Genomic DNA, 50,215 nt, shown 5'->3' on the forward strand with positions numbered 1-50,215 from the left:
CGCAGGCCGGCGATGTGCTCCTTCAGGCTGTGGCTGCCCGCGTCGTCGACGAATTGCTGGCGGATGCGGAAGGGCCGCCCTTCCAGCCGCACCAGCGCCTCGCCTTCAGCGGCGATTTGTTCCAGGTGCGCGCTGAACATGCGCGTCACGTAGGCGGGCGTGCTCGGTGCTGCCAGGGTGGCGATGGCGGTGGCTTCCGGCACCTGCGCGGCGGCGGCCAGCACGGCGGCGCCGCCCAGGCTATGGCCGATCAGCAATTGCGGCGCGGCATGTCTGGCCCGCAAAAAGTCGGCGGCGGCGACCAGGTCGTCCACGTTAGACGAAAAATTGGTGGCGGCGAACTCCCCTTCGCTGGCGCCCAGCCCCGTAAAGTCGAAGCGCAGCACGGCGATGCCATGTTCCGTCAAGCCTTGCGCGATGCGCCGCGCGGCCAGCACGTCCTTGCCGCAGGTAAAGCAGTGGGCGAACAGCGCGTAGGCGCGGATGGCGCCGTCGGGGGCATCGAGCCGCGCCGCCAGCACATGGCCGTGCGCGCCGGGAAAATCTTGCCGGGTGGATTTCATACAGTGTCAGATCTCAAGCTGCCGCACAGGGCGGCCGAAGGCGCATTGTAGCGCCGCCCGGCCGCCGCCTGTGTTATCCGCGTTGCGGGATGTCGATCCCCTTGATGACGGCGGGACGGGCAAGGAAGGCGTCCAGCACGCGCTGCACGTGCGGGAAATTGGCAAACCCGACGAGCTCGCCTGCGCCATAGAAGCCCACCAGGCAGCGCACCCACGGGAAGATCGCGATGTCGGCAATCGTGTACTGGCTACCCATGATCCAGTCGCGGCCCTGCAGGCGCTGCTCGAGCACGCCCAACAGGCGCTTCGCTTCGCCCAGATAGCGCTCGAGCGGACGCTTGTCTTCGTAATCCTTGCCGGCGAATTTGTGGAAGAAGCCCACCTGGCCGAACATGGGACCGATACCGCCCATCTGGAACATCAGCCATTGGATCGTTTCATAGCGCAGGCCCGCGTCCTGGGGGATGAACTTGCCCGTCTTCTCGGCCAGGTACAGCAGGATGGCGCCCGACTCGAACAGGGCCAGCGGCTTGCCACCGGGGCCGTCCGGGTCGAGGATGGCGGGAATCTTGTTGTTCGGATTGAGGGACAGGAAGGCGGGCGACAACTGGTCGTTCCGCTCGAAGCTGACCAGGTGCGGCTCGTACGCCAGGCCCAGCTCTTCCAGCAGGATGGAGACCTTGATGCCGTTCGGCGTCGGCAGCGAATACAGCTGCAGGCGCTCGGGATGCCGGGCAGGCCATTTCTCGGTGATGGGGAAGTCGGAAAGTTGGGGCATGAAAATCCTTATTGAAGTGGATGACGCGGCACAAGAAGGCAAGTATAGCCAAGCATGGCAGTTTCAGCAGGACAGCCCTTCAGCCAAACAAGCCATGCAGGAACCAGCGCGGCGCGGCATCCTCGCCGCTGCCGGCGATGCGTTCGCGGTAGACCCAGTAGTGGGCGTGGTCGAGTCCTTCGGCGATGAAATAATCGCGCGCCTGCGACTGCCCCCACCAGCCCGCCTCGATGCGTTCGGCCACGGACACCATTTTCAACGGCGAGCCATAAAACGGCCGGTGTTCGCGCATCAAGAGGGCGATGGGCTGGGCCAGCAGCCAGCCGGGACGGGGCATGCCGGACAAGCCGGGCGGCAAGTCCGGTGGCACATTCTTGCGGCCCGGCTTGTCCGGCAGCGGCAGCCACTGGTTGGCCGCTTCGGGCCGGTAATCGGCGCGCGGCACGGCCTGCAAGACATTCTCGCTACCCAGGCGCGCCACCAGCAATTCCAGCAGACGCTGGCGTTCCTGCGGCGTGCCGCCCGGCTCGGGGAACAGGCTCTCGCTGGGCGGCGCCATCGGCTTCACCTGCAGCGCTTCCAGGGTCAGGCCGATCACGGGCGCGTCCAGCGCCAGCTGCGCCAGGCGCTCCTTGAGCAAGCGCACCAGGTGCTCGTCGCGCCAGACGGCCTCGCCCAGCGCCAGCTCGATGACGGTGGGCGGGCGCGCCACCCTGCCCCGTTCGTGCGCCAGCATCAGCTGGATGCGCTCGACGGCGAATTGCCGCGCGCACAGCCAGCCCGTCATTTGCTGCAGCAGCCGGCGCGCGCCGAACAGCAGCGCGTCGGCGTGCTCCACGCGGTCGAACAATTCCAGGCTGGCGCGGAAGGTGGGCGGCGCTTCGAGCCACACGAACAATTCCGTGCTGTGGCCATGCGCCTCGTCGAGCATGTCCAGCAGGGCGGCACCGCAGCGGCGCTGCAGGCCGGGCCGGGGCAAGTGGCGCAACTGCCCCAGAGTGCGGCAGCCGATGCCCTCGAACCAGTCGAGATATGGGCGTGCGGGCGGCAGCAAGGCGCACGGCAGGCGGTCGAGACGGCGCACGAGACTCTCCATGCCCAGCACGCGGCCCTGGCGCGTACCGGCGCGCGCCAGCAGCCAGGCGCCGCGCGCCGTGGGGGCGCACGACAGCTGGGCCGTGTAGCCGAGGGCGCGCAAGCTGGCCGCGATGTGCCGGCACAGGGCGCGCACGCCGCCGAACAGACGCAGGCTGGCGCCCGCATCAACGAGCAGGGTCGCTTCCTCGCCCTGCGCCACCAGCGGCGAGTATTGCAGCAGCGCCAGCGCCACCGCCTGCAGGGCTTGCGCTTCCAGCTCGGGCGAACGTTCGTGCAGGCGCGCCTGCGGCGCCAGCATCAGGGCGCCCGCGCGGCGCATGCCCGGCTTGACGCCGGCGGCCCGCGCCAGCGGCGACAAGGCCATCACTTGCTCCTGCTCCAGCACCACGCCGAGAATGTCAGCCGACCAGCGCGGGCAAAACACTTCGAGCGGGAGCCGGGGCAGGCACAGGCCGATCCAGAGTCGCATGACGCAGCAGTAAAGAAGGGGGTTGCAGGGGCAGGAACAGGGGCGCGTCGCGCTGCGGTCCCCGGCGCTTGATGAAGCCGATCTCGATGCCGCCGGCGGCCGGGCGCACGGACAGGCGCAGCGGCGCGGGCGACGCATCCTGCACGCCGTGCAAGGGGCGCAGCATGCAGAACAGGGTGTTGCCGGACTGCGCGGCCAGGTGCAGGCGGCGCAGGCTGTCGGCGCGCACGTGCGATTGCCAGAACAGCAAGGCGCCGCACGTGCCGCTGCGCAAGATGTTTTCCGCCGCCCACAAGGCATCCTTGCTGCCGGCGCTCTTGAGCCACAGCAGTTGCGACGGCGCCAGGCCCTGCGCGGCCAGGGCCAGCGCCTGCGGCGGATGGGGTGGCTGCAGCAGCACGATGGGCAAGCCCGGCAACTGCGCCAGCGCGGGCGCCAGCAGGCGCAATTCGCCGCTGCCCGGCTGCTGCACCAGCAGATCGATGAGGCTGCCACTGGGCCAGCCGCCGCCGGGCAGTTGCGCGGACAGGGCGGCAAAGCCCGTGTCCAGGCAGCGCGTGGCGCCTTGGCCCAGCTGCGATGCGCGCCATAAAGACGGGTGCAAGGCTTCCGGCGCGGCCATCAATTCGGAATGTTGCATAATTGAATATAGAGATGAATACTGTATGCATATACAGTACTATCCAGCCCCGCTTTTGGCAAGGCTTATCTGCTCGGCGCGTTCCCGCAGGCCGTCCCGCCATGTCCGAAAAACCCCGTTTTTGGCATCGATTGCTGTACCATAAGCACTCTCCTTACCGTCTGGCAACGCACCAGTCGGCCTCCTCCGTCCATAAGGAAACGCATTTGACCACCATCCAACTCATCAGCGCCATCGTCTTCGGCCTTGCGCTCATCCACACCTTCGCCGCCAAGTCGTTTGAAACCTTGTCGCGACGCCATCCCCGCCATGCGGGCCTGCTGCACTTGCTGGGCGAAGTGGAAGTCGTGTTCGGCTTCTGGGCCTTCATCCTGATCATCATCATGGCCTTTGTCTCGGGCGGCGATGCGGCCATCGAGTATGCCGAGTCGCGCCATTACACGGAGCCGCTGTTCGTCTTTGTCGTCATGGTCGTGGCCGCCTCGCGCCCCGTGCTCGACGCCGTGCAGCGCCTGTTGAAAAGCGTGGCGCGCGTGATGCCGCTGCGCACGGAACTGGCCCTCGTCTGGCTGGGCCTGGCGCTCGTGCCCCTGACGGGCTCCCTGATCACGGAACCGGCCGCCATGACCCTGGCCGCGCTGATGCTGGCGCCGCAAATCTTCCGCCCGGGCATCCCTGAATGGCTGAAATACGGCGCGCTGGGCGTGCTGTTCGTCAACGTGTCCATCGGCGGCACCCTCACCTCGTACGCGGCGCCGCCCGTGCTGATGGTGGCCACCACGTGGAACTGGGATAGCGCCTACATGGCCACCCATTTCGGCTGGAAGGCGGCCATCGCCGTGCTGGTCAACGCCACGGGCGTGAGCATCCTGCTGCGCAAATACCTGCACAGCAACACCTCCGACATCAAGCCGAAAGCCGGCGACGTGGAAGCGCCCAAGGTGCCGCTGGCCGTCAGCCTCGTGCACATGATCGTGCTGGCCGGTGTCGTCACCCTGGCGCACCATCCCGTGCTGTTCATCGGCCTGTTCCTGTTCTTCCTCGGCTTCGTGCAGGCGTATGAACGCTATCAAAGCCCGCTGATCCTGAAGGAAGGCTTGCTGGTCGGCTTCTTCCTCGGCGGCCTGGTGGTGCTGGGCGGCATGCAGCAATGGTGGCTGCAGCCCATCGTCTCGAGCTTGAAGCCGCTGGCCCTGTTCTTCGGCGCCCTGGGCTTGACGGCGATTACGGACAATGCAGCCCTCACTTACCTCGGTTCGCTGATCGTCGGCATGACGGACGAAGCGAAATACATGCTGATGGCCGGCGCCGTGGCCGGCGGCGGCCTGACCGTCATCGCCAATGCGCCGAATCCCGCCGGCGTGGCCCTGCTGCGCCGCGGCTTCAAGGATGAATCGATCGGCGCCGTCGGCCTGCTGGCCGGCGCCCTGCTGCCCACCGCCGTGGCGGGCCTGGCTTTCCTGGCCCTGTAATTGCATCACGGGGCGGCTGCCGGCCGCCCCTGTTCTGCCTCAGTTTCCTTCCTCAGTTGCCTTCCTCAGTTGCCCTCGTACACGAGAAAGTGCAGCCGGTCATAGAACAGGCTGTAGGCATAGTCGAACGTGCCCACGCTGCGAAAACCCTTGTGCAGATACACTTGCAGCGCTTCGCTCTTTTCCCACACCGTCAGGGTGATGCGCGCACAGCCCTTGCGGCTGGCCAGGTCGCGGATCTCGTGGAACATCTGTCTGAATAAACCCTGACCCCGGTATTTCTCGTCGATGGCCAGGCTGCTGACGAAACAGTCGTCGGCGCGCGCATGCGCGAGCACGAAGGCGTCATACGCATCGTCGAGCGCCTTCATGTCGTCGCGGTAATAGGAGACGGCGCCGCAGGCCTGGAACTCGTCCATCGTCGCGGCCGTGAAAAAGCCGATGAAGCGCCCGTCCTCGTCATGCAAGCCATGGATATGCGCCAGGTAAGGGTCGATGTTCTGCCGCCGCTGCAATTCGACGAATTGCAGATTGAGTTTATTGCCGAACGAGCAGTATTCGAGGTAGCTGGTGGCAAACAGCAATTTGGCCATGCGGTTCTTTTCCTCGTCGCCCAGCAACTCGCCCGGCACCAGCTTGAGCGGCGCATGCGACAGCAGGCCCGCCTGCAACTCGTCGGCCAACGGCGCGGCATCGCCGGCGGCCGGCATGCGGCTGCCGTGCCGGCCCACGGTGGGGCGCCAGAAATTGCCGGCGGCAATATGCTGCGAACGGTGGGCCAGCAGGTAGCGGCAAAAGACGGCATTCACGCGATCGAGCTGCGGGTCGTCCGACAACACCGAATAATAGTGAAAATGCTCGATGTCCGCCCGCAGCTGGGCCGCATACGCCATGCGCGGCACCTCCTCGATGTCGAACACGTCGACGATGTCGGGCAGGCTCAGGGGATCGTCGAGTTGCCAGTCGATTTCATCGAGCCGCGCCACGCAGCGCGCATACGCGCGCCGCTCCTCGTCGCTGAGCGGGATGTGCATCTCGGTAATGATATCGTCCAGCAGCCGCATGCCGCGGATGCCGCCCGCCACCGCTTCCCGCGCGCCGTCATACAGCACGCAGTAGCGCTGGTAAAACTCGGCATGGCTGAGCACGGTCACGCCCAGGTTTTTCTTCCATTCCGCATAGAACTGGCCAAACAGCCGCGCCTCGAATTGCGGGCAGGAACGGGGAACCTGCGCGGCGATGTCCGCATAGGCAAGGTTCACATTGCGCTGGATCACGCGCAACGCGGCATCGTTCTTCTTGGCGATCAGCATGCCCGTTTCATCGAGAAACAGATTCATCCAGCTGACATGCCGGCGCTCTTCGCTGTCATCATCACTGCGCTGGAAATAATCGGGCACTTCCGGCTGCATCAGGAAAATCGTCGCCGGATTGTGCGGGATCGTGTCGACATCCATATACATGCCGCCGTATTCGCACATGATGAGGATGCGGAAATAATCGGACAGGGTGGCGAAGTAGCGCTGCGTATGCAGGATGTCGAGTATGCCGAAACGGGCCGGCGCGAAGTCCAGCGCCAGCGCGCGCAGCGAGTTGATATGCAGGGTCGTGCCGCCGATGGCATAGCGGCCTATCGTGTAGCGCCCGGCGCCGCCCGTGGCGCTGAAGCGCTCGTCATCGCACAGCTGCTGCGCATCCCACACCCACAGGATGGAAACATACGGCGCGCCGCCGTTGCGCCGCACCTCGTCGAGCGCCGCGCCCCACTGCCCGATCGCTTCGGCTGCGATGGCCGGCAACGGTCCGCCCATCCAGATGCGGTGCAGGTAGCGTTCGTCGTCGCCGAGCGCGCGCGTGGGGATGCAGCTGAGCGAGGAACAGCTTGCCGCGTTGAAATGGTTGAAGTTCAGGGCGACGAAGCTGCGCAGGGCGGCGATGCCCGCCTGGTGCTCCACGGCCAATTGTTCCAGGTCGCTGCCGGCCGGCCGCACATCGGCCAGGGTGATGTAATCGAGTTTCAGCCGGTTGATGCGGAACTCGTATTCCAGGTTGAAAATCTTTGCTTGATCGTGTTTCGAGGCCAGGTCATCTATTTTCATGGGCGCACCATTTTCCGCAGGAGAGTGTCAATAAACGTCGCAGGAGGTAAAACAAGGTCGACAACATGCGCATCGTTGCGCCATCAGTGCCGGGCCAGCAGCACCTCGCTTTCCCGGCGCCCCGCCATGCCGCGCGTAAACAGCAGCAGGCAGGCGGCGATGGCCACGATGACGGGGATATTGAGCAGCGCATACGTTTCCAGCGCATAGCCGAAGCGCTGGCACAGCACGTTGTACAGCTGCAGCCAGGCGGACAAATAAATGCAGTACAGCAAGCTCATGGCGGCCGTCGTCAAGGTCATCGATTCCTTGCTGGCCGTGAGCGCGCTGCGGATCAGGGCGCCATTGAACAGGCCGAAGCCGATGGAATAGACAAACATGCAGGCCGCAAACACGTCGACGTGATGGCGGGCCGCAGCGGCGCCCAGCATGCCGGCGGCAGCGATCAGCCCGCCCAAGCGCAGCAGGGAGACGAGGGGGAAATCCTGGCGCAGGCGCTGGATGGCGATGCTGCTGAGAACAAAGCCGGACAAAATCACGCATTGCAGGGCGATATACGTGGCGTAGGAAGCGCCCATGTCCTGCAGCACAAAGAGGGGCGAAAAGCCGATCCAGGCCGTCAGGGGCACGGTGGCCAGCCCGGCCGTGAACATGCCGAACATGAAGCGCTTGTTGCTGAAAATGGCCGCGTAGCTGCGCACGATGGCGGCCAGGTCCAGGCGCGCGACCTTGGGTGCCGCGCGCGGCATGGTCTTGCACAGGCCCAGCAAGGACAGCAGCGCCAGCAGGCCCGAGAGGAAAAACACGTAGCGCCAGTCCAGCCGGCTGATGATGGCGCTGCCGAGGATGGGGCCGGCCAGGGGCGCGAGGATGGTGGTGCTTGACAGGATGCTGCTCAGCTTGACGGCGGCCATGTCGTCGAACAGTTCATGGATCATGGCATAGCCGACGAAGATGAAGCAGCAGCCCATGCCCTGGATGAAACGCGCAACGAGAAATTGCTCGATGGAGGTGGCAAACGGCACGGCCAGGGTGGCCAGCAGGAACAAGGTATTGCCAGTCAGCACGAGCTTGCGCTTGCCGATGGTGTCGGCCAGTGGCCCCAGGAAAATCTGCAGGGAACTGCCGCCCAGCAGATACAGGCTCAGCGACAAGGGGACGAATTTTTCCTCCGCCCGGAACTCGCCGACGATACCCAGCATCGCCGGCATGATCATGTCATTGGACAGATAGATATTCAGTTCAAAGACGAGAAAAAACGCAAAAAACCACAGCAACTGCTTGGACTTGATGGACATGGCGCGTTCCGTAACGTGGGTGGCTGCCGTCAGTGCATGTCGGTCGTCGGGGCATGGGACGGCCGGCACGGTTCGACACTGAAAACGTGTACCAATTGTATACCAGTTAGTATTTTTAGCGCCTGTTTTTGTGATTTTTAAATACCGCAGCAATACCACTCACAAAAAATCCATAATACTGAGGGATTGGGAATCCGGGCTAAAACGGGCGCGGCCAGCGTGCCGGCGCGCGGCAGCGGTCCTGCGAGGAAGGGAAGAACGATGCGTACCAGTGCCTGCCGCGCCATTGCGGCGGGCGGCACGGCGGCTTATTGGCGGCTTATTGGCGGCTTACCGGCGGCGGTGGCTGGCGAAGAAATCGAGCAGCATCCTGCTGGCGTCGGGCTTGGCCTTGTCGTTGAACGGCAGGCTGGCGTCGCCGCCGCTCCACGCGTGTTCGAGGTGCTCGACCTGCGCCACGCGCAGCAGCACGTCCTTGCCCACCTGATAGTCGTGCAAGGCGTACGCATGGGCCGGATTGCGTCCGCCCGCCGCGCCGCCCGGCAGGCGCTGCGCCGTCACCACGGTATCGAACGGCAGGCGGTTGACGCGCACGCTCTGGCGCACCAGCTGCGTCTGATTGATGGGGCGCACCACCTTGTCGGCCAGCCCTTGCAGCAGGATCGTGGGCAGCCGGGGAAACGCGGGCTGGCGCGCCAGCACTTCATCGATGGCCGCATCGGCGCGCGCGGCCGCGCCATGCTGCATCACACCCAGCGCGCCGATCAGGTTATGCCCGGCGCCAAACACGGGCCCGGAGTGCAGGCCCAGGGCGGCGAACAGATGGGGATGGTTCAGGGCCACGATATGCGCCATGCCGGCGCCGGCGGAAATGCCGCAGATATAGATGCGCGCGCGGTCGATCGCATGGCGGGCCGCCACCTGCTCGATGGCGCCGACGATCAGGCGCACGTCGCCGCCGCCCTCCTGCGTCAGCTTGTCGTACCACTTCCAGCAACGACGCGCATGCGAGCGCAACGATTGCTGCGGATACAGCACGGCATAGCCCTTGCGCTCGGCCAGGCGGTTCATGCGCGTGCCTTCGGCAAACTGCGTGGCGCTCTGTTCACAGCCGTGCAGCATCACCAGCAGCGGCCGGCCCCGGCTGCGCATGGCGGCGCTTGGCGCCTTGTCGGGCAGGTACAGGAAATACGGCAGGCGCCGGCCCGGCAACTGTCCCAGTTCCGGCAACGGCGCATAGTGGGCGGCCAGCCACTTGCCCGGCGGGGGCGCCGTTCGCTTGCGCACGCGCGGCGGCGACAGGGACGTGGCAAACGGCGCCAGGGCGGGCACGGCGTCGCTGGCGGGCCTGGCGCGCGGCGTCGGCCTGACCTTGGCCGCAGTCTTGCCGCGGGGTTTAGGCTTAGGTTTAGGCGTGGGCTTGGCCGGCACGGGCCCGAACAGCACCTTGGCCAGCTTGCTCGCCGTGCGCTGCTGCGCCTTACCGGCGCGCAATAGCCCGCGCAGCCATGTGGTGGCGGGCTTCACCATGGCAAGTCGCGCGCGTGTCGTGGTGGAGCGTACCGCAAGTTCATCCCTCTGCAGCGTTGCATCGTCAGCATGTGCGGTCTCCTCCGTAGAACGCATAGAGTACCGCAATTGGTGGCCAACACCGTGCGTTTGCACACCGATAAAGGTGCCGCCGGCACCATTGAGGCAGATCAAGCACCACCTTGTACGCCTGCGTAATCTGAGGACTCGATCAGCACTACACAGAGGAGAAAACACCATGAGCTATCTGGACCGCGACATTCTGGGCATGTACCGCAACCACAAAGGCCCGGGGCCGGCCCTGATGGGGGCCGACACCCTGCTTGGCGACGAGGTCTACAATCACAACGACGAGGAACTGGGCGACATCAAGGAAATCATGTTCGACATGCGCACCGGCCAGATCGCCTATGCCGTGCTGTCCTTCGGCGGCATCCTGGGCATGGGCGACAAGCTGTTTGCCGTGCCCTGGGAACGCCTGACCCTCGACACCGTCAACAAGCGCTTCCTGCTCAACGTGGAAAAAAACCAGCTGAAAGACGCCCCCGGCTTCGACAAGAACAACTGGCCCGACATGGGCAGCGAAGCGTGGAACCAGCAGATGGAAGCGTTCTATGGCAGCGGCGCGCGCTACGGCAGCGGCGTCATGGCGGCGGGCCGCATGCCATCCGGCAGCGACTTGCGCGGCGGCGCCAGCCTGCAATCGGGCAGCGAAGGCAGCATGTCCGGCACCTCGATGAGCGGCAGCCGCGCCGGCACGGGCGGCAGCCAGAGCAACCTGGGTTCGCGTTCGGCGCTCGGCGACGATGGGCGCGACGAGCGTAGTTGAGTGGGCAAGCGGACAAACCCGACAGACGAGGACCGGGGTCGTACCCTGAGGGTACGACCCCGGTATTTGCCTGGGGCTTAGAAACCTAGCGCTGCATGGACTCCCATACTTTTTGCAGGCGCTTGGCCGATACCGGCATCGGCGTGCGCAATTCCTGCGCGAACAGCGACACGCGCAGCTCTTCCAGCATCCAGCGGAAGTCGACCAGTTTCGGGTCCGTGTTCTTGCCGGCCTGGCGGTCCTTGGCCTGGCGCAAGTATGGCGCGGCGGCCGATTGCCATTCGGCCATCAACTTGGTGTCGCGCGCGGGATCGGCGCGCAGCTTTTCCAGACGCACGTTGATCGCTTTTAAGTAACGGGGGAAATGCGCCAGCTGCGTGTACTCGTTTTCCGTCAGGAAGCGCTTATGCACGAGTCCCTGCAGCTGCGCCTGGATATCGGATGCGGCCGCCGCAGGAATATTCTGCAAGCGCTTGGGCAAACCGTGGAATTCCGTCAGCACTTGCGACAGCAGGCGGGCGATTTCGTTGACCAGCAACACCAGACGCGACTTGCCTTCCGCCTGGCGCTTGGCGAACGAGGCGGCGTCCAGCGGCAGCGGCTCTTGCAGGCAGGCGATGTCGAGCGCCTTGTTGATGATTTGCTCGCGCAACTCTTCCTGCGAACCGAGGGCCATGAATTGCATGCCCATCTGCTGCAAGCCGGGGATGCTTTTCTCGACGTACTTGATCTGCTCCTTCATTTGCAGCGCGAACAATCGGCGCAAACCGACCTTGTGCGTGCGCGCGGCCACGGTCGGATCGTCGAACACTTCCAGGTCGCAATGCGTACCCTTGTCGACCAGTGCGGGGAAGCCGATCAGGGTCAGCTTGCCCTGCACGATTTCCAGCAACTCCGGCAATTCGCCAAAGGTCCAGCCCGTCAAGCCCATGTGCTGCGACACGGTGGCATTCGGCGACGCTGGCGTGGCAGGGGCAGCGCCCTTGCCTGTCGCCGCGCTGGCGCCTTGCGCTTGCGCCTGCAGCCGCGACGCCACTTGCGCGCCCGCCACCTTGGCACCGGGCGTGCCCGCGCCGGACACGCCCGACACCTCGGCCAGCTTCTGGAAACTCTGGCGCGCCTGGCCGCCGAATTCCGCCTGCAGGGTGGCCAGGTTGCGGCCCATGTCCAGCTGGCGGCCATGCTCGTCGATCACCTTGAAATTCATGAAGTGATGGGCAGGCAGGGTTTCCGGCTTGAAGTCCGTCGTCAACACATTGATGGTGATCTGCGTGCGGATGTCGAGGATGATGGCGTCTACAAGATCGCCGCGGCCGAACACGCCCGCCTCGTGCACGCGCTCGCAGAACTTGGCCGCATAGTCGGGCAGCGGCACGCAGTGGCGGCGCAGCTTTTGCGGCAACGATTTGAGCAGCAGATGCACTTTTTCCTTCAGCATGCCCGGCACCAGCCATTCGCAGCGCTCGCGCGGCAACTGGTTCAAGGCATACAGCGGCACGCTCAAGGTCACGCCATCGCGCACGCTGCCCGGTTCGAAGTGGTACGTGAGGCCCATTTCCAGGCCCGTCACCGACATGGTTTTCGGGAACAGGTCCGTCGTCACGCCGGCCGCCTCGTGGCGCATCAGCTCTTCGCGGTTCAAATACAGCAGCTTCGGGTTCTCGCGCGTGGCTTCCTTGTGCCATTTCTCGAAACCGGCGCCATTGCACACGTCCGCCGGCAGCAATTTATCGTAGAAGGCGGCGATCAATTCATCGTCGACCAGCACGTCCAGGCGGCGCGATTTGTGCTCAAGGTTTTCGATGTCCTTGATCAGCTTGTGGTTGTGCGCAAAGAACGGCGCGCGCGTGTCGAAGTCGCCGCCCACGAGGGCGTCGCGAATGAAGATCTCACGCGCTTCCGGCAAGTTGAAATTGCCGTAATTGATGCGACGCTGGCTGTACACCACCAGGCCATACAAAGTCGCCCGTTCGGACGCCGTCACCTGCGCCGAGCGTTTTTCCCAGCGCGGTTCGCCCCACGATTTCTTCAGCAAATGCACGCCGACTTTTTCCAGCCATTCGGGCTGGATCTGCGCCACGCAGCGCGCGTACAGCCGCGTCGTGTCGACCAGTTCGGCCGCCATGATCCACTTGCCCGGCTTTTTCAGCAGCGAGGAACCGGGCCAGATATGGAACTTGATGCCGCGCGCGCCCAGGTAGCCCGCACCCGGCTCGTCCTCGCCCTTGAAGCCGATATTGCCCAGCAAGCCGGTCAGCAAGGCCATGTGCAGGTTGTCGTAGGTGGCCGGCGCCTCATTCAATCGCCAGCCCTGCTCCTTGACGATGGTCAGCAGCTGCGAATGCACGTCGCGCCATTCGCGCAAGCGCATCTGCGACAGGAAATTCGTGCGGCAATTGTCTTGCAGCTGGCGGTTGGTTTTCTTGTGCTCGATGGCGGACTCGAACCAGCGCCAGATTTTCAGGTAACTCAAGAATTCCGATTTCTCATCGGCGAATTTCTTGTGCGCCTCGTCGGCCGCCTGCTGGTGTTCCATCGGGCGGTCGCGCGGGTCTTGCACGGACAGGGCCGAGGCGACGATCAGCACTTCCGTCAGACACGCGTTATCGAGCGCGGCGAGAATCATGCGGCCCACGCGCGGGTCCAGCGGCAGCTTGGCCAGCTTGTTGCCCAGCGGCGTAAGCTTGTTCACTTCATCGACGGCGCCCAGTTCCTGCAGCAATTGATAACCGTCGGCCACCGCGCGCGCCAGCGGCGGCTCGATGAAGGGGAAGGTTTCCACATCCGTCAGGTGCAGCGATTTCATGCGCAGGATGACGGCCGCCAGCGAGGAGCGCAGGATTTCCGGTTCCGTGAATTTCGGGCGCAGCAAATAATCCTGCTCTTCGTACAGGCGGATGCAGACGCCATCGGCCACGCGGCCGCAACGTCCGGCACGCTGGTTGGCGGCCGACTGGGCGATCGGTTCGACCTGCAGCTGCTCGACCTTGTTGCGATAACTGTAGCGCTTCACGCGCGCCAGGCCCGCGTCGACCACATAGCGGATGCCGGGCACGGTCAGCGAGGTTTCCGCCACGTTGGTGGCCAGCACGATGCGGCGCGCATTGCTGGTTTTAAACACGCGCTCCTGCTCCTCGGCCGACAGGCGGGCGAACAGGGGCAGAATCTCCACGTGCGGCGGATGGTGCTTGCGCAGCGCTTCGGCGCAGTCGCGGATTTCGCGCTCGCCCGGCAAGAACACCAGCACGTCGCCCGAGCCGATGCGGCACAGTTCTTCCACGCCATCGACGACGGCATCCATCAGGTCGCGCTTTTCGCGCGCGGCGGCCGTGCGCTGGCCCGGCTTGTCGGCGCCGCTATTCCCCGCGCCGGCGCCCGGCATGGCCACCTGCTCGCGCTCCACGGGACGGTAGCGCACTTCCACCTGGTACAGGCGGCCCGACACTTCGATCACGGGCGCCGGTTTTTCCGGCGTGCCGAAATGGCGCGCGAAACGTTCCGCATCAATGGTCGCCGAGGTGATGATGATTTTCAGGTCGGGCCGGCGCGGCAGCAGCTGCTTCAGGTAGCCGAGCAGGAAATCGATGTTCAGGCTGCGTTCGTGCGCCTCATCGATGATGATGGTGTCGTAATTTTTCAACAACGGGTCGGTCTGCGTCTCGGCCAGCAGGATACCGTCCGTCATCAGCTTGACGGATGCGCCCTTCGTCAAGGTATCGGCAAAGCGCACCTTGAAGCCGACCGTCTCGCCCAGCGGCGTGCCCAGCTCCTGCGCGATGCGCTTGGCCGTCGACGAGGCGGCGATGCGGCGCGGCTGCGTGTGGCCGATCAAGCCCTTCTGTCCACGCCCCAGTTCCAGGCAAATCTTCGGCAATTGGGTCGTCTTGCCGGAACCCGTCTCGCCCGAGACGATGATCACCTGGTTTTCAGTGAGCGCCTTGGCGATTTCCGCGCGCCGGCCCGAGACGGGCAAGTCTTCCGGATACGTGATCGGCGGCAGCGGGTTGCGGAAAGCCTTTTCCGCCTCGCGCGCGGCGCGGGCCGCGTCACGGCTTTCGCGGCTGTCCTGCCCCTCGCGCGGCGGGCGCGCGGCCTGCGGCCTGCCCTCTCCCGCGCGCTGCTGCTGTTGCTGTTTCTGTTGTTCCGCGCGCGGCGGCTGCTGCCTTTGCTGGCTCACGGGCGGACGCTGGCGGCCCTGCGCAGGCGTGGCGGCAGGCATGGCAACATCGCCGCTGGCGGGCACGTTTGCAACGTTGGAAAGAGGGGAAGACTTATTGCTGGCTGAAGACATTGTTTTTTTACAGGTATTTTAAGCGCGCACATCGCGCAGCGAATTATAATGCGCTTAATGGAAAACCCTACCCAATTCGTCCAATGGCTGCGCTCCGTCGCGCCCTACATCCACGCCTTTCGCGGCAAGACCTTCGTGGTCGCCTTCCCCGGTGAACTCGTCAGCGCCGGGGCGCTGCAGGTGCTGGCCCATGATTTGTCCCTGCTGCATGCGCTGGACATCAATGTCACCGTCGTCTACGGCTCGCGGCCGCAGGTGGCGGAACAACTGGCCTTGCGTAACGTCGAAGGCCGCTTCCACAATGGCGTGCGCATCACGGACATCGCCGCGCTGGAATGCGCGAAGGAAGCCGCCGGCGAGCTGCGCCTCGACATCGAGGCCGCGTTCAGCCAGGGCTTGCCGAACACGCCCATGTCGCACGCGGCCATCCGTATCATTTCAGGCAACTTCATCACGGCGCGCCCGCTGGGCGTGATCGATGGCGTGGACCTGGAACTGACGGGCATCACGCGCAAGGTCGACGCCGAAACCATCCATTCCATCCTCGGTTCGGATGGCCTGGTGCTGCTGTCGCCACTGGGTTTCTCGCCCACGGGCGAAGCGTTCAATCTCACCATGGAAGACGTGGCGTGCAGCGCCGCCATCGCCCTGCACGCGGACAAGCTGATTTTCATCACGGAAACCCCGATGATGGAAGACGCCACGGGCGTGGAAATCCGCGAACTGTCGTCGCACCAGGCCGAAGCCGTGCTGATGGCCGGTTTCTTGCCGGACGCGACGGCGTTTTATTTGAAGCATTGCGTCAAGGCATGCCACAACGGCGTCGAGCGCTCGCACATCGTGCCCTTCTCGATGGATGGTTCGGCCCTGCTGGAATTGTTCACCCATGATGGCGTGGGCACCATGATCAGCCATGAAAACCTGGAAAGCCTGCGCCAGGCCACCATCGAAGACGTGGGCGGCATCATCAAACTGATCGAACCGCTGGAAGCGGACGGCACGTTGGTCAAGCGGGGCCGCGAGCTGATCGAACGCGAAATCGATTATTTCTCCGTCATCGAGCATGACGGCGTGATCTTCGGCTGCGCCGCCCTGTACCCGTTCCCCGCGCAAAAGATGGCGGAAATGGCCTGCCTGACGGTCAATCCGGAAGTGCAAGCCCAGGGCGACGGCGAGCGCATCCTGAAGCACATGGAAAACCGCGCGCGTGCCGCCGGCCTGAACAAACTGTTCGTGCTGACCACGCGCACCTCGCACTGGTTCAAGAAACGCGGCTTCGTGCCGGCCACGGTTGACGATTTGCCGAAGGACCGCCAGCATATGTATAACTGGCAGCGTAAGTCGCAGGTGTTGATCAAGACCCTGTAAAACTGAAAAAGCCCGGCATGCCGGGCTTTTTCTTTACTGACACACCACTACTTGATGTTCAGCGGGGCGAACGATTTCACCAGGTCGTCGAGCGCCTTCAACTGCGCCAGGAACGGTTCCAGCTGGTCCAGCGGCAAGGCGCTGGGGCCGTCGCAGCGGGCGTTGTCGGGATCAGGGTGGGCTTCCAGGAACAGGCCGGCGATGCCGACGGCCAGGCCGGCGCGAGCCAGGTCCGCCACTTGCTGACGGCGGCCGCCCGAGGCGGCGCCACCGGGGTCGCGCTGCTGCAGCGCGTGCGTGACGTCGAAGATGATCGGCAGGTCGTCGCAGGTTTTCTTCATGACGCCAAAGCCCAACATGTCGACCACCAGGTTGTCGTAGCCGAGGCAGGTGCCGCGGTCGCACAGGATCAGTTGATCGTTGCCCGCTTCCTTGAATTTCTCGACGATATTGGCCATCTGGCCAGGGCTCAAAAATTGCGGCTTCTTGATGTTGATGACCTTACCCGTCTTCGCCAGGGCCACGACGAGGTCCGTCTGGCGCGCCAGGAAGGCGGGCAATTGCAGCACGTCGACCACTTCGGCCACCTGCTGCGCCTGCCATGGCTCATGCACGTCCGTGATCACGGGCACGCCGAACGCCGCCTTCACGTCCTGGAAGATGCGCATGCCTTCTTCCAGGCCCGGGCCGCGGTAGGAATGGATCGATGAACGGTTGGCCTTGTCGAAGCTGGCCTTGAACACATAGGGAATACCCAGTTTTTGCGTGACGCGCACATATTCTTCGCAGGCGCGCATGGCGAGGTCGCGCGATTCGAGCACGTTGATGCCGCCAAACAGCGCGAAGCTGCCTGTATTGCTGACATCGATGCCATGGACTTTCACTGAGGTCATAGGGATTCCACCTTGGTTAATTGCTACTACTTGCTTGGAAGAGGCGCCGCCAGCGGCTGGCGCGATAAGGCATCTTACTAGCTAGGGCGGCGCAGATCAAATTTGATCCAGCGCAAGGGCGCGGCAAACGGCATGTCGCCAGGCCGCGACGGCCCCGCGAGGGCAGGCGCAAAGTGCCTTATAATCACGCTTTATCTCTACACTGATTCAGGAGCACAGATGGCCCGCACGATCCACTGCATCAAACTCAACAAGGAAGCCGAAGGACTGGATTTCCCGCCGTACCCGGGCGAACTGGGCAAGAAGATTTACGAATCCGTGTCGAAAGAAGCCTGGGCCGCCTGGCTCAAGCACCAGACCATGCTGGTCAATGAAAACCGCTTGAACCTGGCCGACGCGCGCGCCCGCAAATACCTGGCCACGCAGATGGAAAAGCATTTCTTCGGCGATGGCGCCGATGCGGCCATGGGCTACGTTCCACCAACGGAATAAGCTGTATCGCTTGCCCGTGACCACGTCACGGGCAGTTTCTCCGTCGTTTCACGCCTTTCCCCGCCGTTTCACGGCCATTCCTACCCGTTTCGTCGCACACCGCTCGCCGCCCGCGCCGCCGGCTGGCACAGTACGCCCATCGACAACCTCACTCCAAGGCGGACACCATGTTGCAGCAAATCTTCAGCCACACTCCCCTCTACGTCTGGGCCATCCTGGGCTTCCTCGTCTACCGGGGCGTGCTGGCCAGCCGCGCGCGTGAAGTGAGCTTGCGCAAGCTGTGCATCATTCCGCTCGTCATGCTGGCCCTGTCCCTGAGCGGCGTGCAGGGCAGTTTCGGCTTGGCCGGCGTGGCGCCGTTCGCCTGGGCAGTAGGCGCCCTGGCCGGCGCGTCGCTGGCCTGGATGCTGACCGATGCGCGCAAGATCGTCGCCATACCCGAGCGGGCCAGCGTGCGGCGTCCCGGCAGCTGGGTGCCCTTGGTCTTGATGATGAGCATTTTCTGCATGAAATATGCGGTGGCCGTGACGCTCGCCATCGCGCCGGCCTACGCCCATGCGACGAGCTTCATCGTACCCGTCTGCCTCGCCTATGGTTGCTTCAGCGGCATCTTCTTGGGTGGCTTGCTGCGCACCGTGGCCGTGTACCGCCAGGCGCACATGACAAGCGGCCCGCAAGGGGCCGCCGTGTAAAACAGGTGCGTACGCCGGCAAACGCCGGCTATCACCTTAGTACGCCAACGTACGCACGCCTTCCGGCATGCCCAACAGGCAGACGTTCGCGCCGCGCACGGCGAACAGGCCGACGGCGATGACGCCGACGATCTGGTTGATCTGCTGCTCCAGCGCCACCGGATCGGCAATCCGCAAGCCCAGCACGTCGATGATTTCGCCGCCGTTGTCGGTAATGAACGCTTCCGTGCTGCCGGCCTTCAGGCGCAAACGGGGCGTACCGCCCAGAGCGGCCAGCTGGCGCGAGACGGCGGCGCGCGCCATCGGCACCACTTCCACCGGCAGCGGGAAGGCGCCCAGGGTTTCCACCAGCTTGGAGCCGTCGGCGATGCAGACGAACTGTTTCGCGACGGAAGCGACAATCTTTTCACGCGTCAATGCCGCGCCGCCGCCCTTGATCATGGCGCCGCTGGCCGTGATTTCATCGGCGCCGTCGATGTAGACGGCGATCGATTCGACGTCGTTCAAGTCGAAGACGGGAATGCCATGGCCTGCCAAGCGGGCGGCCGTCGCTTCGGACGACGCGACCGCGCCCTTGATGCTGTCCTTGATCTTGGCCAGTTCATCGATGAAGAAATTGGCGGTGGAACCGGTGCCGACGCCGATGATTTCACCTTTTACTACGTAGTCGATGGCGGCGCGGGCTACGGCTTGCTTCAATTCGTCTTGGGTCATGACATTCAGGCTAAAGTGAGGAATGGCGCTATTTTAACGGATTGCCGGCCCGGCCAGCCGGCCATCATGACCGATGATGGGAGCCGATACAACAGGCAAGTGGAAATACCTTGCCTCAGGGCAATTGCGCGTCCATTTACACTCTATGCCCTTTAAAATATGCGAAAATGGCACGATAGCCCCGATATGACGTTTCAGGAATAGCACATGAATCACAGTAAACAGGTACTTGTTGTCGATGACAGCCGGGTTTCACGTTTGATGTCGCATCAGTTTATCCTCAGCAAACATGCCGACTGGCAAGTGATTGAGGCGGCGACGGGAGAGGAAGCCCTGGAAAAAGTCAAGACAGTCAACCCTGTGCTGATACTACTGGATGTCAACATGCCCGGCATGGGCGGCATGGCGGCGGCGGAACAATTGCGTACGCTGTGCCCGCAGACGCACATCATTCTCGTCACGGCGAATGTGCAAAACGCCACCCGCAACCGCGCCAGCGAACTGGGCGTGGGCTTCATGGAAAAACCGATCACTGAAACGCGCATCCACCAGCTGATCGAATCACTGGGACTGTGAACATGGTCAATCTCTCCGAACTCGAGAACGATGCCCTGGTAGAGATATTCAACATCGGGGTGGGCCATGCGGCGGCGGCCATGAGCGAGATCGTGAATGAAGAAGTCACCATGTCGGTGCCGTCGATCACCTTCCTGAACCGTGCCGATGCGGCCGCCTTGCTGGACAGCAAGAAGGATGGCGAACGCATCTGTGGCGTCAGCCAGCATTACGATGGCGCTTTCGCCACCGAAGCCATCTTGATGTTTCCTGAAGATAAGAGCCTGGAAATCGTGCGCCTGATGGTGGGCGACGCCATGCCGCTGCAGGAACTGACGGAAATGGAACAGGAGGCGATGAGTGAGATCGGCAACATCATCCTCAATTCCTGCGTCGGCACCCTGGCCAACCTGTTCGACAGCGAACTGCACGGCTCGCTGCCCCTGTACCACGTGGGCACCAGCGCGGAAATCCTCTCTTCGTTCGGCGGCCAGGACGACGAGGCCGTCGTGCTGATGCTGCATATCGACTTCGTGCTGTCCAAGCACCAGATCCATGGCTATGTGGCCTTCGTGCTCGACCTGTCCGCCTTGCACGACCTGAAACAGCAGGTCAGCCGCTACCTGGCCAAGGTCCTGGGACAGGCGTGACGATCATGCCCGATGCCTTACACCGACTCGCCCTGCTCGAGAGCATACTCGGCGCCGTGAACCTGGGCGCCATCGTGCTCGATGAGCAGCACCGCATCGTGCTGTGGAATCACTGGATGGCGCGCCACTCGGCCCGCCAGGCCGACGCCGTGCTGGGCCAGGATTTCTTCGCCGTCTTTCCGGACATGCGGCACAAGCGCATCGATTCGGCCATCACCCAGGCCCTGCGCGACAATTTCCAGTCGCTGCTGTCGCAAACGCTGCACAAGGCGCCGTTTGCGCTGTACACGCATGGCGCGGCCACGGGCGGCAACGATGGCGAGGAACGCATGCAGCAAGCGATCGCCGTCACACCGATCAATTTACCCGGCGCGCCGCGCCACTGCCTGATCCAGATCAATGACGTTACCATCGCCGTGGGGCGCGAAAAACTGCTGCGCGAGCAGACCATGGTCTTGCGCTCGCAAACCTTTTCCGACGGCTTGACGGGCATCGCCAACCGCCGCCACTTCGACGTGGCGATCGAGAAGGAAATGCGGCGCGCCACGCGCACCAGCAGCCAGCTGTCGCTGCTGATGATCGATATCGACCATTTCAAGGATTACAACGACCATTACGGCCACCAGCAGGGCGATGATTGCCTGATCCGCGTCGCGGCCGAGCTGGCCGCCATGCTGCAGCGCCCCACCGACCTGCTGGCCCGCTATGGCGGCGAAGAGTTTGCCGCCATCCTGCCCGACACGGACGCGGCGCAGGCGCTGCGCATGGCCGAGGCGATCCGCCGGCACACGGCCGACCTGCGCATTGCGCACGCCAAGACGGGCAATGAGGTCAAGCACATCACGGTCAGCATCGGCATCGCCACGCAGCACCCGCAGCAGCCGCTGGCCATCTCCGCCCTGATCGGCGCCGCCGACCGCGCCCTGTACCTGGCCAAGGGTGCCGGGCGCAACCGCGTGATGGTGCAGCCGTCATAAAAAAAGCAACGCAAGAAAAAGGATTCCAGTAGACATCTTTACGGCGGATGCGTAGACTCGTAGCTGATTGCAGCAACAACAACAAGAATTTGTCTGTGGTATCTATCCCTGCGCATGGCCCCCCCATGCGGGACATGGCCAGGAGCGCTTGTGAATCTCGATCCTCCCCTCAGATCCAGCTTGCCGGGTGCCGGCATGGATACGACCATGGTGAACGGCATGCGCCTGCTGCTGTCGAGCGCCACCTTGCTGACCCTGTTCATCGACCCCGAAAGCGCCGGCAAGCTGAGCAAGATCACCTGGCTGATCTTTTCCGCCTACACCATGCACAGCCTGCTGCTCTACGTGCTGGCCGTGCTGGGCTTCAACCTGCCGCAGGACATCTTGCTATACTGGCTGGACGTGGCCTGGTATGCGCTGATCGTCTTTTCCACCAGCAGTCACAACAATTTATTCTTCCTGTTTTTTTTCTTTGCCATCCTGACCTCGTCGTTCCAGCGGGGCTTCGAGGAGGGTGCGCGCGTGACCCTGGCCTCGGCCGGCCTGTTCGCCGCCACCGCCCTGTTCGGCGAAACGGGGGCGGAACTGTCGCGCCTGCTGCTGCGCACCACCTTCCTGCTGGCGCTCGGCTACATGATCGCCTATTGGGGCGGCTCGGCCATCACCCAGCGCAGCCACCTGGCGCTGCTGCGCGATGTCAGCCAGTTGTCCAATCCGCGCTTCGGCGTCGACCAGACCATCACCTCGGTGCTGGAAAAGACCCGCAGTTATTTCAACGGCCGCAGTTGCCTGCTGATCATGCAGGACAAGGGCACGCGGGTCTGGTCGCTGCGCAGCGTGATTCAAACGGGCGCGACCGTCGTACATACCAGTTCGCTGCTCAGCGACGACGCGGCCAGTCCCCTGCTCGCTTTCCCGCTCGACAAAATCGCCCTGTACAACCAGCCGGCCGGCCGCTGGCTGCCGTGGACAGGCGGCGCGCGCATGCTCGATCCCGACAGCGGGCGCTGGCTGCGGCATGACGACGCGGCAGGCGCCCGCCTGGCCGAACTGCTCGAAGCGCACGCCTTCATCAGCGCGCCGCTGCCCTTGCGCAATGGCAAAGGCCGCATCTTCATCGTGTCCGCCACCAGCATGAGCAAGACGGATGCCCTGTTTCTCAGCCATATAGGCGCGCAGGCGTTTCCCGTTATTGAAAACATCGATCTGCTCGACCGCCTGGCGTCGCAGGCGGCCTCGCGCGAGCGTGAGAAGATCGCGCGCGACCTGCATGACACGGCCGTGCAGCCGTATATCGGCCTGCGCCATGGCCTGGCCGCCCTGCGCAACGAAGCCACGCCGGGCAACCCGCTGCTGCCCGAACTGGAAAAACTGATCATCATGTCGGGCCAGGTGATCGCCGACCTGCGCAGCTACGCGCGCACGTTCAAGAACGGCCAGGTGCAAAGCGAGCCGGAACTGCTGGTCGCGCTGCGCCGCCAGGCCACGCAGATCCGCGAATTCTATGGCATCGACATCGCCCTGCATATCGAAGGCGACCTGCACATCAACGACCGCCTGGCGGCCGAGGTATTCCAGATCGTCAACGAAGGCATGAGCAATATCCGCAAACATACGTCGGCGCGCCATGGCGCCGTCAAGCTGACCTGCGTGCAGGGCGCACTGCACATCAGCATCGACAACGAATGCGCCGCCGCGCACGTGCCCGACTTCCTGCCCGACTCGCTGGCCGAGCGCGCCGCCGCCTTGGGCGGCACGGCCCGCGTCACGCACGGCATGCTGGGCAACACCTCCGTACAGATCGAGATCCCCATATGAACGACAACCGCCCCATGCCATCGCCCAGCCATGTCATCAGCGTCATGCTGGTGGACGATCACAAGACCATGCTGTGGGGCCTGGAGCGGCTGATCGGCGGCGAGCACTCGGGCATGCGCGTGGTCGCCACGGCGTCCGACAGCGCCGAGGCGCTGGAGCAGGCAAAGGCGCTGCAGCCAGACGTGATCGTGCTGGACCTGGACCTGGGCGGCATCAGTTCGCTGGCCATCCTGCCCGCGCTGGCGCAGTGCGGCAACACGCGCGTGCTGGTGCTGACGGCCAGCCACGACCAGGCCATCCTGGACCAGACGGTGCTGAAAGGCGCGCGCGGCATCGTCAGCAAGGATGCGCCGGCGGAGATGGTACTGAAGGCCATCGAGAAGGTGTACCACGGCGAACTGTGGCTGGAACACGCGATGCTGGGACGCATGCTCACGCAGCTGACCCAGCCCGGCGGCGGCTCGGCGCAAGCCATCGCCATCGCCAGCCTGACTCTCAAGGAAAGAAAGATCATCGCCGCGCTGGTGCACGGCAGCGGAACGCCGGCCAAGCTGCTGGCGGACCAGCTGTTCATCTCCGAACACACCTTGCGCAATCACCTGACGTCGATCTACCGCAAGCTGGGCGTGTATAACCGCCTAGAACTGTACGCCTACGCCACCAAGCACCAGCTGGGCCAATTGCCGCCCGGCGCCTGACGCAACTGCCCCCGCGCGGCCACCGCACGGCCACGCCCCCCTACCCTCCCTCCTTGCTCGCCTGCCACCGGCATGGCCGTCGCCCCCGTGCGTCGAACTCGACCGTGACAATTGTCACGAAAAAAACAAGCAGTTCCTCCTTGCAATAAAAGGATGTTCTTCTGATGTAGATCAAGCTGGCAAATTCTATAGTGGTGTTACCGGAGTGCAGATTACCGCAGCGGCCCACCACGACACGGAGCACAGCATGCGCCTTGACAAGTTTCTTCCGACAGCCCTGATCACCTATTTACAGGGCAAGGAAAAGGCTGCGTTCTACCGCTATGCCCTGGTGGCGGCCCTCATCGCGGTGGTCTGCATCATCGGATTGCTGGCACTGGGCGAAAGCCCATGACGCCAGCGCACAGCAGCAGCACAGTTGTCATGTCGTTTTATCCACCGTTGTACCTTAACCACCACCAGGAGTTGTCATGAACCTCATCAAAAACTTTATCCGCGAAGAAGATGGCGTCACCGCAATCGAATATGGCCTGATCGCCGCCCTGATCGCCGTCGTGATCATCGCCGCCGTCACCATCGTCGGCACCCAGCTGAAAAAGACCTTCAGCACCATCGGCACCAAACTCACCGCCGCGAACTGAGGCGGTACTGTCCGGGCGGGCCCAGGCGCGGCCCGGACAACTTTTTCCCGCATCCCCGGCACGCCCATCTTGACGAACGCATAGCGAGGCCCATCGTGAAATCTTTCTTCAGCCGTTTATCCGACGAATCGGCAGTCACAGCGATCGAATACGCGCTGCTGGCAGGCCTGATCGCGGCAGTGCTGGTAATCACGATCACCTTGGTCGGCGACCAGGTCAAGCAGCTGTTTGTTTACGTCAAGGACCAAGTGGTCCTGGCCCTGTCATGAACACCCTGCGCGCCTCGCTGCGCACCCACCGCGCCCTGCTGCTGATCGTGCTGCTGTATGGCGCAGCCGCCACGCTGCTGGCCGGCAGCCTGCCCAGCGCCGCGGACATCCTCAACGTACTGGCCGGTTTCTTTGTCGCCATCCTCACGGGCCCCATCTTCATCCTGTGCGGCTACACCATCCGCGTCATGGTGATGCAACGTCCGCACCGCCTGTGCCACTACCTATACCACGATCTGCGCCGCTACCTGAACAACGAGCGCCTGCTGCACGCGCTGCCGGCCATGCTGCTGATCCCCGTCTTCGCCTCCAGCTTCACTGTCTTCAAGGCCGCCATTCCGCGCCTGCACCCCTACACCTGGGATGCCACCCTGTCCGCCTGGGACATGGCCCTGCATGGCGGCATGGCACCGTGGGAAAGGTTGCAGCCGCTGCTGGGCCACCCGCTCGTCACGGGCCTGCTCAACTTCAGCTACCATTTCTGGTTCTTCCTGTTCTACGCCGTGCTGTACTGGCTCATCCTCGATACGCGCCGTCCGCTGCTGCGCATGCAGTTCCTGCTCAGCTTTGCGCTGACCTGGATCGTCCTGGGCAGCATCCTGGCCGTGCTGTTCGCCTCCGTCGGCCCCTGCTACTACGGCCACCTGCACAGCAGCGACCCGTATGCGCCGCTGATGGCCTACCTGCATGAGGCCAACCAGCACGTCCCCGTCTGGGCCCTGCAAGTGCAGGACCTGCTGTGGCAAGGCTATCAAAGCAAGGGCGCCCATGGCGAACTGGGCATCTCCGCCATGCCCAGCATGCATGTGGCCACGGCCGTGCTGATGGCGATCATGGGCTGGAAAGTCAGCCGCGCCGCCGGACTCGCCCTGTCCGCCTTCGCCATGCTGATCCTGCTCGGCTCCATCCACCTGGGCTGGCACTATGCGCTCGACGGCTATGTCGGCGCGGCCGGCGCGGCGCTGGTGTGGCACCTGGTGGGACGGCTGCTGCGCAGCCAGGCCGCGGCACCGATCATGCACGTGGCCACGGTGCCCTGCATGAGCAAGGGAGGAGTGACATCATGAACGCCCACCTGCCCATGCTGCTGTGCCTGGCCGTGCTGGCCGGCCTGCTCGCCGCCGCCCTGTGGCACGACCTGCGCACGCGCCGCATCCCCAACCGGCTGGTGCTGTGGGGCACGCTGACGGGACTGATCCTGAACAGCTTCGTGCCAGCCGGTGCCGGCCTGTTCGACGCCGCCTTCGGCGGCCTGGGACCGCTGCAGGCGCTCGCCGGCGCCGCTGCCGGCCTGGCCCTGCTGCTGCCCATGCACCTGCTGCGCGCCCTGGGCGCCGGCGACGTCAAGCTGATGGCCATGTGCGGCGCCTTCCTCGGCCCCGACGCCGTGCTGGAAGCGGCCCTGCTGACCTTCCTGTGTGGCGGCGTGCTGGCCCTGGCCGCCGCGCTGGCAGGCCAGCGCCTGCGCCAGGTGCTGAAAAACACCTATCACATGATGCTGGGCGCGCTGCTGCACAGCCTGGCGGGTGGCGCCGCCACGATCGCCGAGCCGCCGCCCGCCACCGGCAAGCTGGCCTACGCCTTCGCCATCGCCAGCGGCACCTCGCTGCAGGTATTCCTGCATTACAACCATCTGTGGAGCCTGCGCTGAAACGCGCCGCCTGCCCGCCACCATAGGACCTGACCATGCACACTCTCGCCACTCTTTGCCACACCCGAGGCGCCAGCCTGCTCACCAGCATCACCATGGCTTGCCTGTGGACCTTCTTTGCCGGTGCACACGTTGTGGGCTATTTGCACAGCAACGACTGGAGCTATTTGCTGTTCTGCGTGGCCGAAACCCTGGCCGCCCTGTTCTTCATCGTGCGTTCGGCCCCCGTCAGCGTCTCCACCGATGCGGGCGACTGGCTGCTGGCCATCGGCGCCACCTTCGCCCCGTTCCTCTTCGCGCCATCCGACATGGCCATCTGGCCCGGTGCGCGCTACCTGCTGGCCGTCGGCAGCCTGCTGCAGATCGCCGGCCTGCTGTCGCTCAACCGCAGCTTCGGCCTGGTGGCGGCACAGCGCGACATCAAGACGGGCGGCGTCTACCGCGTCATCCGCCATCCCCTGTATGCCAGTTACCTGATTTCCCTGAGCGGCTACCTGCTGGCCAATACCTCGCCGGCGAATGCCGTGACCTACGTCGCGACGATCTCCATGCTGGTGGCGCGCCTACTGCGCGAAGAGCGCTTCCTGGCCGCAGACGTGCGCTATCGCGTCTACATGCGCCAGGTGAAGTATCGCCTGCTGCCCTTCATCTTCTGATCATCGGCCACCCAAGCAAGAGGAGCACTTATCATGCCTGACACTTATCCAGAACGCAGCGACGGCGGCGGCATCGAGCCGGCGGCCAGGCGCGCGCCACGCACGGTCGAGGAAACGGGATTGCCTTTCCTGTTCCTGGTCGAACTGCTGGTCAAGATACTTTTCCTGCGCGGCCAGATCGGCCTGCCCGCCCTGTCGACGCACGTGAAGCTGGGCGCCGGCGTGCTCGAACCGCTGCTGACCTTCATGCGCGCCGAAAAACTGTGCGAAGCGCGCCGCAACGGCGGCAGCGGCACCGACGCCGACCTGTACTACATGCTGGGCGACCAGGGCCGCCTGCGCGCCGCCGAGTACATGCGCCGCAACGCCTACAGCGGCCCCGCCCCCGTCACGCTGGCCGATTACAGCAACCAGGTGCTGGCGCAAAGCGTGGCGGACATGCATGTCACCCGCGACGACGTGCAGCGCGAATTCCGCGACGTGGTGGCCAGTTCGGCCGTGCTCGACCAGCTGGGCGCGGCCATGAATTCCGGGCGCGCCCTGTTCTTCCACGGCCCCGCCGGCAGCGGCAAGAGCTACCTGGCCGAGCGCCTGAACGGCCTGCTCAGCGGCGCCATCGCCCTGCCGCATGCCGTGATGGTCGACGGCGAAGTACTGCCCTTCCTCGACCCCATGCTGCACACCCTGTCGCGCAGCGGCCCCGTGCCATCCGATCCCCGCTGGGTACGCGCCGAGCGCCCCGCCGTGCTGACGGGCGGCGAGCTGACGCTCGACATGCTCGACCTGCAATTCGACCAGGGCACCCGCCTGTACCAGGCGCCGCCGCACCTGAAGGCCAACAACGGCATCTTCATCATCGACGACCTGGGCCGCCAGCGCTGCTCGCCCGTGGAACTGATGAACCGCTGGATCGTGCCGATGGCGCGCCACATCGATTACCTGTCGCTGCACACGGGCTACAAGTTCCCCGTGCCCTTCGACGTCATCGTCGTGTTCTCGTCGAACCTGGCGCCGCAGCACCTGGCCGACGACTCCTTCCTGCGCCGCATCGGCTACAAGATCCACGTGGGGCCGCTGAGCGCCTACCACTACCTGGCCGTGTTCCGCAGCACCTGCGCCCAGCTGGGCATCAATTTCGACGAAGCCGCCTACACCTACCTGCTGCACCTGCACAGCCAGTACGGGCGGCCCTTGCTGGCCTGCTATCCGCGCGACATCCTGGCGCAGATCTGCGACCGGGCGCGCTATGAAGACCACGCGGCGCAACTGTCTCCGGAAGTCCTGCTGTGGGCATGGAAAAACTATTTCGGCAGCGATGACGACCTTGCAAGTACACATAACGGACCGGCAGCGGTCCAGCACAAAGGGGAAGCAAAATGAGAAACGCACGCGCACTGACGATGATGGCCATCGCGGTCATCCTGGCGTTCGCCGCGGTCATCGTGGCCGCGCGCTGGATCAATGCCCAAGCCTCGGGCAACATCAACAAGGTGGCCGTGGCCCAGGTCGACATCAGCCTGGGGGCACGCCTCACGCCCGACATGGTGCGCATGGTCGACTGGCCATCGAACGCGCTGCCGCCGGGCGCCATCAACGATCCGAAACTGCTGGAAACGCGCGTCACGCGCACCAGCATCCAGCACGGTGAACCGATCATGGAAGGCAAGCTGGCGCCTCCCGGCACGCAAGGCGGCCTGTCGGCCGTCGTCGCCGAGGGCAAGCGCGCCATGACCGTGCGCGTCAACGATGTGGTGGGCGTGGCCGGCTTCGCCCTGCCCGGCAACTTCGTCGACATCCTCGTCAACACCCAGGGCGAAGGGGCGCGCAAGACGCCGGACCGCGATCCGAATATTTCCAAGATCGTACTCGAACGCATCCTCGTGCTGGCCATCGCCCAGGAATCGAACCGCGACGACACCAAGCCCAAGGTGGTCAACGCCGTGACCCTGGAGCTGACGCCGGAACAGGCGGAAAAACTCGACCTGGCGCGCAGCGTGGGCACCCTGTCGCTGGTGCTGCGCAACCAGGTCGAGGACAAACCCGTCAACACGGAGGGCGCCACCAAGACCAGCTTGCTCGACGAAAAAGTCGCCGCAGCCGCCCCCGCCGCCATGGTGCAGGCCAAGCCTGCCCCGCGCCGCCGCGTCGTCGCGGCTCCAGCACCGCAAGCGGGCACCCGCGTCGATGTCATCAAGGGGCTGGAACGCAGCTCCCAACAATTCTAACCCGCACCAGAGGAGTCATGCCATGAGCACATATTGCACAGCAAGCGAAAGCCGGGTATTCAGCCTGGCGCTTGCCCTCGCCATGATCGGCGCCCTGGCGCCCCAGGCACGCGGCGAACCCGTCGCCGCTGCCGCCACCGCCGTTGCCGCCGACACCGGCGCAGCCAGGAGCAGCCGGGCCGCCGCCCGCCCCAAGGCCACGCCGCCGCAAAGCGAATCGCGCGCCGGCCGCACCGAGATGGCGCCGCAAATGAGCCTGGCCGAGGGCAAGTCCACCCTGATGCGCCTGCCGTTCGCCGCCAGCCGCATGTCCGTCGGCGACCCGCGCATCGCCGACGTCATCCTGCTCAATCCGACCGAGGTCTACCTTCTGGGGCGCTCCGTCGGCACCACCAACCTGATCCTGTGGAACAAGAGCAATGACGCCACCATCATCGACCTGGCCGTCGGCATCGACAGCAGCAGCCTGCAGGCACGCATGGCAGAGCTGCTGCCGAACGAGAAGATCAACGTCACGGTGGCGGGCGATACCCTGATCCTGTCGGGCATGGTCAGCGATGTCGTCAAGGCCGACCAGGCCCTGTCGCTGGCGAACGCCTATGTGCAGCGCAGCAGCCGTAGCAGCAGCGCCGCCTCCGGCGCCACGCCAGCCGCAGGCGTCGCCGCTCCCGCCCCCGCCGCCGCGCCGGATGCGGCCATGCCGCGCGTGATCAACCTGTTGTCGATCGCCGCGCCGCAGCAGGTGATGCTGGAAGTGAAGGTGGCCGAAGTGTCGAAGGTGCTGGTGGACCAGCTGGGCGCCAGCCTGGGCATCAACAAGACCATCGGCAGCTGGTCGTATTCGCTGCTGTCCAGCCTGCTCAGCAACAATCCCAGCGGCTTGAGCGGCGCCAGCAAGAACAACTTCTTCAACCTCGACGCGCAGAAGCGCGATGGCTTGATCAAGGTGCTGGCCGAACCGAACATCATGGCCATCAGCGGCCAGGAGGCGAGCTTCCTGGCCGGCGGCAAGATCTTCATTCCCGTCAGCCAGACCAACAATGGCGGCGTGCCCACCATCACGCTGGAAGAGAAGGAGTTCGGCGTGGCCGTGAAATTCACGCCCACCGTGCTCGATGGCGGACGCATCAACCTGAAGGTGGCGCCGGAAGTGTCGGACCTGAACAAGGACGGCATCGGCATCACCGCCACCGGCATCTCGGCCACCGCCATCCTGCCCTCGTTTACGACGCGGCGCGCCACCACAACGGTGCAGCTGTTCGATGGCCAGAGCTTCGCCATCGGCGGCCTGATCAAGAACAACGTGACCAGCAACATCAAGGCCTTGCCAGGACTGGGCGAAGTGCCCGTGCTGGGCGCCCTGTTCCGCAGCACGGACTTCCAGACGGACCGCTCGGAACTGGTCTTCATCATCACGCCGCACCTGGTCAAGCCGCTGCCCGCCGACTACAAGCTGCCCACCGACGGCTACATCCAGCCGACGCGCGGCGACATGTTCATGCAAGGAAAAATGGAAGGCGACGCACCCGCCCCCGCCGCGGCGCCGGCACCATCGGCCCCCATGCAGCCGCAAGCGGCCGCGCCCCAGCCCGCTGCCGCCGGCTTCGACCTCAAATAGGAGAACACCATGAAAACCGCACATTGCCTGCCTTGCGCAACCCTGCTGTCGCTGCTGGCCGGCTGCGCCGCCACCACCACGCCCGTGCTCGATTCGCACTTCGGCGAATCGGTGGCCCTGCTCAAGGCGCAGCAGATCATGTATCCGGACGCCTACCGCAATGCCAACCCCGTCAGCGGCATCGACGGCAAGGCCGGCGCCAGCGCCTACCAGCGCTACCAGAAATCGTTTGCGGCGCCGGAACCGCAACCGAACGTCTTCACCATCGGCGTGGGCGGACGCCAGTAGGCGCCAGTCCCGCGACGCACTTCCCCCAGGCCACCAGGAGACCGCCATGAACACCGCATTCCGCAGACACGACAAGCAGCAGGGCGCGATCGCCATCGTGCTGGGACTGACCCTGGTGGTGCTGTTTGCCATGGGCGGCCTGGTGCTGGACCTGGGCCACCTGTACATCGCCAAGACGGAGCTGCAGAACGGCGCCGACAGCGCCGCCCTGGCCGGCGCGGTGGAACTCAATCAGAGCGCGGCCGGCATCGACAATGCGCAGGCCAAGGCCATCGCCATCGCGCAAAAGAACCGCTACGACTTTTCCACCACCTTGACCATCACGGCCGCCAACATCAGCTTCGGCCCCAGCCCGGACGGTCCCTGGTCATCCGGCGCCAGCGCCCGCACCAGTCCGCAGGGCATGACCTTCATCCAGGTCGACACGGGCAGCAAGACCTTCGCCACCTACCTGATGGGTATTGCCGGCATCGCCAGCACCAGCACCTCGGGCGTGGCCGTGGCGGGGCGCTTCGTCAACGACGTCACGCCGATCGGCGTGTGCGCCGTCGACCCGGCCAACAAGACGGCGCAATACACGTATCCGGCCGCGCCGGCCGGCACGGGCCTGACGGAACTGGTGGAATTCGGCTTTCGCCGCGGCGTCACCTACAACCTGTTCGGCCTCAATCCGCTGGGCGGCCCGTCCGATCCCTACCTGATCAACCCGGTCGACGCCCCGCCCGGCAGTTGCAGCGCCTCGCATTCGAGCGCCAGCGCCACCGCGCCTTTCATGTGCACGGGCAGCAGCGCCGTCATCACCAGCGGCACCGGCCAGGTCTATACGAACACGGGCATGACGGCCTCGCTGGCCGCCTCGCTCAACTCGCGCTTCGACGACTATTCCTCGCCCTCCGTGTGCGACCCCGTATCGGCGCCGCCCGATACCAACATCAAGGAATATCCATGCGTGGGCGCCGCGTCGCCGTGCGCCGCCAGCGCCGCCAACTCGCCGCCCACCGGCTGGATGCAGCCGGGCGCCAGCACCCTGCCCAGCCAGCAGTCGGTCAGCCTGGCCGGCAGCAAGCCGAATTACCAGCTGCCGCCGACCTTCACGACGCCCGTGACGGCCGCCCAGGCACAGTTCGCCGGCTACGGCGTGTTGTGGTCGTACGGCCCCGCCTACCAAAGCAACGGCGCCACGCCAGCCAAGGCCGGCACGGCCTACAGTGTCACGGACGGCAACGCCAATCCCATGTACAGCACGGCCAAGGCAAATTACTTCGACACGGCCAGCTACCCCGTCAGCGCGGGCGCCGGCTTCCCCGCCGGCACGCCGCCATCGCCGTACAACCAGACCAGCGGCCCCACGTTCCAGGCGCCGTCGGTGGCGCATCCCGGCCAGCGCAACCGGCGCATCCTGAACGTGGTGCTGGTCGACTGCCGCACGGCGCCCGTCGGGCCAGCCTCGTGCGGCACCATGAACGCGGTGGGCATCGGCAAATTCTTCATGACGATGAAGGCCGATTTCAGCGGCGGCACCAAGCGCCTCGACGTCGAGTTCGCCGGCCTGATCGAGCCCGTGCCGAATTCCGAAATCAAACTCTACAAGTGAGGCGGCCATGCGCACCCCCAACTCCCCTCTCCGGCAGCGCGGCGGCGCCGCCGTCGAATTCGGCATCGTGCTGGCCCTGCTGGTGACCCTGCTGGCCGGCATCTTCGGCTTCGGCCGCGCCTTCTGGTACTACGACGCGCTGACCAAGGCCACGCGCGACGCGGCGCGCAACATGTCCGTCAAGGCCAAGGCCGGCATCGCCTCGCAGGGCGTGCCGGCGGCCAGGCAGACGGTGGTCGATGCGGCCACCAGCGCCGGCATCAGCGACTTCACCACGGCCAACGTGACGGTCACCTGCCTGGACGCGAGCTTCAACGACAGCAGCTGCACCGACGGCACGGCGCCGGGCGGCATCCGCGTCGAAGTCGTCAACTACACGCTGTCGGTGGGCCAGTACCTGCCCTTCGTGATCGGCGCGGCCAGCAGCTATGCCACGCCGCTCGCACCGCGCACCACCATGCGCTACATGCTGTAAGGAGAACGCCATGCGCCACCGCCTTCCTCCCGCACCCCGCGCCGGCCGCCAGCGCGGCGCCGCCGCCGTCGAATTCGCCCTGGTGGCGCTGCTGTTTTTCACCCTGCTGTTCGGCATCCTCGAATTCGGCCGCATGCTGTACCTGTACAACACGGTGCAGGAAGTGAGCCGCCGCGCCGCGCGCGAAGCGGTGGTGCGCTGGATCGACCAGACCGATACCGTCAAGACGCTGGCCCTGTTCGGCGGCACGGCACTGCCGGCCGCGCCCGAAGTCACGGCCGCCAACATCACCATCCGCTACCTGAACAAGAGCGGCGCCGAAGTGACCTTGCCGCCGCTCGATCCGGGCGACAACCTGTCGGCCTGCGGCGACAACACCCGCACGGCCAGCTGCATCGACAGCGTGCGCGTATCGATCGACAACGTCAGCTACACGCCGATGGTCAGCCTGTTCGGTTTCCTGAATATCGCCCTGCCCGCCTCGGTCGTGGTCATGCACGCCGAAAGCCTGGGTTTCCAGATCAACTGAACGCCTTTACCGGGAGTACCAAGTGAATATCGTCATCGTCTCGAAAAATGAAGCCCAGCTCAAGCGACTCACCCGCCTGCTGCGCGAGCGCAGCACGGCCGACCGCGTCTCGCTGCTGGCAAGCATACCGGATGTCTTTGACAACGGCGTCACGCCCGACCTGCTGCTGCTGGAACAGGAGCATATCGGCGAGGAGGAGCTGGAACGGCTGGAGCTGCTGGGCGGGCGCCATCCGAGCCTGGCCATCATCGTGCAATGTCCGCAGCAAAGCCCGCAATTCCTGCTGCGCTCGATGCGCGCCGGCGTGCGCGAAGTGCTGCAGCCGGACGACGACGCGGCCCTGTGCGCCGCCTTGCGCCGCATCGAGGAAAAACTGCAAAAGCAGGTCACGCGCAAGGGCCAGGTGCTGGCTTTTGTTTCGTGCAAGGGCGGCAGCGGCGCCACTTTCCTGGCCGCCAACCTCGGCTACGCGCTGGCCGCCGGCGAACAGCGCAAGGTGGCGCTGTTCGACCTGAACCTGCAGTTCGGCGACGCCGCCCTGTTCGTTTCGGACCACAAGCCGGCCACCACGCTGTCGCAGCTGTCGCAGCAGATCGTGCGCCTCGACGCCTCGCTGCTGACCGCCAGCATGATCCAGATCACGCCTTCCTACAGCGTGCTGGCCGCCGCCGACGACCCCGCCCATGCGGCCGACGTCGAAGCCGAGCATATCGACCGGCTGCTGACGCTGGCGCGCAGCCAGTACGACTACATCCTGCTCGACGTGGGACGCGGCCTGGACCCCGTCAGCGTGCGCGCACTGGACCGGGCCGACCTGATCTTCCCCGTGCTGCAGGCAACGTTGCCGTATGTGCGCGACGGCAAGCGCCTGCTCGACGTGTTCCGCGGCCTCGGCTACCGCGAAGACAAGATCCGCCTGATCCTGAACCGCTATGCCAGCAGCGACAGCATCCGCGTGGCCGACCTGGAAGCGGCGTATGGCAAGCACGTCTACAAGTCCATCCCCAATCACTACGAGGGCGTGGCGGCCTCCGTCAGCCAGGGCGTGCCCATCCTCAAGCTGGCGCCCCACAATCCCGTTTCGCGCGCCCTGCAGGAACTGGCCGCCAGCCTGGCCGGCGAAACGCCGCCCGCCGCGCAAGGCTGGGTGGCGCGGCTGCTGGCGCGCGCCTGAGGTTCCAACCAGATCCCCCCATACACCGGAGACCGACCATGACTGCCGAAAAACTCACCCTGCGGGACCGCCTGGGCTATGCCCAGGATGACGCCAGCCTGAACGACGACGCCGCGCATCAGGGCGCGGCCAGCCAGAGCTACCAGCAACTCAAGCACCGCACGCACCAGGCGCTGCTGGACCGCGTCGACCTGGAAGGCATGCAGCGCCTGTCGCGCGAGCAGATCCGCGAAGAGCTCAAACTCCTCGTCAGCGACGTGCTCACGGAAGACAATGTCGTGATCAACGAGCTGGAACGGCGCTCGCTGATCCGCGACATCCAGGACGAGGTGCTCGGCTTCGGCCCGCTCGAACCGCTGCTGGCCGATCCCAGCGTGTCCGATATCCTCGTCAACACCTGCCGCCAGGTGTATGTCGAGCGCCACGGCCGCCTGGAACTGAGCGACGTCTGCTTCACCGACGACGCCCACCTGATGAAGATCATCGACAAGATCGTCTCGCGCGTGGGCCGGCGCATCGACGAATCGAGCCCCATGGTCGACGCGCGCCTGCCCGACGGCTCGCGCGTGAACGCCATCATCCCGCCGCTGGCCATCGACGGCCCCGTGATGTCGATCCGGCGCTTCTCGGCCCAGCCCCTGCGCCTGGCCGACCTGATGCTCAAGCACAGCCTGACGGAAGAAATGAGCACCACCCTGCAGGCGCTGGGCAAGGCCAAGGTCAACATCCTGATCTCGGGCGGCACGGGCAGCGGCAAGACCACCATGCTCAATGCGATTTCCGGGTTCATCAGCACGGCCGAACGCATCGTCACCATCGAGGACGCGGCCGAACTGCAGATGCAGCAGCCGCACGTGGTGCGCCTGGAAACGCGCCCGCCGAACATCGAGGGCAAGGGCGAAGTGACGCAGCGCGCGCTGGTGCGCAACGCGCTGCGCATGCGCCCCGACCGCATCATCCTCGGCGAGGTGCGCGGCGCCGAGGCGCTCGACATGCTGGGCGCCATGAACACGGGCCATGAAGGATCGATGGCCACCATCCACGCGAACACCCCGCGCGACGCGCTGACGCGCCTGGAAAACATGATCAGCATGGCCTCGGCGGGCCTGCCCGTGAAGGCCATGCGCCAGCAGATCAGTTCCGCCATCAGCGTGGTGGTGCAGGTGGCGCGCCTGACGGACGGCAAGCGCAAGATCATTTCGATCCAGGAAATCACGGGCATGGAGGGCGAGATGATAACCATGCAGGAAATCTTCACCTTCCGCCAGACCGGCATCGGCGAGGACGGCACGGTGCAGGGACATTTCCATGCCAGCGGCGTGCGGCCGCATTTCCTCGAACGCCTGCGCGCCTTCGGCATCAGCCTGCCGGAAACCCTGTTCGATCCCGCCCGTCAGTACCATTAAGGGGAGCATCATGGACTATCTCTATTACGTATTCGCCATCCTCACCTTCATCGCCGTGGTGCTGCTGATCGAGGGCCTGTACCTGGCGTGGAACACCTCGCGCGGCCCGGAAGCGGAAAGGGTGGCGCGCCGCCTGCGCATCATGTCGGCCGGCGCGCATGGCGACGCGGGCAGCTCGATGATCAAGAAGCGCCTGCTCAGCGATACCCCGGCGCTGCAGCGCTTGCTGCTCAGCGTGCCCCGCGTGCATGCGCTCGACCGCCTGCTGGAACAGTCGGGCCTGAGCTGGAGCGTGGCCAGCTTCGCCGGCGTGATGCTGGCCTCGTCCGGCGCCGCGTTTTTGCTGCTCAGCTACTTCAGCGTGCCGTGGCTGCTGCGCCTGCCGCTGGTGGCCGGCGCGGCCCTGCTGCCGCTGCTGTTGGTCTTGCGCGCCAAGGCCAAGCGCCTGCAGCGCATCGAACAGCAATTGCCCGATGCGCTGGACCTGATGGCGCGCGCCCTGCGCGCCGGCCACGCCTTCCCCACCGCCCTGAAAATGGTCGGCGATGAAATGAACGCGCCGCTGGCCGTGGAATTTCGCGCCACCTTCGACGAAGTCAATTTCGGCATCGCCATGCAGGACGCCCTGATGAACCTGGCCACGCGCGTGCCCAGCACGGACTTGCGCTATTTCGTCATCGCCGTGCTGATCCAGCGCGAAACGGGCGGCAACCTGGCCGAACTGCTCGACAGCATCAGCCGCATCATCCGCGAGCGCATCAAGCTGCTGGGACAGGTGCGCGTGCTGTCGGCCGAAGGCAGGCTGTCGGCCTGGATCCTGTCGCTGCTGCCCTTCGGCGCGGCGGCCATGATCCACCTGACCAATCCGCAGTTCCTGGAAATGCTGTTCGTCGACCCGGGCGGACGCAAGATGCTCGTCGGCGCCCTGCTGTTGATGGTGTGCGGCGTCCTGGTCATGCGCAATATCATCCGCATCCGCGTCTGAGCCCGCAAGGAGAACCCTCATGAATCCCGTGCATATCGCTTTTCTCGCCCTGCTCTTCATCGCCGTCTTCGGCACCGTGCTGGTGGCCATGCGCAGCTTCGCCCCCGATCCCTTGCGCCAGCGCATGGACAACGCCACCGGCAAGAGCGCGGCGGCGCCTGGCGCATCCTCCGCGCCCAGCCCCTGGCTGGCGCGCATGGTACGCCTGAGCGGCCCGCTGGCCAAACTGTCGCTGCCCGACCAGGGCTGGGAAGGCTCCGTGATGCGCCGGCGCTTCATGAATGCCGGCCTGCGCCAGGCATCTGCGCCCATCCTGTTCTTTTCCGCCAAGACCATGCTGGCCATCGGCCTGCCCCTGCTGCTGTTCCTGGGACTGAGCGCGTCGGGCAGCCAGATGGCGGGCAAGGCATTGCTGTTCTGGCTGCTGATCGTGGCCGCCGTCGGTTACTACCTGCCCAACTTTGTCCTGCAACAAATGATCAAGCGGCGCCAGCGCGATATCTTCGAAAGCTTTCCCGATGCGCTGGACTTGATGACGGTGTGCGTGGAAGCGGGCCTGGCCATGGATGCGGCGCTGGCCCGCGTGGCGGCGGAAATCGCCCTGAAAAGCACCGTGCTGGCCGAGGAATTGCATCTGGTGATGCTGGAACTGCGCGCCGGCAATACCAAGGAGCGGGCACTGCGCAACCTGGCCCTGCGCACGGGCGTCGAGGATGTCGACGCGCTGGTGGCCATGCTGATCCAGGCCGAGCGCTTCGGCACCAGCATCGCCGCCTCGCTGCGCGTGCAGTCGGACCAGCTGCGCACCAAGCGGCGCCAGATGGCCGAGGAAGAAGCGGCGAAGATCGCCCTCAAGCTGCTGTTCCCGCTGATCTTCTTCATCTTCCCTTCGCTGCTGGTCGTCCTGATGGGACCAGCCTTCCTGCAAATCTACCGCGTGCTTCTGCCCAGCATGGGCAGCGGCAGCTGATGGGAGAACCGCCATGTCACAGCCCACCACCCTGATGCTCATGCTGGCCTGCGCCGGCCTGCTGCCCGCCTGCGGCCACTTGCCCGGCCCGGCCAGCCAGGGCAATCTTGCCGCGCCAGCCCAGGCGCGCATCGAGGACAGTCCCGCCACCCGCACGGCCGCTTTCTGCAAGCTGGGCAAGCGCCTGCAGGCGCTGGGAGACGCGCGCGCCGCGCTGGCCGCCTACCGCGAAGCCCTGCTGCTTGAGCCCGACTCGCCCGACGCGCGCAATGGCGCCGCCGTGCTGCACGCGCAGCTGGGCCAGCTGGAGACGGCGCGCAGCATGCTGCAGGCGCTGGCGCAGGAAGCGCCGACGGCCAGGACGTACAACAACCTCGGCTATGTGCTGTACCTGCAGGGAGAGTATGCCCAGGCGGCCAGCGTGCTGCGCCAGTCGCTGCAGCTCGACAACGGCCAGCAACCGGCGCGCGCCAACCTGGAACTGGCCATCGCGGCGCTGGCGCGCAGCATCGGCACCGTCGACGTCACCGCGGATGCCATCGCGCCCGACCTGGCGCCGGCGCCAGCGCCAACGGCCCCGTCCAGCCGTTTGCAGTTGACGCGGTTGCAGCCGAATATCTTCGCGCTGAGCTGGCGCGACGCCCCCGTGGCGGTACACGCCGCCTTGCCGGTTCTGGCAAAACCGGCGGCGCCGGCGACGCCGGCGACGCCGCTGCCACGGCTGGAAGTCATCAACGGCAATGGCGCAACGGGCATGGCGGCGCGCATGCGCGGCATGCTGGGCGGCATGGGCATCAGCGTGCTGCGGCTGGGCAACCAGCGGCCGTACGGTGTCCAGGCCAGCAGCATCATCTACCGTCCCGGCCATGCGCAGGCCGCCGCCGCCCTGGCCTTGGCCTTGGGCGGCATGCCGCAGCTGCAAGCGGCGGACGACGGCGGCATCGGCGCGGGCGCCGACCTGCGTCTATTGCTGGGCAAGGATGCGGCGGCCAGCCTGCGCGCGCCGGACGTGCGCCTGGCGTCGAACACGGCACCGTAGCCGTGGCATCAGCGGCGTCAGCGCGGCAGCAGGCGGCGGTCGGCGGGGTCGAGCAGGAAGCCTTGCAGGATCTCCTGCAGCTGCGGCAGCTTGGCCACGTGGGCGGGAATGCCCAGCTGGCGCGCGCCGAAGTAGTGGGCGATGATGTCGCCCTGCTGCTCCATGTTGAAGTCGGACAGGACGCCGCCGGCCTGCGCATCGTAGCGGTAGGCACGCTGCCGGAGGTAGCCGCCGCGCAGCGCCAGCAGCGCGCCATGCAGCAACACGCTGTAGCCGAGCTGGTACTGCCACACGTGCACCATTTCGTGGATGAAGAACAGCTTGCCGCCGTTGCCTTCGCGGGAAAAATCGTCGCGGTACTGGGCCGGCATGAAATGCAGGCTGCCGCGCGGCGTCATCGCCGTATTCTGGTCCTGCAAGCCGAACGGGAGAAAGGAACCGCGCACGACGCGCACGCGCGCGTAGTCGATGGCGTCCTGGAAGACACTGCGGGCCATGGCGGTTTCGCCGATGGTGAGGGGGCGGCGCAAGATGCGCATACAGAATAGGGAGGAAAGCGCGGCAAACGCAAAGCCTGCCGCGCCGGTAGCGATTAGACCGAACGCAGGCCGCTGGCCGCTTTCGCGATTTCCGTGATGCGGTCCCAGTTGCCGGCCGCGATCGCGTCTTTCGGCGTCAGCCACGAACCGCCCACGCAGGCGACGTTCTTGCAAGCCAGGAACTGCGACGCCGTCTCTTGCGAGATGCCGCCCGTCGGGCAGAAGGTGATGTCCGGCAGCGGGCCGTAGATGGCGTTGAGCATGCCGATGCCGCCCGCCGGCACGGCCGGGAACAGTTTCAGCTGCTGGAAGCCGTTTTCACGCGCCGCCATCACTTCGCCCGGCGTCATCACGCCCGGCAGCAGGGGCAGGCCGCTGCTTTTCGCCGCCGCCACCAGGGCCGACGTCAGGCCTGGCGAGACGCCGAAGACGGCGCCCGCGTCGCGCGCCTGCGCGAATTCCTCGGGACGGGTGAGCGTACCGACGCCGACGATGGCGCCCGGCACGGCCGACATGGCGCGGATCGCGTCCAGGCCGTGCTTGGTGCGCAGGGTCACTTCCAGCACGCGGATGCCGCCCGCCACCAGCGCGCGCGCCAGCGGTACGGCGTGTTCAGGATCGTCGATCGCAATCACGGGGATCACGCTCGAGGTGCGCATAATTTCCAGTAGTGTCATGGTCATCTCTTATTTCCTAGCCAAAAAGTCTTCATCGGAACCCGGTACGGTATCACCGACATTGTCGGCGTCGTGCAAGGCGACGGTGGTGGGAATCGGCGACGGCAGGCCGAAGGTGGTGGCACCCTCTTCCGCCGCGCTGACGGTGGAACGGAACATGGAAAACAGCTCGCGGCCCATGCCGACGTGGTTCGGCGACAAATCGGTCGTGACCAGCGAACGGGCGTGCCAGACGTCGGCCGGCACCAGCGCCTCGAGCACGCCGGTGAAAGCGTCGAGACGGATGATGTCGCCGTCGCGCACCAGGCCCAGCGGGCCGCCGGCGAGGATTTCAGGCGAGACGTGGATGGCGGCCGGCACCTTGCCCGACGCGCCCGACATGCGGCCATCGGTGACCAGCGCCACGTGGCGGCCCGCATCCTGCAGGTTGGCCAGCGCGGGGGTCAGCGCATGCAGTTCCGGCATGCCGTTGGCGCGCGGGCCCTGGAAGCGCAGCACGGCGACGAAGTCGCGGTCCAGGGAACCCGCCTTGTAGGCGGCCATGAAATCTTCCTGCGAATTGAACACGAGGGCCGGCGCTTCCACCGTGCGGTGCTGCGGCTTGACGGCCGAGACCTTCATCACGGCGCGGCCCAGGTTGCCCGCGACGAGGACCATGCCGCCGTCCGGCGCGAAGGGGTTCGAAGCGGGGCGCAGCACGTTCTCGTCGGCGCTGGCGGCCGGCGCGTCTTTCCAGAAGACCTTGCCGTCTTCGCCGAGGAACGGTTCCATGCAGTGCGCGCGCAAGCCGTGGCCGAGGATGGTGTTGACGTCGTCGTGCAGCAAGCCCGCGTCCAGCAATTCGCGGATCAGGTAACCGGTGCCGCCGGCCGCGTGGAAATGGTTCACGTCGGCGTCGCCGTTCGGGTAGATGCGCGTGAGCATCGGCACGATGGCCGACAGTTCATTGAAGTCGTTCCAGTCGATGACGATGCCGGCCGCCTTGGCGATCGCCACCAGATGCAGGGTGTGGTTGGTCGAGCCGCCCGTGGCCAGCAAGCCCACGACGGCGTTGACGATACATTTCTCGTCGACGATATGGCCGACTGGCAGGTAGCTGCCGCTTTGCGCCGTGATGACGGCGGCGCGCTGGGCGGCCGCCTTGGTCAGCGCATCGCGCAGCGGGGTGTTCGGCGTGATGAAGGCGGCGCCCGGCAAGTGCAGGCCCATCACTTCCATCAGCATCTGGTTGCTGTTCGCGGTACCGTAGAAGGTACAGGTGCCGGCGCCGTGGTAGGCTTTCGATTCGCCTTCGAGCAAGTCTTCGCGCGTCGCCTTGCCTTGCGCGTACAGCTGGCGCACCTTGGCTTTTTCCTGGTTCGACAAACCGGAGGTCATCGGACCGGCCGGCACGAAGACGGCCGGCAAGTGGCCGAAGTGCAGCGCGCCGATCAGCAGGCCCGGCACGATCTTGTCGCACACGCCCAGGTACAGGGCCGCATCGAACATATTGTGCGACAGCGCCACGGCCGTCGACATGGCGATGGTGTCGCGCGAGAACAGCGACAGTTCCATGCCGGGTTGGCCTTGCGTCACGCCATCGCACATGGCGGGCACGCCGCCGGCGAACTGGGCGACGGCGCCCACTTCGCGCACGGCTTGCTTGATGAGCTGCGGGAAGCCTTCGAACGGCTGGTGCGCCGACAGCATGTCGTTGTACGAGGACACGATGGCCACGGACGGCTTCTTGTATTCCTTCAGCGACAGTTTGTCGTTGGCGGGAAAGGCGGCAAAGCCGTGCGCCAGGTTGGTGCACGACAGGGCGCCGCGCTGCACGCCCTGGATGCGGGCCGCATCCAGATGCGCCAGATAGGCGCCGCGCGATGGCCGGCTGCGCGCGATGATGCGCGCTGTTACGGATTCGACTACTGGATGCAGCGCCATATGGATTTCCTTAAAAATGAGTATTTCGTGAAATTTTACTACAAAATGGTGGAGAGGAAGCACTCTTGCATGGGCCGACAACACAAATAAGCCACGGATTGCGGCTGATCAAAGCAAACCCGGGCAATATCGCGTATCAACACCCGCCAAGCCATCTCTTATATACCAGTGGCGCAATCGCTAAAAAAAGCACAACAAAATCAGCTCCGCGTCACAAACTGTAGTGAAATTACGTTTTTCTGATGTATTATTCTCGTATCAACGCCGGCACCCCGTTCGCCACGACGAACGCGCCGCGCCCCTTTCAACCGAGACAAGCACCCAAGCCGACCGCCATGCGCCAGCCAGTACCTACTCCCGCCATCACCGCCACCGCCAGTTTCCTGTCCCTGCAAGCGCATAGTGCCAGCCTGCGCGAAGTCCACCTGCGCCAGCTGTTCGCAGCCGACCCGGCGCGCTTTGCCGGCATGACGGTCGATGCGGCCGGCTTGCTGCTCGATTACTCGAAGAACCGGGTCGACGCCACCGCCATGCGCCTGCTGATGGACCTGGCCCGCGAACGCGGCGTGGAAGCGCAGCGCGAAGCCATGTTTACCGGCGAGAAAATCAATCTTACCGAACATCGGGCCGTTCTGCATACCGCCTTGCGCGCGCCACGCGGCACCAAGCTGGTGGTCGATGGCCAGGATATCGATGCAGACGTGCAAGATGTGCTGCAACGCGTGAAGGCGTTTACGGACAAGGTGCGCAATGGCAGCTGGCTCGGCTACACGGGCAAGCCCATCTGCGACATCGTCAACATCGGCATCGGCGGCTCGGACCTGGGCCCGAAAATGGCGTGCCTGGCCCTGCGCTCCTACGCCAACCCGGGCCTGGAAATGCACTTTGTGTCCAACGTCGACGGCCACGACATGGAAGCGACTTTATCGAAAGTCGATCCGGAAACCACGCTGTTCATCGTCGCATCGAAAACTTTTGTGACCGCTGAAACCATGCTCAACGCCAACACGGCGCGCGCCTGGTTCCTGCTCGAAGGCGAAGAAACCGACTTGGCCAAGCATTTTGTGGCCGTCTCGACCAACACGCAAGCCATCGTCGACTTCGGCATTTCGCCGGACAATATGTTCCCGTTCTGGGACTGGGTCGGCGGCCGCTATTCCGTCTGGTCCTCGATCGGCTTGGCCGTGGCGCTGTCCGTCGGCTTTGAATACTTCAGCGATTTCCTCGCCGGCGCGCATGCGATGGACCAGCACTTCCGCCAGGCGCCATTGGAACAGAACATGCCCGTGGTGCTGGCGATGGTGGGTTTTTGGAACCGCCAGTTCCTCGATTGCGGTTCCGTTTCCATCGCGCCGTATCACCAGGACTTGAGCCGCTTCGCCGCCTATCTGCAACAGCTGGACATGGAAAGCAATGGCAAACGCGTCACCAAGGATGGCGTGCCCGTCGACGTGCCGACCGGTCCCGTCATCTGGGGCGATTGCGGCACGAATGCGCAGCACGCGTATTTCCAGCTGCTGCACCAGGGAACCGATATTACCCCCATCGATTTCATCGCCGCCCTGCGCGCCACGCACGATTTGCCGGGCCACCACGATGCCCTGCTGGCGAACTGCTTCGCCCAGTCGGAAGCCTTCATGACGGGCAAGACGGGCGAGGAAGTGCGGCTAGACTTGCAGGCGCAGGGCTTGCCGGACAGCGAGATCGCAGCGCTGGTGCCGCACAAGACTTTCCCCGGCAACCGCCCCAGCAACACCATTTTGATGGACCAGCTGACCCCGACCACCCTGGGCGCCCTGATCGCGCTGTACGAACACAAGACCTTCGTGCAGGGCGTCTTGTGGAACGTCAACAGTTTTGATCAGTGGGGCGTGGAACTGGGCAAGGTGCTGGCGAAGAAAATCCAGGCCGAACTGACGGGCGAAGCCCGTCCTGACCACCACGACAGCTCGACCAATGGCTTGATTGCCTTGGCGAAAGCCGCCAAGGCGGCGTATTAACTTAATTGAGGTTTATGAATATTTACGAAATCAAAGTAGTCAGCGACAAAGCCATGCAAGTGGGCGAATGCCCGCTATGGCATGGCAAGGAAGCGGCCCTGTACTGGGTCGACATCGATGGCCGCGCCGTGCACCGGCTGCACCCGGCCAGCGGCAAGCATGAGCAGTGGAGCATGCCGACGGAACCGTCGGCGCTGGCCATCAATGCGGGCGGCGGCCTGATCGTGGCCTTGCGCAGCGGCTTCGCCCACCTCGACACGAAGACGGGCAGCCTGACGGAAATCGCCCCGGCGCCGTTCGACATGGCCACCACGCGCTTCAACGATGGCAAGGTCGACCCGGCAGGCCGCTTCTGGGTCGGCACGATCTTCGAGCCGCGCAGCGCCGATGCGGCGGAAATGTTCGTGCTGGAAAAAGGCAATGTACGCAAGGTCTGGTCGGGCGGCATGACCGTGTCGAACGGCCTGGGCTTTTCCCCGGACAAGCGCACCATGTACCACGCGGATACCACCACGCACCGCATCGACCGCTTCGATTTCGACGCGGCGACGGGCGCCATTTCCGCGCCGCAGCCGTTCCAGCGTTTTTCCACGGACAAGAAAGCGGTTGATTACGGCGGGCGCCCCGATGGCGCGGCCGTCGACAGCGAAGGCAATTACTGGTCGGCCATGTTTGAAGGCGGCAAGATCTTGCGCTTCGCCCCCGATGGGCACCTGCTGGGCGAAATTACCGTGCCCGTGCGCTGCCCCACCATGGTGACGTTCGGCGGCCCGGACCTGCGCACCCTGTACATCACCAGCGCCAGCCATAACCGCTCGGCCGAGGAAATTGCCAACCACCCGTTGACTGGCCACGTGCTGTCCGTGCGCGTGGACGTGGCGGGCCAGCCGGAAACGGCTTACCAAGCGTAATAGTTCCGGGGTCAGACCCTCAATGCCGCTAACTCAGGGGCTTGTGCTGTCTCCCCCGGGGGTCTGACCCCAGCTTTTCGACCTTGGGTTGAAATTACCGCGCCAGCACCTTGCGGATCGTTTCAGCCAGCTCGGCCGCCACGAATTTCGCCACATACCCATCGGCGCCCACGCCCTTGACGTGGTCTTCGTTGGTCGAGCCCGTCAACGACGAGTGGATCACCACGGGGATGTTGGCGAAGCGGCCATCGTTCTTGATGTTGCGCGTCAGGGTAAAGCCATCCATTTCCGGCATTTCCAGGTCGGTCAGCACCAGCGCGACCTTGTCTCTTGCCGTCTTGCCTTCGGTGGCCGCCTGGGCCGAGATCGCCTGCAGGCGTTCCCACGCCTCCTTGCCCGTCTTGGTCATGATGAAAGGCACGCCCATCGCTTCGAGGCCCTTTTCGATCAGCGAGCGGGCCAGCGAGGAATCGTCGGCCGCCAGGATCACGGCGCCGGCCGGCAAGCGCACTTGCGGGCCGATGCTGTTCTGGTCCACGTCGGGGTCGCCCGACGGCAGCACGTTGCGCAGGATTTGCTCCACGTCCAGCACTTGCGCCAGGCGCGTCTTGTCCGTATCGCCATCGAGGCGGGCGATGCTGGTGACGAGGCCGCCACCGACGCTCGATTCGGCCGACAACACCTGGTTCCATTCGAGGCGCACGATTTCATCGACCTCTTCCACGGCAAACGCCTGTGTCGAACGGGCAAATTCGGTCACCATCAGGATCTTCAAGCCATTGCTCTTGCAGCCGACCGCCATCGGCAAGTCGATCACGGGCACGATCTGGCCACGGATATTGACCACGCCCAGCATGTGCGGGTGCGAACCGGCCACCGCCGTGATGGCGGGCATTTCCATGATTTCACGGACTTTGAACACATTGATGCCGAACAGTTCGCGGCTGGTCGAGTGATCACTGGTGCCCAGCTTGAACAGGAACAGTTCGAATTTGTTATTGCCTGTCAGGCTGGTGCGTTCATCGACATCTTGCTGCATTGAATTCATTGTGTCCCCTTGAGCCGTCTTGTAAAGTTAAGTCGCCCGCCCGTGATGCCGCGGGCAGCGCGGACTGCACGTCGCATGGACGTCGGATGGCGGGTTCGGGGCATGGCCGGCGCTAGCGGTGCAGTGTATGTCGTACAATTTCTTACAACCAATAGTTGCTATCGATTTCAGCTTGAATTATACGGTTTTTTACTTTCCTCAAAGCTACTTTACGCTGCCAACGGCGATCCTGACAGCATTTCTTGATTTGCTTGTTGCTACAGCGCAAATGATGACAGAGGGAATCGAAAATTTCCCTGGCAACCATGGTTGCTTTGAAAAGCCGATGATCTGCAGGTCCCTGCGCCGGCGCCGGTGAACGGCATATAATGGCCATGCCGGCGCCGCTGGCAGGCATACGGGGCAAAATGGCGACGGCAGGGGATGGAATGTAGTAAAATTTCTTGCAATTGCCTGTTCTACGTAGTAAATTTACACCACCGATGATAGTAGCGACAGACTGGCACTTCCGGTCGGTTTCCTCCCCGCTCCGGCCCTTTTACTTTTGCGACGACACTCACTTATGGCACTTACCGATTTTGACCTGGTCCTGTTTGGCGGCAGCGGCGATTTAGCAATGCGCAAGTTGTTGCCTGCGATGTATGCGCGCGACGTCGCGAACGATTTGCCGCCGACGGCGCGCATCATCTGCGTGGGCCGCCAGGACAGCGGCCAGGATGCCTTCCTGAAGATGGTGGAGACCAACTCGCGTCCCCACATCAAGGCCAGCACCCTGAATGCCGCCACCTGGAGCAAATTCTGCGCGCGCATCGTGTACGTGTCGCTCAACGCCAGCGATGCGGCCACGTACGCGCCGCTGGTCGAAGCGCTGCGCGGCGATGCCGACCTGACGCGCGTGTACTACCTGGCGACGCCGCCGCATTTGTTCGCCCTCATCTGCGACAATCTGGAAGACAACGGCCTGGTGACGCCGAATTCGCGCGTGGTCCTGGAAAAACCGCTGGGCCGCGACCTGGCCAGCGCCAAGCAGATCAATGCCGAAGTGGGCAAGGTTTTCCAGGAATCGCAGATCTACCGTATCGACCATTACCTGGGCAAGGAAACCGTGCAGAACTTGCTGGCCCTGCGCTTCGGCAACATCCTGTTCGAACCGCTGTGGCGCCGCGAATGGATTTCCGACGTGCAGATCACCATCGCCGAAAAGCTGGGCGTGGGCAACCGCATGGGTTACTACGACACCTCGGGCGCGCTGCGCGACATGCTGCAAAACCATTTGCTGCAACTGCTGTGCATCGTCGCCATGGAACCGCCGACCTCGATCGCGCCGGACGCCGTGCGCGATGAAAAACTGCAAGTGCTGCGTTCGCTGAAAAAATTCACGCCCACCACCCTGGCGCAAAACATCGTGCGCGGCCAGTACCGCGCCGGCCACGTGGACGGCGCCACCGTGCCGAGCTACCGCGACGAACCGGATGCGCCCGAGCATTCGCGCACCGAAACCTTCGTTGCGCTGAAGGCGGAAATCGACACCTGGCGCTGGGCCGGCGTGCCGTTCTACCTGCGCACGGGCAAGCGCATGGCCGACAGCCTGGCCGAGATCGTCGTGCGCTTCAAGCAGATTCCGCACTCGATCTTCAACCAGCCGACGTCGAGCTTCCAGCCGAACTGCCTGGTGATCCGTCTGCAACCGGACGAAGGCTTGCGCATGAACCTGATGGCGAAAACCCCGGGCGATGGCATGCGCTTGAAGCCGGCGGAACTGGAACTCGATTTCCGCGAATCGTTCAAGACACCGCGCATGGACGCCTACGAGCGTTTGCTGCTCGACGTCCTGCGCGGCCAGCTGACCCTGTTCATGCGCGGCGACGAACTGGAAGCGGCCTGGGAATGGGTCGAGCCGATTCTCGACAACTGGGAACAGAACGACAGCGCGCCGATTCCGTACACGGCCGGCACCTGGGGCCCTGCGGCCGCCAGCGCCCTGATCGGCCGCGATGGCTTGCAGTGGCGTGAAGAGGCCTTACCGGAAGATTAACAGGCAAGACAAGGGCCTGTCCGCATATGGGCAGGCCCTTTATCTATTATCCCCACACTCCCGAACACCTACCAGAAGACTACCCTGATGCTGCTTGACTCCATCCGCACCCAGCTCGATTCGCTCTCCAAGTCGGAGAAGAAGGTCGCGCTGGCCGTGCTTGACCAGCCGAACCAGACGGTCAGCCAGAACATCACGGCGCTGGCGAAAAGCGCGCAGGTGTCGGAACCGACCGTGGTGCGCTTTTGCCGCACCCTGGGCTACGACGGCTGGCATGAATTCAAGCTGAAACTGGCGCAAGGCCTGGCCCTGGCCATGCCGGGCGCGAACGAGCAACCGGCGCAGGACGACCTGGCCGCCGACCTGGTGAACAAAATCTGCAGCCGCTCGATCAACACCCTGCTCGACCTGCGCAACAACCTGAACCCGGAAGCGATCCAACGCGCGCTCGACATCCTGTCGCGCGCCAGCAAGATCGAATTCTATGGCCAGGGCACGTCGGGCATTGTAGCGGCCGACGCGCAGCACAAGTTCTTCCGCTCGGGCGTGCCGACGGTGGCCTACAGCGACCCGAACATCCACAGCATCGCGGCCGCCCTGCTGCGCGGCGGCGACTGCCTGGTGGCCATCTCGCAGCGCGGCAACAGCCCCGCCCTGGTCCGCTCCGTGAAACTGGCGCGCCGCGGCGGCGCCGACGTCGTCGTGCTGGCCCCATCGGGCACGCCGCTGGCCGACCTGGCGACCGTACTGATCCCGATCGACCTGGTCTTCAACACCGACCCCTACACCCCGATTTCCGCCCGCCTGGCCTACCTGGTGGTGATCGACGTGCTGGCCGTGGGCCTGGCCCTGCAACGGGGCCCCGAATTCCGCAAGAAGATGCAGAATGCGCAAAAGGCGCTGCAGGAATTCGACATGCAGTTCGATTCCTTCATCGGCTGATCCTCCATCGGCGCCAGCCTCGCTGGTGGGGATCCTTTCCGCGACAGACATCAAGGCATATCGGCCGGTTTTCCGGAATGAAGAATAGGATGAGTTTTTGCACGCCCTCCGGCATTTGACACGACAACTCTCACCTCATCATCGGGGAAGAAATGCATATAGATATCCCCTGGTTCATCGTATTTTTCCACTTCCACCATTTTTTCTTTGATAACGTCGGTATGCCCTTCAGGCATATTCCACCGCACCCGAACCATCATTCCCGGATACCACACTCTCGGGATAGAGGCGCAACATATTTCTGCCCCTCCTGCTCCCCACCTGGCCATGTTGGCGCCTCCGGCCCCATCCACCGATGCGGAATAAATATACTTCCCCGTATGGTTGACAATACCCACCTGCGCTGTCGCGGTAGGACTTGGGCCGGCTTGCTCAAGCTGCCTGCCCTTGAACGCACAGCCGCTCAGCAGCAATGCAGTGCCAAGATACATAATCCATTTCATACTTTTCCTTTCGACTCCAGTCGCGCTGAAATCACGCCCTATGCAAGCGCCTCGATCCGCGTTGCGTAGCGCTGCTGCGCCAGGTAAATCTCTTCATCGGCTTTGGCTTGCGCAATATCCTGTATCAAGTTTTCACTCCACACGAATTCTTCGGGTGCTTCTTTCGCCTGGATGCCGGCCGTCGGCATGCGTT

At 64.6% G+C, this 50,215-nt stretch carries 47 protein-coding genes (1 of these 47 only partly in view); 32 read left to right on the top strand and 15 right to left on the bottom strand.

From position 1 onward, the window contains the following. From GCN78_RS02320 to imuA, 4 genes are all read right to left on the bottom strand, one after another. Positions 1 to 563 carry the 5' portion of an alpha/beta hydrolase family protein gene (locus tag GCN78_RS02320; protein ID WP_152250221.1) on the bottom strand. It extends 196 nt beyond the left edge of the window, so only the first 563 of its 759 coding nucleotides appear in the window; the start codon lies at positions 561 to 563; the stop codon falls past the left edge of the window. Positions 564 to 636: 73 nt separating this feature from the next. Then, positions 637 to 1,341, bottom strand: a complete 705-nt coding sequence (locus GCN78_RS02325; RefSeq protein ID WP_152250222.1) for a glutathione binding-like protein — start codon at positions 1,339 to 1,341, stop codon at positions 637 to 639. Positions 1,342 to 1,420: 79 nt separating this feature from the next. After that, positions 1,421 to 2,908 carry a Y-family DNA polymerase gene (locus tag GCN78_RS02330; RefSeq protein ID WP_152250223.1) on the bottom strand — a complete coding sequence of 496 codons (1,488 nt, stop codon included), beginning with the start codon at positions 2,906 to 2,908 and terminating at the stop codon, positions 1,421 to 1,423. Further along, entirely contained in the window at positions 2,838 to 3,548 is a 711-nt protein-coding gene (imuA, locus tag GCN78_RS02335) for a translesion DNA synthesis-associated protein ImuA (protein WP_152250224.1), read from the bottom strand. The genes GCN78_RS02330 and imuA overlap by 71 nt, the downstream gene beginning before the upstream one ends. Before the next feature lie 206 nt (positions 3,549 to 3,754). Between imuA and GCN78_RS02340 the strand changes: the two genes are divergently transcribed. Continuing rightward, positions 3,755 to 5,020, top strand: a complete 1,266-nt coding sequence (locus GCN78_RS02340) for a putative Na+/H+ antiporter (protein WP_152250225.1) — start codon at positions 3,755 to 3,757, stop codon at positions 5,018 to 5,020. A 65-nt stretch (positions 5,021 to 5,085) separates the two neighbouring features. Here the strand turns inward: GCN78_RS02340 and GCN78_RS02345 are convergent, their stop codons facing one another. The 3 genes from GCN78_RS02345 to GCN78_RS02355 form a co-directional block, all read right to left on the bottom strand. Further along, positions 5,086 to 7,119 (bottom strand): GNAT family N-acetyltransferase, encoded by a 2,034-nt coding sequence (locus GCN78_RS02345; protein WP_152250226.1) that lies wholly within the window; start codon positions 7,117 to 7,119, stop codon positions 5,086 to 5,088. Positions 7,120 to 7,202: 83 nt separating this feature from the next. Continuing rightward, positions 7,203 to 8,417 carry an MFS transporter gene (locus tag GCN78_RS02350; protein WP_152250227.1) on the bottom strand — a complete coding sequence of 405 codons (1,215 nt, stop codon included), beginning with the start codon at positions 8,415 to 8,417 and terminating at the stop codon, positions 7,203 to 7,205. Between the two features lie 330 nt (positions 8,418 to 8,747). Further along, positions 8,748 to 9,947 carry an extracellular catalytic domain type 1 short-chain-length polyhydroxyalkanoate depolymerase gene (locus tag GCN78_RS02355; RefSeq protein WP_152250228.1) on the bottom strand — a complete coding sequence of 400 codons (1,200 nt, stop codon included), beginning with the start codon at positions 9,945 to 9,947 and terminating at the stop codon, positions 8,748 to 8,750. A gap of 238 nt (positions 9,948 to 10,185) precedes the next feature. Between GCN78_RS02355 and GCN78_RS02360 the strand changes: the two genes are divergently transcribed. Next, a complete protein-coding gene (locus tag GCN78_RS02360; RefSeq protein ID WP_152250229.1) occupies positions 10,186 to 10,776 on the top strand; it encodes a PRC-barrel domain-containing protein in 591 nt (196 codons plus the stop codon). Positions 10,777 to 10,861: 85 nt separating this feature from the next. Here GCN78_RS02360 and hrpA read toward each other — a convergent pair whose 3' ends face one another. Next, positions 10,862 to 14,995, bottom strand: coding sequence for an ATP-dependent RNA helicase HrpA (gene hrpA, locus GCN78_RS02365; protein WP_226939417.1), 4,134 nt, complete (start codon positions 14,993 to 14,995; stop codon positions 10,862 to 10,864). A gap of 129 nt (positions 14,996 to 15,124) precedes the next feature. Between hrpA and argA the strand changes: the two genes are divergently transcribed. Next, positions 15,125 to 16,435: an amino-acid N-acetyltransferase gene (gene argA, locus GCN78_RS02370; RefSeq protein WP_046685875.1), complete on the top strand. Its 1,311-nt coding sequence runs from the start codon at positions 15,125 to 15,127 to the stop codon at positions 16,433 to 16,435. A gap of 47 nt (positions 16,436 to 16,482) precedes the next feature. Here the strand turns inward: argA and kdsA are convergent, their stop codons facing one another. After that, complete coding sequence (gene kdsA, locus GCN78_RS02375) at positions 16,483 to 17,328, bottom strand: 3-deoxy-8-phosphooctulonate synthase (protein ID WP_034750794.1); 846 nt, start codon at positions 17,326 to 17,328, stop codon at positions 16,483 to 16,485. A gap of 219 nt (positions 17,329 to 17,547) precedes the next feature. Here kdsA and GCN78_RS02380 point away from each other — a divergent pair, with 219 nt between their 5' ends. Together GCN78_RS02380 and GCN78_RS02385 are read left to right on the top strand one after the other, a co-directional pair. Then, positions 17,548 to 17,820, top strand: a complete 273-nt coding sequence (locus GCN78_RS02380) for an oxidative damage protection protein (protein ID WP_034750797.1) — start codon at positions 17,548 to 17,550, stop codon at positions 17,818 to 17,820. Positions 17,821 to 17,987: 167 nt separating this feature from the next. Beyond that, on the top strand, positions 17,988 to 18,512 hold the full coding sequence (locus GCN78_RS02385; RefSeq protein WP_152250230.1) for a DUF6622 family protein: 525 nt from the start codon (positions 17,988 to 17,990) through the stop codon (positions 18,510 to 18,512). A gap of 36 nt (positions 18,513 to 18,548) precedes the next feature. Here GCN78_RS02385 and rpiA read toward each other — a convergent pair whose 3' ends face one another. Beyond that, positions 18,549 to 19,226, bottom strand: coding sequence for a ribose-5-phosphate isomerase RpiA (rpiA, locus tag GCN78_RS02390; protein ID WP_152250231.1), 678 nt, complete (start codon positions 19,224 to 19,226; stop codon positions 18,549 to 18,551). A 207-nt stretch (positions 19,227 to 19,433) separates the two neighbouring features. Between rpiA and GCN78_RS02395 the strand changes: the two genes are divergently transcribed. The 23 genes from GCN78_RS02395 to GCN78_RS02500 all read left to right on the top strand — a co-directional run bounded on the left by GCN78_RS02395 (position 19,434) and on the right by GCN78_RS02500 (position 39,444). Continuing rightward, positions 19,434 to 19,802, top strand: coding sequence for a response regulator (locus tag GCN78_RS02395; protein ID WP_152250232.1), 369 nt, complete (start codon positions 19,434 to 19,436; stop codon positions 19,800 to 19,802). A gap of 2 nt (positions 19,803 to 19,804) precedes the next feature. Beyond that, positions 19,805 to 20,431, top strand: coding sequence for a chemotaxis protein CheC (locus GCN78_RS02400; protein WP_152250233.1), 627 nt, complete (start codon positions 19,805 to 19,807; stop codon positions 20,429 to 20,431). Between the two features lie 5 nt (positions 20,432 to 20,436). Further along, positions 20,437 to 21,408, top strand: a complete 972-nt coding sequence (locus tag GCN78_RS02405) for a sensor domain-containing diguanylate cyclase (protein WP_193316576.1) — start codon at positions 20,437 to 20,439, stop codon at positions 21,406 to 21,408. 150 nt (positions 21,409 to 21,558) lie between these two features. Then, positions 21,559 to 23,226: a sensor histidine kinase gene (locus tag GCN78_RS02410; RefSeq protein ID WP_193316577.1), complete on the top strand. Its 1,668-nt coding sequence runs from the start codon at positions 21,559 to 21,561 to the stop codon at positions 23,224 to 23,226. Then, positions 23,223 to 23,924, top strand: a complete 702-nt coding sequence (locus GCN78_RS02415) for a response regulator (RefSeq protein ID WP_226939418.1) — start codon at positions 23,223 to 23,225, stop codon at positions 23,922 to 23,924. The genes GCN78_RS02410 and GCN78_RS02415 overlap by 4 nt, the downstream gene beginning before the upstream one ends. Before the next feature lie 247 nt (positions 23,925 to 24,171). Next, positions 24,172 to 24,318, top strand: a complete 147-nt coding sequence (locus GCN78_RS29205) for a hypothetical protein (RefSeq protein ID WP_193316578.1) — start codon at positions 24,172 to 24,174, stop codon at positions 24,316 to 24,318. Between the two features lie 76 nt (positions 24,319 to 24,394). Further along, positions 24,395 to 24,565: a Flp family type IVb pilin gene (locus GCN78_RS02420; RefSeq protein ID WP_076568067.1), complete on the top strand. Its 171-nt coding sequence runs from the start codon at positions 24,395 to 24,397 to the stop codon at positions 24,563 to 24,565. 95 nt (positions 24,566 to 24,660) lie between these two features. After that, entirely contained in the window at positions 24,661 to 24,834 is a 174-nt protein-coding gene (locus GCN78_RS02425; protein WP_226939419.1) for a Flp family type IVb pilin, read from the top strand. Then, positions 24,831 to 25,901, top strand: coding sequence for a phosphatase PAP2 family protein (locus GCN78_RS02430; protein ID WP_152250236.1), 1,071 nt, complete (start codon positions 24,831 to 24,833; stop codon positions 25,899 to 25,901). Before GCN78_RS02425 ends, GCN78_RS02430 begins: the two co-directional genes overlap by 4 nt. Beyond that, positions 25,898 to 26,485 carry an A24 family peptidase gene (locus GCN78_RS02435; protein WP_226939420.1) on the top strand — a complete coding sequence of 196 codons (588 nt, stop codon included), beginning with the start codon at positions 25,898 to 25,900 and terminating at the stop codon, positions 26,483 to 26,485. The genes GCN78_RS02430 and GCN78_RS02435 overlap by 4 nt, the downstream gene beginning before the upstream one ends. A 35-nt stretch (positions 26,486 to 26,520) precedes the next feature. Next, positions 26,521 to 27,141 (top strand): methyltransferase family protein, encoded by a 621-nt coding sequence (locus tag GCN78_RS02440; RefSeq protein WP_152250237.1) that lies wholly within the window; start codon positions 26,521 to 26,523, stop codon positions 27,139 to 27,141. 33 nt (positions 27,142 to 27,174) lie between these two features. Further along, on the top strand, positions 27,175 to 28,521 hold the full coding sequence (locus tag GCN78_RS02445; protein WP_226939421.1) for an ATP-binding protein: 1,347 nt from the start codon (positions 27,175 to 27,177) through the stop codon (positions 28,519 to 28,521). Further along, complete coding sequence (gene cpaB, locus GCN78_RS02450) at positions 28,518 to 29,366, top strand: Flp pilus assembly protein CpaB (RefSeq protein WP_152250238.1); 849 nt, start codon at positions 28,518 to 28,520, stop codon at positions 29,364 to 29,366. The genes GCN78_RS02445 and cpaB overlap by 4 nt, the downstream gene beginning before the upstream one ends. A gap of 22 nt (positions 29,367 to 29,388) precedes the next feature. After that, complete coding sequence (locus tag GCN78_RS02455; RefSeq protein WP_152250239.1) at positions 29,389 to 30,984, top strand: type II and III secretion system protein family protein; 1,596 nt, start codon at positions 29,389 to 29,391, stop codon at positions 30,982 to 30,984. Positions 30,985 to 30,993: 9 nt separating this feature from the next. Beyond that, a complete protein-coding gene (locus GCN78_RS02460; RefSeq protein WP_152250240.1) occupies positions 30,994 to 31,272 on the top strand; it encodes a hypothetical protein in 279 nt (92 codons plus the stop codon). Positions 31,273 to 31,318: 46 nt separating this feature from the next. After that, the gene (locus tag GCN78_RS02465) at positions 31,319 to 32,866 is read left to right on the top strand and encodes a Tad domain-containing protein (protein ID WP_152250241.1); all 1,548 of its coding nucleotides are present in this window, start codon (positions 31,319 to 31,321) and stop codon (positions 32,864 to 32,866) included. 7 nt (positions 32,867 to 32,873) lie between these two features. After that, entirely contained in the window at positions 32,874 to 33,341 is a 468-nt protein-coding gene (locus GCN78_RS02470; RefSeq protein ID WP_152250242.1) for a TadE family protein, read from the top strand. 10 nt (positions 33,342 to 33,351) lie between these two features. After that, positions 33,352 to 33,870 carry a TadE/TadG family type IV pilus assembly protein gene (locus GCN78_RS02475; protein ID WP_152250243.1) on the top strand — a complete coding sequence of 173 codons (519 nt, stop codon included), beginning with the start codon at positions 33,352 to 33,354 and terminating at the stop codon, positions 33,868 to 33,870. Positions 33,871 to 33,892: 22 nt separating this feature from the next. Continuing rightward, entirely contained in the window at positions 33,893 to 35,044 is a 1,152-nt protein-coding gene (locus tag GCN78_RS02480) for an AAA family ATPase (protein ID WP_152250244.1), read from the top strand. A gap of 38 nt (positions 35,045 to 35,082) precedes the next feature. Further along, entirely contained in the window at positions 35,083 to 36,450 is a 1,368-nt protein-coding gene (locus GCN78_RS02485) for a CpaF family protein (protein ID WP_152250245.1), read from the top strand. A 10-nt stretch (positions 36,451 to 36,460) separates the two neighbouring features. Beyond that, complete coding sequence (locus GCN78_RS02490) at positions 36,461 to 37,435, top strand: type II secretion system F family protein (RefSeq protein ID WP_152250246.1); 975 nt, start codon at positions 36,461 to 36,463, stop codon at positions 37,433 to 37,435. 19 nt (positions 37,436 to 37,454) lie between these two features. Then, the gene (locus tag GCN78_RS02495; RefSeq protein WP_152250247.1) at positions 37,455 to 38,405 is read left to right on the top strand and encodes a type II secretion system F family protein; all 951 of its coding nucleotides are present in this window, start codon (positions 37,455 to 37,457) and stop codon (positions 38,403 to 38,405) included. 13 nt (positions 38,406 to 38,418) lie between these two features. Next, positions 38,419 to 39,444: a LytR C-terminal domain-containing protein gene (locus GCN78_RS02500; protein WP_152250248.1), complete on the top strand. Its 1,026-nt coding sequence runs from the start codon at positions 38,419 to 38,421 to the stop codon at positions 39,442 to 39,444. Positions 39,445 to 39,461: 17 nt separating this feature from the next. Here GCN78_RS02500 and GCN78_RS02505 read toward each other — a convergent pair whose 3' ends face one another. The 3 genes from GCN78_RS02505 to edd all read right to left on the bottom strand — a co-directional run bounded on the left by GCN78_RS02505 (position 39,462) and on the right by edd (position 42,583). Beyond that, the gene (locus tag GCN78_RS02505; protein WP_152250249.1) at positions 39,462 to 39,974 is read right to left on the bottom strand and encodes a hypothetical protein; all 513 of its coding nucleotides are present in this window, start codon (positions 39,972 to 39,974) and stop codon (positions 39,462 to 39,464) included. Between the two features lie 62 nt (positions 39,975 to 40,036). Continuing rightward, a complete protein-coding gene (gene eda / locus GCN78_RS02510; RefSeq protein ID WP_152250250.1) occupies positions 40,037 to 40,666 on the bottom strand; it encodes a bifunctional 4-hydroxy-2-oxoglutarate aldolase/2-dehydro-3-deoxy-phosphogluconate aldolase in 630 nt (209 codons plus the stop codon). 3 nt (positions 40,667 to 40,669) lie between these two features. Beyond that, positions 40,670 to 42,583, bottom strand: coding sequence for a phosphogluconate dehydratase (gene edd / locus GCN78_RS02515; RefSeq protein ID WP_152250251.1), 1,914 nt, complete (start codon positions 42,581 to 42,583; stop codon positions 40,670 to 40,672). A 335-nt stretch (positions 42,584 to 42,918) separates the two neighbouring features. On the opposite strand from edd, the gene pgi reads away from it, so the two are divergent. Together pgi and GCN78_RS02525 are read left to right on the top strand one after the other, a co-directional pair. Next, entirely contained in the window at positions 42,919 to 44,583 is a 1,665-nt protein-coding gene (pgi, locus tag GCN78_RS02520; protein WP_152250294.1) for a glucose-6-phosphate isomerase, read from the top strand. A 14-nt stretch (positions 44,584 to 44,597) separates the two neighbouring features. Beyond that, a complete protein-coding gene (locus GCN78_RS02525; protein ID WP_152250252.1) occupies positions 44,598 to 45,494 on the top strand; it encodes an SMP-30/gluconolactonase/LRE family protein in 897 nt (298 codons plus the stop codon). A 94-nt stretch (positions 45,495 to 45,588) separates the two neighbouring features. Here the strand turns inward: GCN78_RS02525 and GCN78_RS02530 are convergent, their stop codons facing one another. Further along, entirely contained in the window at positions 45,589 to 46,542 is a 954-nt protein-coding gene (locus GCN78_RS02530) for a chemotaxis protein (protein ID WP_152250253.1), read from the bottom strand. Positions 46,543 to 47,104: 562 nt separating this feature from the next. Here GCN78_RS02530 and zwf point away from each other — a divergent pair. Continuing rightward, the gene (gene zwf / locus GCN78_RS02535) at positions 47,105 to 48,577 is read left to right on the top strand and encodes a glucose-6-phosphate dehydrogenase (protein ID WP_034750861.1); all 1,473 of its coding nucleotides are present in this window, start codon (positions 47,105 to 47,107) and stop codon (positions 48,575 to 48,577) included. Positions 48,578 to 48,664: 87 nt separating this feature from the next. After that, on the top strand, positions 48,665 to 49,519 hold the full coding sequence (locus GCN78_RS02540; RefSeq protein ID WP_034750862.1) for an SIS domain-containing protein: 855 nt from the start codon (positions 48,665 to 48,667) through the stop codon (positions 49,517 to 49,519). A gap of 50 nt (positions 49,520 to 49,569) precedes the next feature. On the opposite strand, the gene GCN78_RS02545 is transcribed toward GCN78_RS02540, so the two are convergent. Further along, the gene (locus tag GCN78_RS02545; protein ID WP_152250254.1) at positions 49,570 to 50,022 is read right to left on the bottom strand and encodes a DUF3304 domain-containing protein; all 453 of its coding nucleotides are present in this window, start codon (positions 50,020 to 50,022) and stop codon (positions 49,570 to 49,572) included. Positions 50,023 to 50,215 lie beyond the last annotated feature (193 nt).

The organism is Janthinobacterium rivuli (assembly GCF_009208735.1).
In the GTDB taxonomy this organism is placed as follows: domain Bacteria; phylum Pseudomonadota; class Gammaproteobacteria; order Burkholderiales; family Burkholderiaceae_D; genus Janthinobacterium.

Excerpts from the sequence above, each read along its gene's own strand:
- GCN78_RS02435 (WP_226939420.1), top strand. The coding sequence starts at position 25,898 with ATGAACGCCCACCTGCCCATGCTGCTGTGCCTGGCCGTGCTGGCCGGC.
- GCN78_RS02460 (WP_152250240.1), top strand. The coding sequence starts at position 30,994 with ATGAAAACCGCACATTGCCTGCCTTGCGCAACCCTGCTGTCGCTGCTG.
- GCN78_RS02350 (WP_152250227.1), bottom strand. The coding sequence starts at position 8,417 with ATGTCCATCAAGTCCAAGCAGTTGCTGTGGTTTTTTGCGTTTTTTCTC.
- GCN78_RS02530 (WP_152250253.1), bottom strand. The coding sequence starts at position 46,542 with ATGAATTCAATGCAGCAAGATGTCGATGAACGCACCAGCCTGACAGGC.
- GCN78_RS02395 (WP_152250232.1), top strand. The coding sequence starts at position 19,434 with ATGAATCACAGTAAACAGGTACTTGTTGTCGATGACAGCCGGGTTTCA.
- GCN78_RS02485 (WP_152250245.1), top strand. The coding sequence starts at position 35,083 with ATGACTGCCGAAAAACTCACCCTGCGGGACCGCCTGGGCTATGCCCAG.
- GCN78_RS02470 (WP_152250242.1), top strand. The coding sequence starts at position 32,874 with ATGCGCACCCCCAACTCCCCTCTCCGGCAGCGCGGCGGCGCCGCCGTC.
- GCN78_RS02325 (WP_152250222.1), bottom strand. The coding sequence starts at position 1,341 with ATGCCCCAACTTTCCGACTTCCCCATCACCGAGAAATGGCCTGCCCGG.
- zwf (WP_034750861.1), top strand. The coding sequence starts at position 47,105 with ATGGCACTTACCGATTTTGACCTGGTCCTGTTTGGCGGCAGCGGCGAT.
- imuA (WP_152250224.1), bottom strand. The coding sequence starts at position 3,548 with ATGCAACATTCCGAATTGATGGCCGCGCCGGAAGCCTTGCACCCGTCT.
- argA (WP_046685875.1), top strand. The coding sequence starts at position 15,125 with ATGGAAAACCCTACCCAATTCGTCCAATGGCTGCGCTCCGTCGCGCCC.
- eda (WP_152250250.1), bottom strand. The coding sequence starts at position 40,666 with ATGACCATGACACTACTGGAAATTATGCGCACCTCGAGCGTGATCCCC.
- GCN78_RS02380 (WP_034750797.1), top strand. The coding sequence starts at position 17,548 with ATGGCCCGCACGATCCACTGCATCAAACTCAACAAGGAAGCCGAAGGA.
- rpiA (WP_152250231.1), bottom strand. The coding sequence starts at position 19,226 with ATGACCCAAGACGAATTGAAGCAAGCCGTAGCCCGCGCCGCCATCGAC.
- hrpA (WP_226939417.1), bottom strand. The coding sequence starts at position 14,995 with ATGCCTGCCGCCACGCCTGCGCAGGGCCGCCAGCGTCCGCCCGTGAGC.
- GCN78_RS02415 (WP_226939418.1), top strand. The coding sequence starts at position 23,223 with ATGAACGACAACCGCCCCATGCCATCGCCCAGCCATGTCATCAGCGTC.
- GCN78_RS02455 (WP_152250239.1), top strand. The coding sequence starts at position 29,389 with ATGAGCACATATTGCACAGCAAGCGAAAGCCGGGTATTCAGCCTGGCG.
- GCN78_RS02360 (WP_152250229.1), top strand. The coding sequence starts at position 10,186 with ATGAGCTATCTGGACCGCGACATTCTGGGCATGTACCGCAACCACAAA.
- GCN78_RS02355 (WP_152250228.1), bottom strand. The coding sequence starts at position 9,947 with ATGGTGAAGCCCGCCACCACATGGCTGCGCGGGCTATTGCGCGCCGGT.
- GCN78_RS02445 (WP_226939421.1), top strand. The coding sequence starts at position 27,175 with ATGCCTGACACTTATCCAGAACGCAGCGACGGCGGCGGCATCGAGCCG.
- GCN78_RS02540 (WP_034750862.1), top strand. The coding sequence starts at position 48,665 with ATGCTGCTTGACTCCATCCGCACCCAGCTCGATTCGCTCTCCAAGTCG.
- cpaB (WP_152250238.1), top strand. The coding sequence starts at position 28,518 with ATGAGAAACGCACGCGCACTGACGATGATGGCCATCGCGGTCATCCTG.
- pgi (WP_152250294.1), top strand. The coding sequence starts at position 42,919 with ATGCGCCAGCCAGTACCTACTCCCGCCATCACCGCCACCGCCAGTTTC.
- GCN78_RS02405 (WP_193316576.1), top strand. The coding sequence starts at position 20,437 with ATGCCCGATGCCTTACACCGACTCGCCCTGCTCGAGAGCATACTCGGC.
- GCN78_RS02330 (WP_152250223.1), bottom strand. The coding sequence starts at position 2,908 with ATGCGACTCTGGATCGGCCTGTGCCTGCCCCGGCTCCCGCTCGAAGTG.
- GCN78_RS02500 (WP_152250248.1), top strand. The coding sequence starts at position 38,419 with ATGTCACAGCCCACCACCCTGATGCTCATGCTGGCCTGCGCCGGCCTG.
- GCN78_RS02490 (WP_152250246.1), top strand. The coding sequence starts at position 36,461 with ATGGACTATCTCTATTACGTATTCGCCATCCTCACCTTCATCGCCGTG.
- GCN78_RS02400 (WP_152250233.1), top strand. The coding sequence starts at position 19,805 with ATGGTCAATCTCTCCGAACTCGAGAACGATGCCCTGGTAGAGATATTC.
- edd (WP_152250251.1), bottom strand. The coding sequence starts at position 42,583 with ATGGCGCTGCATCCAGTAGTCGAATCCGTAACAGCGCGCATCATCGCG.
- GCN78_RS29205 (WP_193316578.1), top strand. The coding sequence starts at position 24,172 with ATGCGCCTTGACAAGTTTCTTCCGACAGCCCTGATCACCTATTTACAG.
- GCN78_RS02430 (WP_152250236.1), top strand. The coding sequence starts at position 24,831 with ATGAACACCCTGCGCGCCTCGCTGCGCACCCACCGCGCCCTGCTGCTG.
- GCN78_RS02495 (WP_152250247.1), top strand. The coding sequence starts at position 37,455 with ATGAATCCCGTGCATATCGCTTTTCTCGCCCTGCTCTTCATCGCCGTC.
- GCN78_RS02345 (WP_152250226.1), bottom strand. The coding sequence starts at position 7,119 with ATGAAAATAGATGACCTGGCCTCGAAACACGATCAAGCAAAGATTTTC.
- GCN78_RS02385 (WP_152250230.1), top strand. The coding sequence starts at position 17,988 with ATGTTGCAGCAAATCTTCAGCCACACTCCCCTCTACGTCTGGGCCATC.
- kdsA (WP_034750794.1), bottom strand. The coding sequence starts at position 17,328 with ATGACCTCAGTGAAAGTCCATGGCATCGATGTCAGCAATACAGGCAGC.
- GCN78_RS02440 (WP_152250237.1), top strand. The coding sequence starts at position 26,521 with ATGCACACTCTCGCCACTCTTTGCCACACCCGAGGCGCCAGCCTGCTC.
- GCN78_RS02525 (WP_152250252.1), top strand. The coding sequence starts at position 44,598 with ATGAATATTTACGAAATCAAAGTAGTCAGCGACAAAGCCATGCAAGTG.
- GCN78_RS02465 (WP_152250241.1), top strand. The coding sequence starts at position 31,319 with ATGAACACCGCATTCCGCAGACACGACAAGCAGCAGGGCGCGATCGCC.
- GCN78_RS02545 (WP_152250254.1), bottom strand. The coding sequence starts at position 50,022 with ATGAAATGGATTATGTATCTTGGCACTGCATTGCTGCTGAGCGGCTGT.
- GCN78_RS02475 (WP_152250243.1), top strand. The coding sequence starts at position 33,352 with ATGCGCCACCGCCTTCCTCCCGCACCCCGCGCCGGCCGCCAGCGCGGC.
- GCN78_RS02420 (WP_076568067.1), top strand. The coding sequence starts at position 24,395 with ATGAACCTCATCAAAAACTTTATCCGCGAAGAAGATGGCGTCACCGCA.